Raw genomic sequence first — 57,008 nt, forward strand, 5'->3', positions numbered from 1 at the left:
CGCACAAGCCGCGCCAACCCCGCCACCGTCGGCGCACCGAACAACTCACCGATCCCCACCTCCACATCAAGCACCGCACGCACACGGGAGATCAGCCGCATCCCCAGCAGCGAATCCCCGCCCAGATCGAAGAACGACACATCGGCGCCGACCCGCCCCAGGCCAAGGACCTCGCCGAACAGCCCGCACAGCACTTCCTCCACGGGTGTCGCGGGTGCACGGCCACTTCCCGCGCTCATGAAGTCGGGGGACGGCAGGGCGGCCCGGTCGAGTTTCCCGTTCGCGGTGAGGGGCAGCGCGTCGAGGACCAGTACCGCCGACGGGACCATGTACTCCGGGAGCGCCCTCGCCACGTGGTCCCGCAGCAGCCGGGGGTCCGCGTCCCGCTGCCCGTTCGGTACGACGTAGCCGACCAGCCGCTTGTCCCCGCCAGGGCCACCGGGACCACCGGGACCGCCGAAGCCGCCGGGACCGCCGTCCTGGCGGGCCACCACGACCGCCTGGGCCACCGATTCGTGCCCGGCGAGGACCGACTCGACCTCGCCGGGCTCCACCCGGAACCCGCGGACCTTCACCTGCTCGTCCGCACGCCCGACGAACGACAGCTCGCCATCGGCCGACCACCGCACCAGGTCACCGGTGCGGTACATCCGCCCGCCGGCACCGAACGGGCACGCCACGAACCGCTCCGCCGTCGGCCCCGAGCGCCCGAGATAGCCCCGCGCCAGACCCGCCCCCGCCACATACAGCTCGCCCACCACACCGGCCGGGACCGGCTGGAGCGCCGCGTCCAGCACGTACACCCGACGGTTGGCCAGCGGGCGGCCGATCGGCAGCACCGGAGTGCTCGCCGCACCCACCGGCACCACATGCCACGTCGCGCACAGCGTGATCTCCGTCGGCCCGTACAGATGGCGCACCGTCACCTCCGGGCACGCCTCCCGCACCCGTGCCACCGCACCGGCCGGCACCACGTCACCGCCCGTCAACACCTCGCCGAGGCCGGTGAAACACTCCGGGGACTCCTCCGCGAGCACCCGGAACATCCCCGCCGTGACATGCAGCGCCGACACACCGTCCGCGATCGCCGCGCGGACCCGCCCCGCGTCCACCACACCCGGTTCGGCGATCACCACACGGCCACCCGCGACCAGTGGCACCCACACCTCGAACAACGACACGTCGAAGGCGTGCGGGGCGTGCATCAACACCGTGTCGCCCGCGCCCACCGACCAGCCCGAGTCGGAGTTCACCAGCGCCGCCACACCTCCGTGCGCCACCGCCACGCCTTTCGGCACCCCCGACGAGCCCGACGTGTACATCACGTACGCCAGGTCCTCCGCGCCCACCGGGACCGCGGGGCCGTCGATCCGGCACGCGGCGACGGCTGCCCGTACCCGGGGGTCGTCGAGGACCACCGGCTCCCCGTGGGTGTCCACGGGGATCGCGTCCCGGTACGCCTCGGTGCAGACCACCGCCGCCGGGTCCGAGTCGGCCAGCAGGAACGTCACCCGCTCAGCCGGATACTCCACGTCCACCGGCACGAACGCCGCGCCCGCCCGCCACACCCCCAGCAGGGCGACGATCAGGTCCGCGGAGCGCTCCATCACCACCGCGACCCGATCCCCGCGCCGCACTCCGACACCCGCCAGGTACGACGCGAACCGGCCGGCCGCCGCGTCCAACCCCCCGTACGTCAGAGACTGTTCGCCGTCGACGACCGCTACCGCGTCCATGGACCAGCCGAGCTGGCGGGCCAGCAAGGCGGGCACCGAGTCCGCGGCCGGCGGCCGCCGGGGGGCGTGTCGGCCCTCCACCAGCGCGTCACGCTCCGCCCCGTCCACCGCCTCGACACGGCCCACCGGCACCGACGGGTCCCGCACCGCCTTCTCCAGGAACGTCAGGAACGACCGGTGTACCGCCCGGAGCCAGTCACGGTGGTGGAGCGCGGGGTTGGCTTCGAAGGTGACCCGCATGCCCTCGTCCTCGGACCAGCCGCTCACCAGCACGCCGAAGTCCTCGACCCGTCGACTCGAAAGGTCGCGCACGGTGCCCCGGTGCTCGCCGAACCGCAGAATCTCGCCGGCCATCGGCATGACGTTGACGGAGGGGCCGAAGTGCCATCGGTCGCCCATCGGCCAGTTGAGTTCGCGGCGCAGCCGCTCTCCTCGGAAGGCCTGGTGGTCGAGGAGGCCGCCGATCTCGCGCGCCGCCTCCCGCGCCAGGTCCACGAGGCTCATGCCGGCGGCCACGGGCAGCCGGAGGGGAAGCATGTTCGCCATCGTGCAGGGGGTCCGTCGCGCCTGGTCGCTCACGCGGCCGGAGACCGGCAGGCTCAGGACGGCCTCGTCCGATCCGGTCAACCGGCCCGTGAAGGCGGCGACCGCCGCGACGACGAGCCGGGGCCAGCTCACCTCGGCACGGGCAGCCGCCGCGCGCAGGGCCTCGACGGTGGAAGGCGTCAGGTGGCCCGTCTCGCGCAGGACCTCGCGCGCGTTCTCGGGCCGGGCGGCCGGACCGGGGCCGTGTCCGGGGATGGTGGCCAGGCCCGGACGGTCGGCGAAATGGTCGAGCCAGTACTGCCGGTCGAGGGCGTACCGCTCCGAGGCGCGGTACGCGGACTCCTCCTGGAGGAGGTCGCCCAGCGAGGCGTGTCCGGCCGGTTCCGGGGACTGCCCGCGCAGCATCGCCGAGTAGACGTCCGCGAAGCGACGGGCCACGAGGGAACACCCGAAGGCGTCCATCAGCAGGTGGTCGTAGCGCTGGAACCAGATGTGCCGGTCAGGAGCCAGTCGGAACAGGACGTAGGAGAAGGGGTGACCGGCGTGCGGGCCCGTCTCCTGGCGCAGTTCCGCCCGCATCCATTCTTCGGCAGCCGTCCGGGAATCGCCGACGTCGCTGAGATCGCCGAGATCGCCGAGATCGCCGAGATCGACGTAGTGCAGAAGAGGGGAGGGGAGATTCTCCGGGGCGGTGACTTGTGAAACCTTGTCGCCGTCTTCCACGAATCGCACCTGGAGGATTTCCGTTTCGGCGACTACCTGCCGCAACGCCCGCTCGAATACCCGCTCGTCAACCCGTCCTGATATCTCGACGTACTGGCCGACGCTGTACATCCGACGGGAGCCTTCCACGCGCTGCGCCAGCCAGATTCCTTCCTGGGAATCGAACAAGGGCAGAGTGCGACCAGCTTTGCCGTTCATCTTTCCCCCTCGCCGAGCGATCCGCCGCGTCGGCTATTTATTCCCGAGCCGTCCAACCGCGCACCTTGCGCGCTTGGACACAGGGCAGGCGCATAACAAGCGCGGTGAATTCGATGCTATGCCCGAGAGGGGAATTGAGGCGAGCGTCCGCGGTGACGGCGGAAGGCGAAGCCACCCGGAGACGGGGTCATCCGGAGGAGGAGCCGCCCGCGGCCGTCACGGAGGCGGCCTGGGGCAGGCGATGCCCCCCACCGTTCTGCTGGTGCCGGGTCTGCCGGCGTTCCGCCGCCTGCAGCGGGAAGGCGACCTCCACGACGAGACCGCCATCCGACCGGGCGTGCGCGTTCAGGGTCGCGCCGTGGGCCGCCGCGATGGAGCGCACGATGGACAGGCCGAGGCCGTGGTGGCCGTCGCCCGCGGTGCGGTCGAGCCGCTGGAACGGCTCGAACAGCCGGCTCACCCGGTCCGGCGGAATCCGGTTGCCGGAGTTGGCCACCCGGACGACGGCGCTGTCGCCCTCGACGCGGGTGACGACCTTCACCCACCCGTCGGGCACGTTGTAACCGATGGCGTTGTCGATGAGGTTGGCCACCAGGCGTTCGATCAGCGCCCTGTCGCCCCAGGTGCCCGCGGCCTCGGTCGCCGCGTCCATCCGCAGCCCTCGCCGCTCCGCCTGCTCGCGGCAGCCCAGCACCGCCTTCCTCGCCAGCTCCGCCAGCTCCAACGGCTCCCGGCGGTCCAGGCCGCGTTCGCTGCTGGACAGGGTCAGCAGCGACTCCAGGAGCCGCGCCTGCTGCTCGCTCAGGACCAGCAGCCGTTCGAAGTTGGACCGGAACGACTCGACGGTGGCGTCGCGGTCGATCAGCGACTCCTCAAGGAGCGCGTGTTCGACGGTCAGCGGAGTACGCAGTTCATGCGCGGCATTGGCCACGAAGCGTTTGTGGGAGTCCAACGCGCCTTCCAGCCGGCCGAGCAGCCCGTCGACCGTGTCGGCCAGGCCCTTCAGCTCGTCGCCGGGGCCCTCGACGGCCAGCCGTTGGTGCACGTTGTGGGCGGAGATCCGCTGGATGGTGGAGGTCATCGTGCGCAGCGGCCGCAGCACCCGCCCCGCGACGAACCAGCCGAGGCCGATCGCGATCACCGACATGATCGCCAGTGCGACGCCGGACTCGATCAGCAGGCGGCTCATCTCCAGCTCGTGCTGGCGCATCGCCTGCTGGCGGCGGGCCTCGGCGACGCTGTCCAGCGCGGCCGACGTGCTGCCCGTATACATGTGGACGCCGTCCGGCGCGGGTGTGCCGGACCCGCCGCGGCTGAAGAGGTACATGCCGTTGGAGCGGCTGACCAGCAGATAGGTGATCGTCAGCAGGACGGCGCCGGACACGACGAACAGCGAACCGTACAGCAGTGTGAGCCGCATGCGGACCCGCTTGGGCAGGAGACGGGAGGCCGCCCAGGCCCGGAACCTGGCCGCGCGGGGCGAGCTGGGCAGACGCATCGGCATCTCACATCACATCGTCAAGTCCGGTTCCCACAGCGGGCGATGGTCTCGTCGTGGCCGACGGCACCGCCGCGGCCCCGCACGAAGCGCATCCGCCGTCCAGGCTACCGGCGCGCCGCGCCCTCAGGAGGGCTGTTCGCGGCAGCACGGCATCCGCGACGCGCAGAGCGCGTCGCGGATGCCGTGTTCCGTGCGGTGAGCGGGCGGGCTCATCCGTGGCCCGGGGGCGGCGGGCCCCCATGGGGACCACCCGGCGGACCACCGGGGCCGGGACCGGGACCCGGGCCACCAGGGCCAGGACCTGGTGCGTAGTAGACCCCCGGGGGCTGCGGCCCCTGGAAGGCGCCAGGTGGCCCCGCGACCGTCATGGGGCCGCCGGGACCACCGGGACCGCCGGGGCCACCGTTGATGACGCGGCCAGGGCCCTGCGGTCCACCGACCGGCTCGGGCACCGGCGCGTCGCCGTTCTTGGACGGCTGGCGGGAGAACTGCGTGCGGTACAGCTCCGCGTAGAGCCCGTTCAGCTCCATCAGTTCCTCGTGCGTGCCGCGTTCCTGGACGCGGCCCTTGTCGACGACCAGGATCTGGTCGGCGTCCCGGATGGTGGAGAGCCGGTGGGCGATCACGAGTGAGGTCCGCCCGCGCAGCGCGGTCTTCAGGGCCAGTTGCAGGGCCGCTTCGGACTCGGAGTCCAGATGTGCGGTGGCCTCGTCGAGTACGACGATGGGCGGGGCCTTGAGCAGCAGGCGGGCCATGGCCACGCGCTGTTTCTCACCGCCGGAGAACCGGTAGCCGCGGTCTCCGACGACGGTGTCGAAGCCGTCGGGGAGCGATTCGATCAGGCCCCAGATCTGTGCCGCCTTGCACGCGTCGATCAGTTCCTGCTCGGTGGCGTCGGGCCGCGCGTAGGTCAGGTTGTCGCGGATGGTCGCGTGGAAGAGGTGCGCGTCCTGGGTGACCATGCCGACGGTGTCGTTCAGCGACTGGAGCGTGACGTCGCGGAGGTCGTGGCCGCCGATCCTGATGGCGCCCTCGACCGGGTCGTACAGCCGCGGCACCAGGTGGGTGATCGTCGTCTTGCCGGCCCCGGACGGGCCGACCAGCGCGGTCAGTTTGCCCGCGGGCGCGGTGAAGGTCAGGTCGCTCAGGGTCCAGGTGTTCTGCGTGCGTTCCTGCATGGGCAGGGCGATGGACTCCAGCGAGGCGAGCGAGACGTCGGCGGCCCTCGGGTAGCGGAAGGACACCCCGTCGAACTCGATCTCCGGCGCCCCTCCGCCGTCGCCCGTGGCGGGCAGGGGCACGGCGCCCGGCTTCTCGGAGATCAGCGGCTTGAGGTCGAGGATCTCGAAGAGCCGGTCGAAGCTGACGAGCGCGGTCAGTACGCTCGTCTGCGCGCCGGCGAGCTGGTTGATGGGCCCCATGAGCCGGGTGAGCAGGGTGGCCAGCGCCACGAGCGTGCCGATCTGGAAGGTGCCTTCGATGACGAGGCTGCCGCCCAGGCCGTAGACGAGCGCGGTGGCCAGCGAGCCCACCAGCATCATCGTCAGGAAGAGCATCTTTCCGTAGACGGCGGTCTGGACTCCGAGGTCACGGCCCCTGGCGGCCAGCCCGGAGAACATGCCCGTCTCGCCCGCGGGACGGCCGTACAGCTTGGCCAGCAGGGCACCGGTCACGTTGAAGCGCTCGCTCATGAACGAGCCGACCTCGGCGTTGACCTGCATGTGCTCCCGCATGATCCGCTGCAACCGCCCGCCGACGAGCTTTCCGGGCAGGATGAACAGCGGGATGATCACCAGGGAGATCAGTGTGACCACCCAGGACAGATAGAACATCGTGATCAGTACGAGGATCAGCGTCAGCCCTGCGGAGGCCACCGTGGACAGCAGGGTCGTGACGGCCTGTTGGGCGCCGACCACGTCGGTGTTCAGCCTGCTGACGAGCGACCCTGTCTGCGCGCGGGTGAAGAACGCCAGCGGCTGCCGCTGCACATGGTCGAAGATCTTGGTGCGGAGGTCGTAGATGAGCCCCTCGCTGATCCGGCCCGAGTACCAGGCCTCCGCGAACCCGAGCGCCGTGCTCAGCAGCGCGATGCCGGCGACCGCGACGGAGATCCACACGACCACCGAGGTGTTGCGCTCGACGATGCCGTTGTCGATGAGGTACATGAACAGGATGGGCGTGGCCACCACATTGATCGCGTTGAGCGCGGTGATGGCCAGGAGGAGCACGATGTTGAGCCGATACGGTTTTGTGTAGGGGATGACGCGTTTCGCCGTGCCGGGCTTGATTCGCTGTTTGGTCACCGGCTCGTCCGGCCCCATACCGCTCATTATCACCGGCCCCGGGCCACCGATCATGGCCACGAAAACCTCCTGTTTTCGTTGTCGTTGCGATCCGGGCGCGTCTAGCCGGCGGCTTCGTACTTGTCCATCTCGTCGATGAGGCTCTTGGGACGGATGTCCGTCCAGTTCTCCTCTATGTACTCCAGGCAGGCCTTGCGCGTGTCTTCGCCGAAGACGGTCTTCCAACCGGCCGGCACTTCCGCGAAGGAAGGCCAGAGTGAATGCTGGTTCTCGTCGTTGACGAGAACCAGGAAGGTGCCGTTTTCGTCGTCGAACGGGTTCGGCATGACCACTCCGATCAATTTCCGTAGGATGTGTTTCACGCTAGCCGGGCCCTTGCGGGCCGACAAGGCCGTCCAGTAAATGCATGGCGCCTGGGCGCAATTCACGGCCTTCGGCCGGCGAAGAAGTCAGTGATCAGCGAATTCACGGCGGTGGGCCTCTCCAGATATCCGTAGTGGCCGCATCCGGGGATCTCCGCGTGGTCGCTGCCCGGAATGCTGTCGGCGACCTCGCGGGACAGCCGCGGGCGGATGACCAGGTCGTCCTGGAAACCGATGACCAGGCACGGCCGGCTGATCCGCCGATACGCTTCGAGGCGGTCCGGTACCAGCTGGAGTGCGAGCTGGCCGCGTATGCCCGTCAGGTCCGCGGCCGACATCTCGAAGACGGCGAGCCAGTCCCGCAGCCGCTCCTCGTCGTTGAGGGTGCGCGGCGAGAGGTTCTGGACGGCCTGCACATAGGCCGCGAAGCGCGGCGGCAACTTGCCGTGGCCCTCGGCGAGTTCGAGGTCGGCGGCCGTCATGGCGGCGGTCAGCGCGTCCGTTCGTCCGCTGGTCGCCATCAGGACGGCCTGGTGCACGAGTTCGGGGCGGGCCAGGAGCAGTTCCTGGACCGCGATCGCGCCCAGGGAGTATCCGACGACCCGGCACGCGCCCGCGCCCAGGTGCTCGATGAGGCGCGCGATGTCCGCCGCCATGTCGGCGAGGGTGAATCCCTCGGGGCAGGGGTCGCTGGGCGGGATGCCCCGGTTGTCGAGCGTGATCACCCGGTAGCCCGCCCGTGTCAGGGCGGGCACCTGGTGGGTGCGCCACATCCGGCCGGGCGCGCCGGTGCCGGTGACCATGACGACCGGCTCTCCGGCGCCGTACTCGTCGTAGGAGAGTTGGATTCCGTCCTTCCGGACGATCGGCATGAGGGTCCCTTCAGCCTGCGGCGAACCGGCCGACCTTGTCGATGACGTCCTGGCCGTAGATCCGCAGGGCCTGCTGGAGCGCGAACTCCGCCATGTATGCGCGGAACGCGTCCGGTGGTTCCTCGGCGAGGTTGAGCATGCGGCGGTTGGCGAGCACCGCGGCGCCGTCGAGCCGTGCCAGGGCGCGCTCGACGGCGGCGTCCATCTCCTCGGGTTCCACGACCTCGTCGACCAGGAGCCGGGCCGCGGGTTCGGCCGCCCGGATCCTGCGGCCTCCGAGGATGACCTGCCGGGCGAAGCGGGGGCCCACGTACCGGCTGAACCGGAAGTTGGCGACGCCGGGGATGATGCCCTCCTTGGCCGCGGGCAGGCTGAGGTAGGCGTCGGAGGCGGCGAGCACGTGGTCGCAGACCAGCAGGACCTGGGCGCCACCGCCGATGGCGAAGCCGTCCACGGCTGCGACCCAGGGCTTCTCCACGCGGGGCGAGTGCCACTGGCCGGGGTGGTCGGTGAGCACGCCGCGGAGGAGCTTGTGGAGGTAGCCGAGTTCGCGTCGCAGCAGGAAGCCGACCAGCGGGATGTCGCCGGAGCTGAGGCTCTTGAGGTTGATGCCGGCGCCGAACACGCGCCTGCCGCGGTGGCGCGGGTGGCTCATCTCGCCGCCGCGCAGCAGTCCGACCCGTACGGCCGGGTCGAGCAGGGCGAGGTCGACGGCGGTCTCCATGTCGTCGACCTGGCGGGTGTCCTCGGCGTTCAGCCGGTCGTCGCGGCACATGGTCAGCCGGGCCACGCCGTCGTCGCTCCGTTCCAGGCGCAGGGACTCCATCCGCACCACGCCGGTGGCGGTGAACTCGGCGAGCAGGTCGAGGGCGCGCCGCGTCGGGCGGAGCATGGCGTCGAGCAGGTGCGGGCCCGCGGTCGGTGAGCGGAGCACCGCGCGCAGGAAGATGCCCTGGTCGATCTCGTGGCCTTCCTTGGCGGCCTGGGGCCTGCTCCGCTCGGACGCGAGCCGGGCCTCGTCGGGCACCAGGCCGGGGAGCTCGGCGGCGGCGGCGTCGAGAAGTTCGTCGATCCGCAAGGACGCGGTGCGGCCGGTGGTCAGCCGGTCGTACACGGCGTCGGCGTGCGTGTCGAGGAAGGCGGCCCGCAGCGCGCGGGCCGCGTCCTTGGCGGCGGTCATCCCGGCCCGCTCGCCGGGCGTGCGGGCGGGCGGCTCCGGCAGGGCCGCCGCCAGTTCGTCGACGCGGGCGACGGCTCCGGAGGAGGCGGCCAGGGCCGACCAGATGTCCCTGACGTCGTCGCGCTCCGATGGCGCGGGCCGTGCGCGGGGCCCGGGCCGGCCGCCCGCCTCGGCGGTGGTGTGGTGGACGGTCGTCACGAGGCCGCCACCTCCTCGTCGGCCCCCTGCCGCAGGGCGCGGTCGCAGGCCGCGAGGTGTGCGCCGAGGGCGTCCTCGAAGCTGGTCGTCGCGGCGTCGAACAGCAGCTGCCGCCGGATGGCCAGTTCCCTGCCGGACAGGCCGTCCGTCAGTCGCGCCGCGGCGCTCACGGCGCCCGCGGGGTCGTCGGCCAGTTCGTCGACGATGCCCAGCGCCAGCGCCTCGGCGGCCTCGATGGGGTGGCCGAACAGGACGGCCTTGCGGACCCGCGCCGCCCCGGCGAGCTGGACCAGGCGGTAGCCGGCCATGCCGGGCCAGGTGGCCGTGGTGTCGCGCGGCAGGAGGAGACGGGTGTCCGGGGCGGCCACGCGGAGGTCGGCGGCCAGGAACGCGTCGAGCGCGGTGCCGCCGCAGTCGCCGCGGGCCGCCGCGACCGTGGCCGTGGGCAGCCGTTCCAGGCGGCGCAGGGCGCGCTCCCACTTGGTGACCAGCATGACGTCGAGGCCGCCGGTCCAGTCGCCGGCCGGCGCCCCGGTGACGTGGAGGACCGCGATGCCATGGACGACCGCGATGCCGTGGCCGTCCCGGTCCTCGGCCCGGTCGCAGAGGTCGGCGACGGCCTCGACGGCCGTGGCCGTGAGGGGCTCGGAGCCGTCCAGCTCCAGCGCGCGCAGGGGTTTCATGGTTCCGTCCGTCCTCACCATGGGCTCGTCCTGACGTCGGCTCGTCCTCACCATCGGACCAGCGCCGTCTCGATCGTGGAGCCCGGACCCATGGTCATGAGCACTCCGTACTCGCCGGGCCGGGCGGCCTCCTCTTCGAGGAGGCGTTCGTAGGAGAAGAGGAACGAGCCGCTGGACACATTCCCGTGGTCGCGCAGCACACCGACGGTGTGCCGTACGTCGTGGCGGGTCAGCCCGAGGTTGACCACGACGGCGTCGATGACCTTCTTGCCACCGGAGTGCACCAGCCAGTGCCGGATGTCGCTCCTGCGCAGCCCGGTGCCGTCCAGCAGGCGGTCGACGACGATCTCCGCGTGCGCGCCCACGACGTAGGGGATCTGCGGGTCGAGGAAGAAGCTGAACCTGCCCTGGTCGCGGTCCCAGTCGTAGCGCATCGCGTCGACGGCGTCGGGGATGATGCAGCTGGCGAACTTCAGGACGGCCGGGCCCTCTTGACGGTCCGGGCCCCGCTCGGGTCGCGGCTCGGCGCGGAGCGCGACGGCTGCCGCGCCGTCGCCGAAGAGGCTGTTCACGACCGCCGTGCGCATCGTCGAGTCCATCGCGTACGCGGCCGAGCACGCCTCCACGCAGAGCACGACGGCGAGTTCGCCGGGGTGGGCGGCCGCCCAGCCGGCTTCCACGCTCAGGGCGTTGAGTCCCGCGTTGCAGCCCATGCCGACGATGTCGGCCCTGCCGCAGTGCCGGTCGATGCCCAAGTCCCGGATCAGCAGGGCGCTGAGGCCCGGCGTGAGGAAGCCGGTGGAGGTCACGCAGCACAGGTGGCGCAGGTCGGAGAGTTCGGCTCCGGCGTTCTTCAGGCAGGCGCGCAGGGCCTCGCCGCCCATCTCCAGCGCCAGTGCCTTGTGCTTGTCGAGCAGGTCGCCCTGGGACTCGGGGACGCGGACGCCGTGGGCGTCCTCGGCGGGAAGTGTGAGGTTGCGCCGTTCGATGGCGCTGTTCAGGAAGACCGAACGGACCTTGGGGTCGGTGATCCCGAAGGCGTCGAGCACTTCCCGCTGGGAGTAGGAGGTGGCGCTCACGGCCGTGCCCACGCCGATCATCCGGATGTCGTCCAGAACCCCGGTCGGTGCTGTGTCGATGGTCGGCGGTGCGGTGTCGACGGTCGGCCCTGCTGTGTCGACGGTCATCGGAAGGTCCACCCCCACATACGTGGCTTGCTGCGACGCGGTTCTCGCATGGCGCTGGTGCCGGTCACTGTGCTGTCCCCTCTGGTGTCGTGGTGCCGTGAATTCGGCTCTGTGCCTCGATGAAGCGGGCGAGCCGCGCGGTGCCCTCCGCGATCTGGGCGGGCGTCAGATAGCTGGTCGAGAGGCGGATTCCGTGGAGGCCGCCACCGCCGGGATGGAAGTACGTCATGGGCGTCCAGATGACGCCGAAGTCCTGCGCCGAGCGGATCAGCGCGGCGTTGTCGGCGCGGAACGGCACGCGCAGGGTGAGGAAGAAGCCGCCGGTGGGTTCGTTCCAGCGCACGCCGAGGGCCTCGCGCCGGGCCTGCGGCAGGTGGCGGTCCAGCTCCCTGAGCGTGGCCCGCATGGCGTCGCCGTAGTAGGCGGCGGCCGCGGTGTTCAGCTCCGAGACACGTCCGTCCGCCGCGAGGAGCGCGCCCGCCACGGCGGCCTGGCTGAGCGACGACGTGTTGACCGTCACCATGCTCTTGATCTTCGCGAGTTCGTCCGCGAGCAGCCCGGTGCGGCCCGCGTCGTCCAGGACGGGCTGGTCGGCGATGACGAAGCCCACCCGGGCGCCGGGGAACACCGTTTTCGAGTACGAGCCCAGGTGTACGACGGTGTGCGCGCGGTCCATGGACTTCAGGGTCGGCAGCGGCCTGCCGGGGCTCACCAGACGGTAGGGGCTGTCCTCCAGTACGAGGATGCCGTGCCGGGCGGCGAGTGCGAGGAGTTCGGCGCGGGCGCGCGGGCCCATCGTGGTTCCGGACGGGTTGGAGTGGTCGGGTACGACGTAGAAGGCGCGGGGGCGGCGGCCGCGTGCCCGCTCGTCCCTGATCGCCGCTTCCAGGTCGGCGCAGGAGATGCCGTCCTCGCGTTCCTCGACGGCGGTGACGGCGATGTCCAGGAGCCGGGCCGCGCCGGTGATGCCGACGTAGCAGGGGCTGGAGACGAGGAGCACGTCGTCGGGTCCGGTGATGAGGGCGCGCAGCACGAGGAGCATCGCCTCCTGCGCGCCGACGGTCACCACGATGGACCCGGCCGGTACGTCGATGTTCTCGTCGGCGCGCAGCGAGTCGGCGATGATCTCCCGGATCTGGCCGGCGGTGGGCCCGTACTGGTACATGGCGGTACGCACCTGCTGCGGCGAACTCCCCTGTTCTTCGAGGTGGTTCAGGTACCGGCGCAGGTGCGTGAAGATCTGCTCGCTGTCGAAGAAGCCGTCGTACGGGCGGCCCGGCGCGAAGGAGATCGCTTCCGGGTAGCGGGAGGTGATCTCGTTGAGGAACGTCATCGTGTCCAGGACAGGGTCCGACACGCTGGCGTGCAGGTCGGTCTTCCGCAGCGGCTGCGCGGCCCGGGCCGGTGCCACGTCCGCCGGGCGCGGGCCGGTGCGGATCGTTTCGGGGCCGATCTCCGTGACCGTGGCGGCGCCGGTGAACGCCATGGCGTCGGCCAGCTCGCGGACGAGGCCGTCCAGCGCTTCCGTCACGCCCGCGCGCCCGCCCGCCCGGAGTCCGTCGAGGACCGGGCGGCCCGCGAAGACGGCGTCGGCGCCCGAGGCGACCGCGGCGAGGATGTCCGCGCCGCGGCGGACGCCGCCGCTCAGCAGGACGGGGCAGCGGCCCGCCACGGCCTCGGTGATCTCCGGGAGCGTGTCGAGGGCGGTGACGACGATGCCGTCGGCGCCGGTGTCGAGGGCGCGCCGCGCGTCGGCGGTGTCCCGGACGCCCGCGACGAGCAGCGGCAGTGCGGTGGCCGCGCGCAGCCATGCCACGTCGGACCAGTCGGCGCGGGCCTCAAGCAGCGTGCGTACGTCGTCGAAGGGGCCCGGCACGCCCAGGTCGGCGGGGGCGGCGACGCGCCTGGCGCGGACGTCGTCTCGGTCGCCGAGTGCGAGGAGCAGCGCCCCGAACCCGGCGTCCTCGGCCCGGCCGGCGAGGTGCCGTGCCCTCTCCCGGTCCCGGAACGCGTAGGTCCGCAGCCAGAGCGGGACGTCGCAGGCCGAGGCCAGCTCGGCGAACGTGCGCTCGGCGAAGGCACTCACCACGGCGGGGAGCCCGGCCGCCGCGGCGGCCTTGACGACGGCGAGTTCGCCGCCGGGGCGCGCCGGGGCGTCGAGCGGGCCGACCACCAGCGGCGCCGACCAGCTGCGGTCGAGGATCTTCACGGTGGTCTCGGGCGGCCCGGCGCTCGCCTTCCGCTCCGGGCGGCGCCGTTGGCTCTCCCGGCTCTGTCGCAGACCGATCCGGTCGAAGGCGTCGAGGTTCGCGGCGGATGCGTGGTCGGCCGTCGATGAATTGCCCTGCACGCAATCAGCGCCCTGGTGATCTCCGTGCGCGGAACGCGCAGGTTCGTCGGCGATCTGCTCCGCCATGAATTTCTCCCCGGCGTCCGGCAGTTGTCGTGAATTCGGCATCGACGCTCAGAGTCACACAAATCCCGACGGTCCGACAGCGTCGTCCAACCGCCCGATTCGCGCGCTTGGACATGACGGGACGCAATCGGACACGGCGTCGCTCACGCGCTGGAAACCTTGGACCCCGCCTGTCCCTCCCGTACGACGTCCCATCCCTCGGCACCGAGCACATCGGCGAGTTTGTCGGCGGTCCGGGCCGGAACGGCGAACCGCACGGTGAATCCCGCGCCGCCGCCGGCCGTGTCGACGGCGGCGTCCTCCGCGGCGACACCCAGGTCCGTGACCGCGGCGAGGAGCCGCGCCAGCTCTCCGGGGCGCTCCGCGACCGCCACCCGCACCCCGTGCCCGTCGCCGCCCTCGTCGGCGGGGCCGCCGGAGCCGGGCCCGGCCGCCGGGATTCCGGCGAGGCCGGAGATGCCCCGGTCGAGCAGGTCCACCAGGGTCCGCATCCCGAGGTCCCGGTCCGCGCCGCCGGGCCGGGCGAGCGCGTCCAGCGCCGGTACGAGGCGGGACAGGTCTGTGTGCAGGTCCTTGAGGACGCCCGCGACGGCTGCCGCGTTGGCCTGGAGGATGTCGCTCCAGAGCCGGGAGTCGCCGGCGGCGATCCGGGTGGCGTCGCGCAGTCCCTGCCCCGCGACCCGGGAGAGCCCGGCGGGGCCTTCGCGCAGCCGGGCCGCCATCAGGCTGGCCATCAGGTGCGGCACGTGAGAGGTCACGGCCACGGCCGCGTCATGTTCCTGACTGCGCATCACCACGGGGACCGCATCGCACAGGGCGACCAGTTCCAGGGCCCGCTCGAAGGCCTCGTCCGAGGTCAGCCGGGACGGTGTGAGCACCCAGTTGCGGTCCCGGAACAGCTCGGCGCGGGCGGCCAGCGGGCCCGAGCGTTCGCGGCCCGCCAGCGGGTGGCCGCCGATGTAGCGGGCGGGGTCGGGCGCGCGGCGCAGCGCCGCCTGTTCGGGCTCGGCCTTCACGCTCGCCACGTCGGTGTACGTGCGGGCGAGGCCGCGCTCCTGGGCCTCGGTGAGGACGGCGCCGACCCGGCTGGGCGGGACCGCGATCACGGCCAGGTCGACGGTTTCGCCGGGTTCCCGCGCCAGACCGGCGCCGAGGGCCGCGGCCGTTCTCGCGGCGCCGGGGTCCCGGTCGGACAGGAAAACCGTCACGCCCCGTCCGCTCACGGCGAGCGCGACGGAAGTGCCGATGAGACCGGTGCCGATGACGGTCATGGTGCGCATCACTGAACATCACCCGTTCGAAAGGACATCGCCCATCAACCGAAAGGCCGCTCACTTTATTCTGGACGGTTCGGGACAGCAAAGTCGGCCGTCCATTTGGTTTGTAGCCAGATACGCGGCCCGGATCGTAGAGTCCCAGAAACTCATTTCTCTCCGGATCTGGAGACATTCATGAGCTCTTTATCAGAAGCGGGAAATCCACTGGATGACCTGTCGATCGACTACGTCGAGATGTACGTGGAAGACCTGGACGCGGCGACGTCGTCGTGGGTCGACCGGTACGCCTTCGGCGTGGTCGGCACGAGCACGTCCTCGGACCATCGCGGCGTCGCGCTCCGCCAGGGGCGGATCACTCTCGTCCTCACGCAGGCGACCTCGGACCAGCACCCCGCGTCGGCGTACGTGATGGGTCACGGCGACGGTATCGCCGACATCGCGCTGCGCACCGCCGACCCGGAGGCGGCGTTCCACGCGGCGCTCGCGCGGGGCGCCCTCGCGCACCGGTCACCGGAGCGGCACACCGATGGCGGCCCCGCCGTCACCGCGGCGGTCCGCGGCTTCGGTGACGTCGTGCACACACTCGTCCGGCGCGAGCCCGGCGAGGGTCCGGGGCTGCCCGCAGGGTACGTCCCCACCGCCTCGGTCCACGAACCGGCTTCGGACAGCGGCCTGTTGGAGCTCGACCACATCGCGGTGTGCCTGCAGGCGGGCGACCTCGCGCCGATGGTGGACTACTACCGCGACGCCCTCGGCTTCCGGGAGATCTTCGAGGAGCGCATCGTCGTCGGCGCCCAGGCGATGGAGTCGACGGCCGTGCAGAGCGTGTCGGGCACGGTGACGCTGACGCTGATCGAGCCGGACACGTCGGCCGCGAGCGGACAGATCGACGAGTTCCTCAAGAGTCATCAGGGCGCGGGCGTCCAGCACCTGGCGTTCTCCGCGCGCGACGCGGTGGAGTCGGTGCGGGTCCTCTCCGAACGGGGTGTCGGGTTCCTGCGTACACCGTCGTCGTACTACGACCTGCTCGGCCGGCGGGTCTCGCTGACCGAGGAGCGGCTGCGGGACCTGCGGGCGACGAACGTCCTGGCCGCCGAGGACCACGACGGCCAGCTCTTCCAGATCTTCACCGCCTCCGACCACCCCCGGGGCACGCTGTTCTTCGAGATCATCGAGCGGCAGGGCGCCGAGACCTTCGGCAGCGCGAACATCAAGGCGCTCTACGAAGCCGTGGAGCTGGAGCGGACGAAGCAGCGTGGATTCCATCAGCGCTGACGCGGCAGCGCGGGTCCCGGCCGACGTGCGGTGCCTCGCCGATGTGGAGCGCGCCGCGGCCGCGGTCCTGCCCGCCGGCGTCCGGGACTTCATAGCGGGTGGCAGCGGCGCGGAGACGACGCTCGACGCGAACCGCGCCGCCCTCGACCGGGTCTTCCTCGTCCCGCGCGTCCTGCGGGACGTGTCGCGGTGCACCACAAAGGCCACGCTGCTCGGCCGCCCGGTCCGCATGCCCGTGGCGGTCGCGCCCGTCGCCTACCAGCGTCTCGTGCACCCCGAGGGCGAACTGGCCGCCGCCCGGGCGGCGCGCGCGGCGGGCGTGCCGTTCACCGTGAGCACGCTCAGCAGCGTCCCGGTCGAGCGGCTCACCGCGACCGGCGCGGCCGTCTGGTTCCAGCTCTACTGGCTGCGGGAGCCCGGCCACGCCCTCACCCTGGTGAGCAGGGCCGAGGACGCCGGCGCGGAGGCGATCGTGCTCACCGTCGACGTGCCGTGGATGGGGCGGCGGCTGCGGGACATGCGCAACCGGTTCGCGCTGCCGGACCAGGTGCGCGCCGCCCACCTCGCCGCCGGTCCCTCGCAGGCGCACCGGGCCCAGGCGGGACCGGTCTCCGCGCTGGCCGTCCACACCGACGCGGCGTTCTCCGCGGGCTTGACGTGGTCGTCGGTGGCGGCGCTGCGGGCGCGGACCCGGCTGCCGCTGATCCTCAAGGGCGTCCTGGCGGCCGAGGACGCGGTGCGCGCCGCCGAGTGCGGGGTGGACGCCGTGGTGGTCTCCAACCACGGGGGCCGCCAGCTGGACGGCGCGGTGCCGAGCGTGGACGCGCTGCCGCAGGTCGTGTCGGCCCTGTCGGGCCGCTGCGAGGTGCTGCTGGACAGCGGCATCCGCAGCGGTACGGACGTACTGAGGGCGCTGGCGCTCGGCGCCCGCGGCGTCCTGGTCGGCCGCCCGCCGCTCTGGGGGCTCGCCCTGGGCGGCGAGGCCGGGGCGCGGCGGGTCCTCGAACTCCTCGCCGATGAACTACGGGACGCGCTGGGCCTCGCGGGCTGCGCGGGCGTGTCCGAGGCACGGGAGCTGCGCACGGCCCACGGCCGCGGGCCGTAGGCGCGGCGCGCCTCGCCCGGGTCTCACGCGTCCGCCCATCCCCGCTTCTCGGCGAATTCCAGCATGCTCGCGCGCACCCGCACGATCTGCCCGCCGGTCAGGTCCGGCACGGCCGTCAGCAGGACTTCGGTGATCTCGTGCGCGAACTCGTCGCGCGACAGGACGTCGCACACGCCCTCGTCACCGGCCGCGCCCTGCGCCGCGGCGGCGCCGGCGGGCGTGACGTGCCCGTTCACCGCGGGCGACGGCGGCGCGGCGCTGTCCGTGAGGTGCGCCGCGAAAGCCTTGCGGCCGCGGTCGTTGGCGATGATCTGGAATTCGACGCGCGCCCCGGGCACCAGAGCTCCGGGGTCACCCGCGAAGACCGAGGTGTGCAGGAAAACGTCCTCGCCGCCGTCATCCGCCGCGATGAACCCGAAGCCGCGCATTCCGTCGAATTTCAAAATCGTGCCCGTACCTGTGCCCGTGGCCGCGCCCGTACCCATACCCGTGCCCGTTCCAGATGCCATTTCCCCCACCGCCTGACGCCCCGACAAGAGGCCACACCCTAACAAGGCCGCATATCTCCAGGTACCCCTACGGGCGGGCCCCCGGCTCGCGCTCCGCCCCACGGCCTAGAATCGTGGGGTTTGTCCCCGAGCCGCGTACGGAGTCCGCCCATGCACAGCCCCCACGATCCGTACGTACGCGTCCGGGGTGCCCGGGAGCACAATCTCCAGGGCGTCGACGTGGACGTCCCGCGCGACGTTCTCGCCGTCTTCACCGGTGTCTCCGGCTCCGGCAAGTCCTCGCTCGCCTTCGGGACGATCTACGCCGAGGCCCAGCGGCGCTACTTCGAGTCCGTCGCCCCGTACGCCCGGCGGCTCATCCACCAGGTGGGCGCCCCGAAGGTCGGTGAGATCACGGGGCTGCCGCCCGCGGTCTCGCTCCAGCAGCGCCGCTCGGCGCCGACCTCCCGCTCCTCCGTCGGCACGGTCACGACGCTGTCCAACTCCCTGCGGATGCTCTTCTCCCGCGCGGGCGACTACCCCGAGGGCGCCGAGCGGCTCGACTCCGACGCCTTCTCGCCGAACACGGCGGCCGGCGCGTGCCCCGAGTGCCACGGCCTCGGCCGGGTCCACACCACCACCGAGGAGCTGCTAGTCCCCGACCCCTCACTCTCCATCCGCGAGGGCGCCATCGCCGCCTGGCCCGGCGCCTGGCAGGGCAAGAACCTCCGCGACGTCCTGGACGCCCTCGGCCACGACGTGGACCGCCCGTGGCGCGAGCTCGACGCGGCCGACCGCGAGTGGATCCTGTTCACGGACGAGCAGCCGATGGTGACCGTGCGCCCGGTGCGCGAGGCGGGCCGGATCCAACGCCCCTATCAGGGTACGTACATGAGCGCCCGGCGCTATGTGATGAAGACCTTCGCGGACTCCAAGAGCCAGACGCTGCGCGCCAAGGCGGAACGGTTCCTGGCGAGCGCGCCCTGCCCGGCGTGCGGCGGGAGCAGGCTGCGTCCCGAGGCGCTCGCGGTCACGTTCGCGGGCCGCACGATCGCCGAGCTGGCCGCGCTCCCCCTCTCCGAGCTGGCCAATACCCTTGAGGGCGAGGCGGGTTCGTCCGAGTCGGCGCGCGTCCTGACCGCGGACCTGCTGGCCCGTATCACGACCGTCACCGAACTCGGGCTCGGATACCTCAGCCCCGACCGGGCGACCCCCACCCTGTCGGCGGGCGAACTACAGCGTCTGCGTCTCGCCACGCAGCTCCGCTCGGGCCTCTTCGGTGTGGTGTACGTCCTGGACGAGCCGTCGGCGGGCCTCCACCCGGCCGACACCGAAGCCCTGTTGTCGGTCCTCGACCGCCTCAAGGCCGCGGGCAACTCCGTCTTCGTCGTGGAGCACCACCTCGATGTCGTGCGCCACGCGGACTGGCTCGTCGACGTCGGCCCGCGGGCGGGCGAGCACGGCGGGCGGGTGCTGCACAGCGGCCCGGTGGCCGATCTCGAAGGCGTACAGGAGTCCGCGACGGCCCGCTTCCTCTTCGACCGCACGCCGGCTCCGGTACGCGAAGTCCGCACCGCTCGCGGCTGGTTGAAGGTCGGCCCGGTCACCCGGCACAATCTGCGCGCGGTGACGGCGGAGCTGCCCCTCGGCGCGTTCACGGCGATCACGGGCGTCTCGGGCTCGGGCAAGTCCACGCTCGTCGGCGAGATCACCGAGGATCTCCCCGGAGTCGGCCGGCTGGTCCGTGTCGACCAGAAGCCGATCGGCCGCACGCCGCGCTCCAACCTCGCCACGTACACGGGCCTCTTCGACGTCGTACGCAAGGTCTTCGCGGGCACGGGCGCGGCGAAGGAGCGCGGTTACGGCGTCGGCCGGTTCTCCTTCAACGTGGCGGGCGGGCGGTGCGAGACCTGCCAGGGCGAGGGCTTCGTCAGCGTCGAACTGCTCTTCCTGCCGAGCACCTACGCGCCGTGCCCGGACTGCGCGGGGGCCCGCTACAACCCCGAGACGCTCGAAGTGGCGTACCGCGGAAGGAACATCGCCAAGGTGCTCGACCTGACGGTAGAGGCGGCCGCGGAGTTCTTCGCGGACACCCCGTCCGTCGTACGCAGCCTGCGCACGCTCCTCGACGTCGGTCTCGGCTATCTGCGGCTCGGGCAGCCGGCCACGGAGCTGTCGGGCGGTGAGGCCCAGCGGATCAAGCTGGCCAGTGAGCTGCAGCGGGTGAGGCGCGGCCACACGCTGTACCTCCTCGACGAACCGACGACGGGCCTGCACCCCGCCGATGTCGAGGTCCTCACGCACCGCCTGCACGAGCTGGTCGACGCCGGGAACTCGGTGGTCGTCGTCGAGCACGACATGGCGGTGGTGGCGGGCGCCGACTGGGTGGTGGACCTCGGACCCGGCGGTGGCGACGAGGGCGGCCTGATCGTGGCGGCGGGCACCCCGGCGGAGTTGGCACACGCGGAAGGCAGCCGCACCGCGCCGTATCTGGCCCGCGCGACCGGTCAGCCGCCCCGGTAGGCCTCGCGCAGCCGTGACTTCGCGAGCTTGCCGGTAGGTGTGCGCGGCAGACGGTCGGTGAAGTCGACGGTGCGCGGCGCCTTGTAGTGGGCGACGCGTTCGCGGACGAAGTCCCGCAGCCGCTCCGCCAGTTCGGGCCCCGCCTCGACCCCTTCGGCGGCCTGGACCACGGCCTTCACCGCCTCGCCCATCTCCGGGTCGGGGACGCCGATGACGGCGACGTCATCGACGGCGGGGTGCAGCACCAGGACGTCCTCGATCTCCTGGGGGTAGATGTTCACGCCCCCCGAGATGATCATGAAGGCCTTGCGGTCGGTGAGGAACAGATAGCCGTCCTCGTCGACGTGGCCGATGTCGCCCGTGGTGGTCCAGTGGGGGTGCTCGGGGTGCCGCGTCTCGTGCGTGCGGTCCGGGTCGTTGTGGTAGCGGAAGGGCGCCTCGTCGCGCTCGAAGTAGACGGTGCCGGTCGTGCCCGGCGGCAGTACGGCGCCCGCCTCGTCGCAGATCCGCAGTGTGCCGAGGAGTCCGGCGCGGCCCACCGAGCCGGGCTTGCGCAGCCACTCCTCGGGCGAGATGAACGTGATGCCGTTGCCCTCCGTCGACGAGTAGTACTCGTACAGGACGGGCCCCCACCACTCCAGCATCCGCCGCTTGACCTCCACGGGGCAGGGCGCGGCGGCGTGGATGGCGACCTTCATCGACGACAGGTCGTGGCGCTCGCGCACCTCGGCGGGCAGCTTCAGCATCCGTACGAACATCGTCGGCACCCACTGGCTGTGCGTCACCCGGTGGCGCGCGACGGCCGCGAGGGCGCCCTCGGCGTCGAAGGAGGGCATGAGGACGATCGTGCCGCCGAGCGCGGTGACGGCGCCGCAGAAGCGCAGCGGCGCCGCGTGGTAGATCGGCGCCGGGCAGAGGTAGACGGTGTCCTCGCCGAAGCCGTACATCGCCTGGAAGATCAGCGTGTACGTCGTCGGCTGCTCGCGCACGTCCCCGTCGGGGAGCGTCGGCTTGACGCCCTTGGGCCGGCCGGTGGTGCCGGAGGAGTAGAGCATGTCGGTGCCGAGCGGCTGCTGCGCGGGCGGCTCGGCGCAGGCGGCCTCCAGAGCCTTCTCGTACGTCCCGTCATCGAGGCCCAGCACATGCGGCGGCCCTCCCACCAGATCCCGCACACGCGCGCCGAGTTCGTCCAGCGTCCCGGAGACGATCAACGCGCTCGCCCCGCAGTCGCGCACGATGTAGGCGGCCTCGTCCGCGCTCAAGTGGTGGTTGACGGCGGTGAGATAGAGCCCGGAACGCAGGGCGGCCCAGTAGACCTCCAGGGCACGCGGGTCGTTGTCGCAGAGCAGGGCGAGGTGGTCACCCCGACGCAGCCCTACGGTCCGCAGATGATCCGCGAGCCGCAGGGAGCGTTCTTCGAGCTGTCCGTAGGTGAGGGCCCGTGTGCCGTCGGCGGTGACGACGGCCGTCCTGGCGGGGTCGTACGCTCCGGGATACATGCGGCGAAGGTACGCGCCTCGCAGGGGCGCGGGGAACTGCGCGATCAGCCACCGGCGACCCGCACGGTCAGCGGCTGACCTTCCGGGTCGCCCGCAGCCACTCCTTGTTCATGGCCGCGATGGAGGGCAACGGAATCCCCTTGGGGCAGGCCGTGGCGCACTCGCCGGTCAGCGTGCAGCCGCCGAAGCCCTCCTCGTCCATCTGCGCGACCATGTCGAGGACGCGGGTCTCGCGCTCGGGCGCGCCCTGCGGCAGGACATTGAGGTGGTTCACCTTCGCCGAGGTGAAGAGCATGGCCGAGCCGTTGGGGCAGGCCGCCACGCATGCCCCGCAGCCGATGCACTCGGCGTGTTCGAAGGCGGAGTCGGCGTCGGGCTTGGGCACGGGCGCGGCGTGCGCCTCGGGTGCGGAGCCGGTCGGGGCGCTGATGTAGCCGCCGGACTGGATGATCCGGTCGAACGCCGAGCGGTCGACCACGAGGTCCTTGACGACCGGGAAGGCGGCGGCGCGCCACGGCTCGACATCGATGGTGTCGCCGTCCTTGAAGGACCGCATGTGGAGCTGGCAGGTGGTGGTGCGTTCGGGGCCGTGCGCGTCGCCGTTGATGACGAGTGAGCAGGCGCCGCAGATGCCCTCGCGGCAGTCGTGGTCGAAGGCGACGGGGTCGTCGCCCTTGACGATGAGTTCTTCGTTGAGGGTGTCGAGCATCTCCAGGAAGGACATGTCCGAGGAGATGCCGTCCACTTCGTACGTGGACATCGCGCCGTCGGCGTCGGTGTTCTTCTGGCGCCAGACGCGCAGGGTGAGCTTCATGCGTAGCTCCGCTGAGTGGGGTGGACGTACTCGAAGACGAGGTCTTCTTTATGAAGGACGGGGGCTTCGCCTGTGGCGGTGAACTCCCAGGCGGCCGCGTACGAGAACTCCTCGTCCACGCGCGCCGCCTCGCCGTCCGGGGTCTGGGACTCCTCGCGGAAGTGGCCGCCGCAGGACTCGGCGCGGTGCAGGGCGTCGAGGCACATCAGCTCGGCCAGCTCCAGATAGTCGACGACGCGGTTGGCCTTCTCCAGGGACTGGTTGAACTCCTCGCCGGTGCCGGGGACCTTGACGCGGCGCCAGAACTCCTCGCGGATCTGCGGGATGCGCTCCAGGGCCTTGCGCAGGCCGGTCTCCGTGCGGGCCATGCCGCAGAACTCCCACATCACTTCGCCGAGTTCGCGGTGGAAGGAGTCGGGGGTGCGGTCGCCGTCGACGGCGAGGAGGAGGTTCAGCCGGTCCTCGGTCTCGGCCAGCACCTCCTGTACGACGGGGTGTTCGGCGCCGACCTCGTCGTTGTGCGGGTTGCGTGCGAGGTAGTCGTTGATGGTGGACGGCAGGACGAAGTAGCCGTCGGCGAGGCCCTGCATGAGGGCGCTCGCACCGAGCCGGTTCGCGCCGTGGTCGGAGAAGTTGGCCTCACCGACGGCGAAGAGCCCGGGGACGGTGGTCTGGAGGTCGTAGTCGACCCAGAGGCCGCCCATCGTGTAGTGCACGGCGGGGTAGATCCGCATCGGCACCTCGTACGGGTTCTCCGCGGTGATCCGCTCGTACATGTCGAAGAGGTTGCCGTACTTCTCCGCGACCTTCTTCTTGCCCATCCGCCGGATCGCGTCGGCGAAGTCGAGGTAGACACCTTGCCCGCCCGGACCGACACCCCGGCCCTCGTCGCATACGTTCTTGGCGGCGCGGGAGGCGATGTCGCGGGGCACGAGGTTGCCGAAGGACGGGTAGACGCGCTCCAGGTAGTAGTCGCGCTCGTCCTCGGGGATCTCGTTCGGCGGCCGCTGGTCGCCGTGCGCCTTGGGCACCCAGATCCGGCCGTCGTTGCGCAGCGACTCGCTCATCAGCGTGAGCTTGGACTGGTGGTCGCCGGTGCGCGGGATGCAGGTGGGGTGGATCTGTGTGAAGCAGGGGTTGGCGAAGTGGGCGCCGCGCCGGTGGGCCCGCCAGACGGCGGTGGCGTTGGAGTTCATGGCGTTCGTCGACAGGTAGAAGACGTTGCCGTAGCCGCCGGTCGCGAGGACGACGGCGTCCGCGAAGTAGGTGTCGATCCTGCCGGTGATCAGGTCGCGGGCGACGATGCCGCGGGCGCGCCCGTCGACGACGATGACGTCCAGCATCTCGGTGCGGGGGTGCATCTCGACGTTCCCGGCGGCGATCTGCCTGCTGAGCGCCTGGTAGGCGCCGAGCAGCAGCTGCTGACCGGTCTGGCCGCGCGCGTAGAACGTCCGGGACACCTGGACGCCGCCGAAGGAGCGGGTGTCGAGCAGTCCGCCGTACTCGCGGGCGAAGGGCACGCCCTGGGCGACGCACTGGTCGATGATCTCGACGGAGATCTGCGCGAGGCGGTGCACGTTGGACTCGCGGGCGCGGAAGTCGCCGCCCTTGACGGTGTCGTAGAAGAGGCGGTGGACCGAGTCGCCGTCGTTGCGGTAGTTCTTCGCGGCGTTGATGCCGCCCTGCGCGGCGATCGAGTGGGCGCGGCGCGGTGAGTCCTGGTAGCAGAACTGCACGACGTGGTAGCCCTGTTCGGCGAGGGTGGCCCCGGCCGAGCCGCCGGCCAGGCCGGTGCCGACGACGATCACCGTGTGCTTGCGGCGGTTGGCGGGGTTGACCAGCTTCGCCTGGAAGCGGCGGGTGTCCCAGCGGTCGGCGATCGGGCCGCTCGGGGCCTTGGTGTCGACGAGCGGCTCTCCGGTCGTGTAGGCGGCGTACTCACTGGAGTAGTTCATGGTTCAGCTCACCAGTCCGGTCATGACGGCCACGGGTACGGAGACGAAGCCGACGGTCAGCACCAGGGCCAGGCCGTTGGCCAGGGGCTTGAGGACGCGGTCGCGGGCCGCGGTGCCGACGCCCAGGGTCTGCGCGGCGCTCCACAGCCCGTGCCGGACGTGGAGGCCGAGGGCGACGACGGCGACGATGTAGATGACGTTGCCGTACCAGGTGGAGAAGGTGTCGATGATGTTCTGGTACGGGTGCAGGTGCTGGTAGCCGCCCGGGTGCACCGTGCCGGTCGTCAGGTCGAGGATGTGCCAGACGATGAAGAGCCCGAGGATGACGCCGCCCCAGCGCATGGTGCGGGTGGCGAAGCTCGCCTGTGCCCTCTTGTGCACGTACTTGGTGGGGCGCGCCCTGATGTCCCGGCGGCTCAGCTGGTAGGCGGACGTGGCGTGGGCGACGACGGCGGCGACGAGGACCACGCGGACGAGCCAGAGCGTCCACTCGTAGTGCATGAAGGGCTCGCCGACCGTGCGCAGCCAGTGGGCGTAGTGGTTGATCTCCTCCGGCCCGAAGAAGATCTTCAGGTTTCCGACCATGTGCGTGACCAGGTAGAGCAGCATGATCAGACCGCTCACCGCCATCACGGTCTTCTTGCCGATGGTGGAGTCCCAGAGCGTACGGGTCATGGACGGCCGTTTGTCCGTCCGCGTTGCCAGAGCCATGTCGGCGACGCTACGGCCGAAGGTCCCGATCGGTCCAAGAGATGGTTCGGCTCATCTCGATAGCCTCAGCCTATCGAGCGTCGTACCGTACGTGTATGCAATTCCAGCAGCTGCACTACTTCGTCGCGGTCGCCGAGACGCGGCACTTCACGCGGGCTGCCGAACAGGTCCACGTCTCCCAGCCCTCGCTCTCCCAGCAGATCCGGGCCCTGGAGAAGGAGCTGGGCGCGGAGCTGTTCAGCCGGGCCCGCGGCAACATCGCGCTGACCGACGCGGGCGAGGCGCTGCTGCCGCTGGCCCGCCGGATCCTCGCGGACGCCGACACCGCCCGCATCGAGGTGCAGGAGCTGGCGCGGCTGCGCCGCGGCCGCATCAGGCTCGGCGCGACCCCGAGTGTCTGCACGGGGCTGCTCCCGGACGTCCTGCGCGCCTTCCACGACCGGCATCCGGGAATCCAGCTGCTCATCGAGGAGGGCGGCTCCCACGACCTCGTACGCGAACTGGCGCGCGGCGCCCTGGACCTGGCGCTGGTGGTGCTCCCGCTGCCCAGCCCGTCGCCCGCCCTGACCACCGTGGAGCTGCTGCGCGAGGACCTGGTCGTGGTGTCGTCCCCGCGGGCGCGGCGCCGGCTCGGCGGGTCCGTGCGGATCGCCGACCTCCAGGGTGAGCGCCTGGTGATGTTCCGGCACGGGTACGACCTGCGGGAGCTCACCGTCGGCGCGTGCCGTGCGGAGGGCTTCGAGCCGGAGTTCGCGGTGGAGGGCGGTGAGATGGACGCGGTGCTGGGTTTCGTACGGGCGGGGCTCGGGGTGGCGGTCGTGCCGCGCATGGTGGCGGAGCGGTCGGGCTCCGATCTGCGGATGACGCCGCTGTCCCGGCCGAGCCTGCACCGGACGATCGCCCTGGCGCACCGCAGCGACGTGGCTCCGCCGCGGGCGGCGCGGGAACTCCAGAGGATGCTTCTGGCTCGGGAGGGGTAGGCCCGTCGTGTTCCCGCTGCGGGTGCGTTGTGGCTGGTCGCGCAGTTCCCCGCGCCCCTTCGGGGCGCGGGTCCCGCCGTCAGCCCACCGCGTCCGCCAACGCCAGTTCATGCAGCCGGTCCGGCGGGCCGGGCCGGGCGTAGTACCAGCCCTGAGCCGTGTCACAGCCGAGTTCCCGCAGCTGATCCGCCTGCGCCCCCGTCTCGACGCCCTCGACGGTGACCGCGAGGTCGAGGCTGTGTGCGAGCGCGACGATCCCCTCGACGATCTTCAGGTCGACGGGGTCGGCCGGGAAGTGCTGCATGCCCTGGGTGAAGGACCGGTCGAGCTTGAGGACGCTCACCGGCAGCCGGCGCAGGTTGGCGAGGTTGGAGTAGCCCGTGCCGAAGTCGTCGAGCGCGATGTCCACGCCCATCTCGGCGAGCCTGCGCAGCGGCTTGAGCAGGTCGTCGTCGGCTCCTATCAGCGCCGACTCGGTGACTTCGAGGCAGAGCGCGCCCGGCTCCAGGCCCTCGCGCTCCAGGATGTCGACCGTGTCGGAGACCAGGCCCGGGTGCGTGAGCTGCATGGGTGAGAGGTTGACGTTGACCCGGAGCGGTCCGGTGACGGCCCCGTTCAAGGGGCGCGCCTTCCAGAGGCGGGCCTGGCGCACGGACTCCTCCAGGACCCAGCGGCCGAGCGGCACGATCAGACCGGTGTGCTCGGCGAGCGGGATGAACCGGTCGGGGCCGATCACGCCGTGCTGCGGGTGCAGCCACCGCACCAGCGCCTCGGCGCCGCGCACACTGCCGTCACCGAGATGCACCAGCGGCTGGTACTCGATGAAGAACTCGCCGCGCTCCAGGGCCGCGGGCAGCGCGGTGGTCAGACCGTGCCGGGTGATGGCGCGGGCGTCGGCCTCGGGGTCGGCGAGTTCGTAGCGGTTGCCGCCCGCGGACTTGGCGCGGTACATCGTGATGTCGGCGCTGCGCAGCACGTCGGCCGCGCCGCGCTCCCCCGCCGGGCCCTCCACGATGCCGATGCTGCCGCGCACGGTCAGCTCGCGGCCGTCGACGCGGATCGGGGTGGCGAGGGCGTTCATGATGCGCCCGGCGAGCTCGTCCACCTCGGTCTCGGTGTCGGCGCCCGTGGTGAGCGCCACGAACTCGTCGCCGCCGAGCCGGGCCACCATCTCGCCGGGCGCGGTCGCGCAGGACTGAAGCCGGTCGGCGACCTCGACGAGCAGCCGGTCGCCCGCCGCGTGGCCGAGGCTGTCGTTGACGGTCTTGAAGCCGTCGAGGTCGAGGTAGCAGAGCCCGAACCGCGCGTCGTCGCCCGCCGCGAGCGCCTTCTCCAGGCGCTCGAAGAACAGCGTGCGGTTGGGCAGCCCGGTGAGCGCGTCGTGCGTCGCCTCGTAGCGCAGGCGCAGGTTGAGCAGCCGACGCTCGGTGGTGTCCTCCATCAACGCCAGCTGGTACTGCGGCAGCCCGTCCGCGTCGCGTAGCAGCGAGACGGTCAGATTGGTCCACAGGACCGTGCCGTCGGGGCGGTAGAAGGCCTTCTCCACGCGGTAGTGCTCACGCTCGCCGCGCACCAGCTCCTCGTACAGCTTCCATACGTGGGGGGAGTCGTCGGGGTGTGTCCACTCCGCCGCGTTGCGCCCGCGCAGGTTGCTCTCCAAGCCGCCGAACATCCGCACCAGCGCGTCGTTGACCTCCAGGATCGTGCCGTCGAGGTCCGCGATGCCGATGCCGATCGCCGCGCCGTGGAAGACGGCCCGGAAGCGCGCCTCGCTCGCGTGCAGGGCCTCGGCGACGGCGCTGCGCGCGCTCAGCGTGGCGCGGGAGATCGCCTCCTGCTCGGCGAGGGTGCGCTCGCGAAGCGCCTTGGCGAAGCCCGCCGCGACCGCGTGCTGGATTCGCGCGCAGCGGGCCCGCAGCTCCTCCCGCGGGCCTTCGCCGCCGCAGTACAGGACCAGATAGGCGTCGACGCAGTCGAGGGTGCGGCTGAGCGCGTCGGGGTCGGTGCAGTGGATGTCGATGAGGGCGGCGCCGACGGCCTGGCCCTGCCTCGCGTCGAAGACCCGTTCTTGGAGCGCGTCGCGCAACCGCCGGGCGAGCGGCAGCAGTTGCCGCTCGAACTCGGGGCGGGTCAGTGAGGTGGCTGTCACCGGGAAGATCGCGCGGCTCCAGATGGTGGCGAACCTGCGGAGTCTTCCTTCCGGTCCGTCCGGCTCGGCGCTCAACGCTTCTGTCCCACGCCCGCGAACCCGGAGAAGGAGTAGGGGTCCTCCTCCTCGAGCGCCGTGTCGGGCCGCCAGTGCGGCATCGGCACCAGGCCGGGTTCCACCATGTCGTACCCCTCGAAGAACCGCGCGATCTCCTCGCGCGAGCGCATGATCAGTGGGTTGCGGATGTCTTTGTATACACCGACCGTCCCGTCGGCCTGCTCGGGGGGAACCGGGATCCCTTCGTACGAGGCGTGGGTCAGGACGATCAGGCTGCCGGGCGCGAGGCCGTCCCTCAACTCGGCGACCGCCGCGCGAGGATCGTACGCGTCCTCGACGAAGTGCAGGACGGCGACGAGCAGCAGGGCCACCGGCCGGTCCAGGTCGAGGAGCGAGCCGACCTCCGGACTGCCCAGGATGTCCCGGGGCTTGCGCAGATCGGCGGCGAGCACCGAGGTGCGCTCGTCGCCGTCGAGTACGGCCTTGCTGTGTTCGACGGCGACCGGGTCGTGGTCGACGTATACGACGCGTGCCTCGTCGCTGGCCCGCTGTGCCACCTCGTGGACGTTGCCGAAGGTGGGGATGCCGGAGCCGATGTCGAGGAACTGGGTGACGCCCTGGTCGACGGCGTACCGGACCGCTCGCCGCATGAAGGCGCGGTTCGCCTGCATGATCTTCGGCAGGCCCGGCATGAACTCCATGGCCCTGCGGCCGGCCTCCCGGTCCACCTCGAAGTTGTGCGAACCGCCCAGGTAGTAGTCGTAGATGCGGGACACGCTGGGCATCGTGATGTCGATGCCGATCGGGGCCCAGGCGGGACGCTCCATCAAGACTCCAAGGCATAGGGGGTGACGCGGGCGATCCGGTGTTCGAGGGTGAGGCTACTGATCGCCCGCCAAGGGAGCGAGTCAAAACGGAAATTGGCCGTCCGTTCTCGGTCACTGCCTTTGGCAAGTGCCGTATCACACACCGAAGACCGGCCCGTCCCTCCTTGTGATAGAGGGACGGGCCGGCCGGCCGTGCTCCGTGGGGGGTTACTGGGGGGCGCCCACCGCCTTGCCGTCCGGGCTCGCGGCGTACCAAGTGCCGCCGACTCCCTGACCGTTGGTGTCGCCCGGCTTCTTGTCGCCCGCGAAGGTGTACAGCGGCCAGCAGTCGATCGTCTGCTGCTTGCCGCCGTCGGGGCGGTCGTAGGTCATATAGCCCTTCTTCTTGATCCCCTCGGTATCGGCCTTGTCGACGGGGGCGACGGCGGGCCACTTCTCCGCGCAGGCGCCCACGCAGTTGGACTTGATCGGCCAGGCGGAGTCCTTGGTGAAGCGGTAGACGGTCATGCCGTTCTTGTCGACGACGATCTCGCCGAGTTTCGGGTCCTTGCGGGTGGACAGGCCCGCGGGGTCGGCGGGGGCCGGTTCGGCGGGAGCGGTCTCGTCGGGGGCGGTCTCGTCGGGGGCGGTTCCGGCCCCCGCGGGTGAGGCCTTCTTGCCGTCGGGGGTTGCGGCGTGCCAAGTGCCGCCCACACCCTGCCCCTTGGCGTCGCCGGGCTTGACGTCCTTCGCGTACCGGTACATGGGCCAGCCGTCGATGGTGAGCTGCTTGGTGCCGTCGGCGCCGGTGACCTCGCCGAGCAGGGACTCGTCGACGCCCGGCGCGGCCTTGGCACCGTCGGCGGCCACGGCGGGCCAGGCCTTCAGGCAGGCGGCGTCGCAGTTGGACTTGGGGGGCTGGGCGGTGTCCTTGTCGAAGCGGTAGAGCGTGAAGCCCGCGCTGTCGGTGACGACCTTCCCGAGCTTCTTGCTGTCCCACACGGCGAGCTGCCCGGCCGGCTTCGCCTTGGCCCCGGCGCCGTCGGCCCCGGCGCCTGAGTCCGCGCCGTATCCGTCGCCCGCGCCGTATCCGTCGCCCTTGGCGGGCGCCTCGTTACCCACATTCTGGCCATTCGGGGACTGGTCGCCCTTCTCCTGTCCGCACGCCGCCGTCAACGACAGCAGGGCCGCAGCCGTCGCTACGAGCGAGGCGCTCCGCCAGGCCCGAGGGGCTCGCCCACTTGGATGCCGCATCTCTCACTCCCGCTGTCAGCTGTGGTGTCGTGGCGCCTGTTTGCGTCACACATGGCCCTAGGTACGGGCGGGGGCGGCCGCCGCGTTCAACCGGTGCGCAAGATTCTTTGTGCGGCGCACGGGCGGAGGGTGCGGCGCGGGAGTGGGGCGTGGCAGCGGGCGTGGGGCGCGAGGGTGAGGCGTAGGGCACATGAGCGGGTCGTAGGGCATGAGGGTGTTCACGTCGTCAAACCCGCGCGGGGGCCGCCTCCTTCCTTCGGGGCATTCGGGAGCGTTCCGGCATGCCGGGGACGGGCGCCGCCCATGCTCTCGTCGTGCATGGAACCTCGCGGGCCTTACCGCCCCTCGTCATACGGGTGTTGGCGCTCCTCGCGCTGACCTTGCTGCTCGGCGCCTCTGCCGCCACCGGCACGGCCGCGGCCGACGACTGCGCGTACGCGTCGGTCAACGGGGGCGGCGCCTCTTCGGGCGGTGACAACCTGGCCGTGGCGGGCGACGGCGGCGACTGCTGGGCGGGGCCCACGCACCGCCCGAAGCCTCCGCCACCACCGCCACCGCCCGCTCCACCACCTCCGCCGCCTCCGCCTCCGCCTCCACCTCCGGAGCCCGAGGCCCCCGAGCCGCCACCGCCTCCCGCGCCGAAGCCGGTCCCGACACCGGCCCTCGCCCCGTCCGCGGCGCCCGAGCCCGCGCCGAAGCCGCCGCCCGAGCCGAAGCCTCCTGCCCGCGGCAGAACAACCAAGCCATCGCCATCCGTGACATATCCGGCGTACCACCCGCCAACCCGCAAGCGGCCGCCGCGCGGCGGCCCGTCCCTCGTCTCGCTCACCCTGCTCATCACGGCGCCCGCGGTGCTCGCCGTCGCCGCGCTCCGCCCGCGCTGACCGCCGGAGGTCTCCATGTCGGAATGGCTTGTTCTCACCCTCGCGATGGTGGCCGCTTGCGGTGTCGTGCTCATCGTGACGCTGCTGCGGCACCGCAGGACCGGCGCGGACTACGACGCGTCGGAGACGCCGGACGTCATCGAGTACATGACGATGATGATCGGCGTCGTGTACGCCATCGTGCTCGGCCTGGCCATCGCGGGTGTCTGGGAGGCGCGCGGCGCCGCCCAGGAACACGTCCGCGTGGAGGCCCAGGCACTGCATGAGATCTCGGAGCGGGCGCGGGTCTATCCGCAGGACGTCCGGGACCGCATTCGCGCCGACGTACACACCTATGTCAGCCATGTCGTCACCGAGGAGTGGGACTCCATGGCGGCCAAGGGCGAACTCACCGACCGCGGCGCCGATCTCCTCGCCCGGATCCGCCACGACGTCACCGACTACGAACCGAAGTCGGACTTCGAGGCCCAGGCCTACCAGCCGCTGGTCGACGAGGTGGCGGCCGCGGACGACGCGCGCAGCGCCCGCGCGGACAGCGTCGGGGCGACCATGCCCGGCGTGGTCTGGTTCGGCCTGATCATCGGGGGCCTGGTGACGATCGGCATGATCTTCGCGCTGCAGATCCGCCGCACACCGCGCGAACTGGTCCTCGCCGGTCTCTTCTCCGCCCTGTTCGCCTTCCTGCTCTTCCTGATCTGGGACTTCGACGCCCCGTACAGCCGTGGCATCGCGGCGACGGCGGAACCGTTCAAGGCGCTGTTCCCGGGAATCGGCGGCGGCTGAGACCGCGGGGACTCGCCTCGGAGTACGCCTTGGCGGCGGCGAGTTGCCGCTCGATGGCCGTGAACCATGCTGCGCCGGGCCCCGGCCCGGCGCATTCTGGTGCCATGGCCTGGCAGACACCGATCGTCGTCCATCCGCCCGCCGCCGACGGCGGGCGGCGGGTCACCGTACGCGGACAGGACGTCGGCGTCGCCCGCGGCGACCGCGACCTGGTGGAGCTCCTGCGGCGCGCGGGGCTCGACGAGGCCGACATCGCGCTGGACGACCCGAATCTCGTGGAGTGGCGCGGCGGCCCTCACGTATGGCCCGAGCCGCGGCACTGAGACCCGCCACTCCCCATGCCATACGGGCGCGCTCCGTCCCGTCCGCCACGCCGTGCCGTTCCCCTGTCCGGCGGAGCGGATTGCCCCGTTCGCGCGACACCGATCGCGGCCCCGAGGGAGCGTACTTAGCGTTTCGGTCATCGAGGTGCATTTCAGGCGTCAGCGGAAGAAGGTCCGCGGCTGCTCCTCGGGGACCCGGAGGATCCACACCATGCACGCGATACGCGTCGCTTCCGCCGCTCTGCTCACCGCCACCGTCCTGACGCTGACCATCCCGCCCGCGTCGGCGGCCGTCACGGGCGACGACACGAACAACAACATCACTTCGTTCGGCTTCCGCGTGACCCCCTCGACGATCGCCGCGGGCGGACAGGTCACGCTCAGCGTCGAAGGCTGCGACGGCGACGCCAAGGTCACCTCCGGGGTCTTCGACGACGCCCACATCCCCAAGGGACAGTCGTCCGCCACGGCCAAGGTGTTCTGGGACGCCAAGCCCGGGGCGATGTACGAGGTGACGTTCACCTGCGACGGGGAGACCGGCAAGACCGACCTGACCATCGCCACCGGCCGCCCCGACAACAACAGCCACCAGAACCAGAATCAGAACCCCAACCCGAACCCCGTCCACAAGGGTGTCAAGGCCGGCATCGGCGGCAGCCTCGGCGGGTTCGACCTGCACGAGTTCGCCCTCGGCGGCGCGCTGGTCCTGGGCGGCCTGGGCGCCGCGTACTACAAGACGCGGCGCCGCACCGGCGAGGACAACTCCTGACCGGCTCCCGTCCCCGCTCCTGACCCTCCCTCGGCACCGCCGCTTCGCCCCCGGGGCGTCTCCAGACCCCGAGGGCGCAGCGGGCGCCGGTTCGCCCGGCGGCTCAGGACCGGTTCTCGGCCCGGCGGCGCATCCAGAACACGCCGCCGCCGACCACGGCCGCCGCCACCAGGGCGCCACCGATCGCGATGTCGGTGGGGGTCGCCCCCGAGGGCGAGCTGCCGCCGAAGCCACCGCGCACACCGCCGTGGATGACGGTGAACGCGGCCGGGCGGGTGAGCGTCTTGCCGCCGCAGTGGGCCGTGATGTCGTACGCGCCCGGGGTCGCGTGCTTGTGGACGACGGCTGTCGCGCTCGACGTGGTGCCGCCGGGGATCGAGTGCAGGTTCGTGTCCGGGAAAGCGTGCGAGGTGATCTTGCCGCCGGCCTGGCAGGACGAGCCGTCGACCGTGACGGTCAGATGTCCGCCCCGCGGAATCACGCTCGGCATCGCCACGATGTTGGTCGGGTCGGCCCACGCGGACGCGGCCGGGGCGGCGAGCCCGACGACCGCGCCTGCCGCGGCGGCGACCGCGAGGGCACGAGTGGTACCCATACGCGAAGCGCGAGTGGTACGCATACGAGAAGTACGCATGGAAGTCCTCCGCGGAAGGCGCCCCGGGGGTACCGTCCCCGGTCGATCGGCGAGAGCGCCTCCCAGTCAGACCCTCGGACGCGGTGCGCCGGGCCGCATTTCGGGGATCGGCCGTCCTGGTGAGACGACACGCCGGGACGTGTCCACGCGATCGGACATCACCGCAGGTCACGGACCGTCAGAAATTTCCTGTCCGGGGGCGACCCGGATGGCGCACCCCGGCCGGGGCGCCACCCGTTCGCTCCCGCCCTTTCGCACGCCGCGCGCCCCGCGCTTAGCGTTCTCGTACGCGCAACCGACGCGGCGCGCCCGCCGCGTCGAGAGGGGATAGAGAATGCCTTCGTCCCACCCGGCCGACGAGTTCGAATTCCAGGATTCCCAGGAGGACGAAAAGCAGAAGAAGCGCGCCCCCTGGGGCGTGATGGCGCTCGTCCTGCTGACCGGTCTCGCGCTGATCCGCAATGGCTCGGGGGAATTCGACGTGGGGCCGCCGCAGCCCGCGTCCGCCGCGGCCGCGGACCGCACACCGGACCCCGCGGTCGCCGCCCCGGCACCCCTGACGTTCTCCCCCGCCGAGCGCGTGCGCATCAAGGGCATCCAGGTGGACGCGCCGGTCACCGCGGTGGGTCTTGACCCCGAGGGGTGGGTGGACGCGCCGCCACCCGAGGACGCCAACCTCGCCGGCTGGTTCACGGGCGCCGTCTCGCCGGGTGAGAAGGGCACGGCTGTAGTCGTCGGCCATGTGGACAACCAGCAGGGACCGGCCGTCTTTTACGGCCTCGGTTCCCTGGAGAAGGGACAGCACGTCGAGATCAGGCGCGAGGACAAGAAGACCGCGATTTTCAAGATCTACGGCATCGAGGTATTCGACAAGAAGGACTTCCCCGGCAAGCGCGTCTACGGAAATGACGGAACTCCCGAATTGCGCGTCATCACCTGCGGCGGCGGTTTCACCAAGCAGTCCGGATACGACGGGAACGTCGTCGTCTTCGCCCGCCTGACCGCCGTGCGCTGATCTCAGGCGCGTCACACGGCGTAGCGGTTCGGCACCGTGATGCGGTAGCCGGAGTCGAGGAGTTCGGGAAGGTAGGTGCGCAGGGCTCTGACGCCGGCGGAGCGGTCGCCGCCCGCGTCGTGCGAGAGCACCACCACTCCGGGTGCCGCGCCCGCGCGGACGCGGCGGACGATGGTCTTCGCGCGGGGCTCGGTCCAGTCGAGGGTGTCGAGGGTCCAGGCGAGCGGTTCCATGCCGAGCTGTGCGCCGAGTTGGAAGGTGTTGCGGTTCCACGCGCCGTAGGGGGCGCGGAACCACTCGGGAGGTTCGCCGGTCACGCCCTCGATGACGTCGCAGGTCCGCTCCATCTGCACGCGCGTCCTGGAGCGGCTCAGCTTGGGCAGCAGCGGGTGGCTCCAGGTGTGGTTGCCGATCACGTGCCCGTCGTCGGCCATCTCGCGCAGCAGGTCCTCGTTGTCGACGACCATCTCCCCGCACACGAAGAACATCGCGCGGACGTCGTACGCGCGCAGCGTCCGCAGGATGTACGGGGTGTAGCGGGGGTCGGGCCCGTCGTCGAAGGTCAGCACCATCGAACGCTCGTGCCGGTCCAGGCGCAGGATCGGCGCCTTGCGGACCCGGGGCAGGGCGCGCGCGGAGCGCGGGGGGCCGTGTCCCGCCATGGGCTGGAGGCGGTACGCGGAGGGCTTGAGGGCGCGGGCGGGCGCCGGGCCGGCGGCGGGCCTGCCGGTGGGCGCGGTGGGCCCGGGGGCGGCCGGGCGGCCGGTGCCCGCGCATCCGGCGGTCGCGGCGAGCCCGAGGGCGACGGCGGCACGGAGCACGACCCGGCGCCCTGGAGTCAGCTGATCGTCTTTCATGACCAATCCGTCGCATGGCGGAAGGCCGACGCGGCACACCAACGCCGGGCCGCTCCCCGAAAGCACCCGATCAGCCGCCTGGGGGCGGCCGGACGCCAGTGCCGGTGCGGGGCCTGCGCAGGCGCTGCGCAGGGCGCCTGCCCGCGGCAGCGCCGCGCCGCTCCGTTAACCTCTCGGGCGTGAGCGCAGACCAGTCCCAGCAGTTCGAACGCGGTACCGACGGGCCCAAGGTGATCGTCGTAGGAGTCGATGGCTCCGATTCGTCGTTGCGGGCCGCGGCGTACGCCGGAGGCCTTGCCCGGCGCCAGCGGGCCCTGCTCGCCGTCGTGTACATCCAGCCGGTGATGGCGGCGGGCGCGGCCCTCGGCGCCCCGGTCGCCGAGACCACGGACGAGATCGCCGAGGGGCTCATCGCGGAGATCAGGGACGCGGCCGAGCGGGTGAAGGACATATTCGACGTGAGGTGGGAGTTCCACACCTTCCGCGGCGACCCCTACAACGGCCTCGTCAGCGCGGCGGACGAGCTGAAGGCGGACGCCGTGGTCGTCGGCGCCTCCGAGCAGGCGGGCCACCGCATCGTCGGCTCGGTCGCCGTCCGCCTGGTGAAGGCGGGCCGCTGGCCGGTGACAGTGGTGCCGTGACCGAAGCCCCCGTCGAATGCCCCTCACGCACAAGCCGAATGAACCCCCACGCGCAAGGGGTGTGGCGTCTTCCGTCGTGACGGAGGCTGGGCCATCATGATCCGCCATCAGCCGACTGCCGTCCGCGAAGAGGTGGAGCTCATGGCGGGACTCCGGATGGGGCAGGGCATCCTGCGCCGCAAGCCCATCGAACGCATCGAGGAGACGGAGACCGGGTCGGGCGGCGGGCTCACCCGGTCGCTGGGGCTCTGGCAGCTCACCGCGATCGGCGTCGGCGGCATCATCGGCGCCGGCATCTTCACCCTGGCGGGCACCGTCGCCAACGAGAAGGCGGGGCCCGCGGTCCTCGTCTCGTTCCTGATCGCGGGCGTGGCGAGCGCCGCGGCGGCGTTCTCGTACGCGGAGTTCGCGGGCCTGATCCCGAAGGCGGGATCCGCGTACACGTACGGCTATGTGGTGCTCGGTGAACTGGCCGGCTGGTTCATCGGCTGGGATCTGCTCCTGGAGTACACGGCGATCGTCGCGGTGGTCGCGATCGGCATCTCCGGCTACTTCAACTTCCTGGTCAACGACATGGGCGCCGAGCTGCCGAAGTGGATGCTCGGCGCGCCCGCCACCGGCGACGGACACAAGGTCGACCTCTTCGCGGCGCTGCTCTGCCTGCTCATCGCGTATCTGCTCACCCTCGGCATCAAGAACGCGGCGCGCTTCGAGATGGTCGTCGTGGTCCTCAAGGTCCTCGTCGTGCTGCTCGTCATCGGCGTCGGGTTCTTCCACGTCAACACCGGCAACTACCAGCCGTTCTTCCCCTTCGGGGTCAGTGGCGCGTTCACGGGTGCGGCGACCGTGTTCTTCGCTGTCTTCGGCTACGACGCCATGTCGACCGCCGCCGAGGAGTCCAAGGACGCCCAGCGCCACATGCCGAAGGCGATCCTCTACTCCCTCGCGATCTCGATGGTCCTGTACGTGCTCGCGTGCCTGGTCCTCACCGGCATGCAGGGGTACAAGGACATCGACCCGGAGAGCGGGTTCTCCAGCGCGTTCAAGGCCGTGGGGCTCGGCGGGCTCGCCGACGTCATCGCCGTCGGCGCCATCATCGGCATCCTCACCGTGATGTTCACCTTCATGCTGGGCGTCACACGTGTGTGGTTCTCCATGAGCCGCGACGGGCTGCTGCCCAAGTGGTTCGCGAAGACGCACGAGACGCGGCACGTGCCGACGCGCGTGACGTGGATCGTGGGGTTCGCGTCGGCCGCCATCGCCGGGTTCCTGCCGATCGGCGAGGCGGCCGAACTGACGAACATCGGCATCCTGCTGGCGTTCGTCGTGGTGTGTATCGCGGTGATCGTGCTGCGCTACAAGCGGCCCGACCTGCCGCGCACCTTCCGGTGTCCCGGGATGCCGGTGGTGCCGGCGGTCGGGGTGGTCTTCTCCATCTGGCTGATCACGTTCCTGCAGTGGCAGACCTGGGTGCGGTTCGCCGTGTGGTTCGCGGTCGGGCTGCTCGTGTACTTCGGCTACTCCTACCGGAAGTCGGAGCTGGCGAAGGCGGAGCGGGACGCCGTGGAGCAGTAGTAGCGCTGTAGTTCCCGAGTTCTGCAGTTCCCGAGTTCTGTAGTTCTGCAGTTCTGTAGTGCGTGGCTACTTGGCCATCACCAGGCCGTCCTTGGCCGCGCCCCGGCCGAGGACGACGCGGCGGATCCGGTCGCGTACGTCGCGTACATCCGCCCCGCGGCGCAGCGCCGAGTTGAGGTTGACGACCCGGCCGGCGTCCGTGTCGAACCACATCGGGATGAACTCGGCCTTCTTCACCTGCCACCGCCCGCCCCGCGCGGCCGGCGGCGCGAAGGTGAAGCGGCCGATGGAGTTCTGGTTGCCGCGGGGGTCCTTGTCTCCTTCGTCGTTGATCATGTCGCCGGCGATCTGGTCGCCCATGCCGTAGATGATCCAGGTGCCGTTGACCTTCTCGTACGCCTGGGGGACGTGTGCGTGGGTGCCGATGATCAGGTCGATGTCCGGGCGGCCCGCCGTGCGCGAGGCCGTGAGCCGCTTGCCGAGGCGCAGCTGCCGCCGGTCGGGCGCGGTCTGCCACTCCGTGCCCCAGTGCAGGCTGACGACGACCACGTCGGCGCCCGCCTTCCGCGCCGCCCGCGCGTCCGCGACGATTCTGCCGCGGTCGATCAGATCGACCGACCAGGGCTTGCCCTTCGGCATCGGGTAGCCGTTCGTGCCGTACGTGTACGCCAGCTGCGCGACCCTGGCGCCGCCCGCCCGCAGCCACGCCGGTTTCTTGTCCTCGGCGGCGGAGCGGGCCGAGCCCGCGTGCTTGACGCCCGCCTTGTCGAGCGCGTCCAGGGTGCGGCGCACGCCCGCGGCGCCGTCGTCCAGGGAGTGGTTGGAGGCGGTGGAGCACGAGTCGTACCCGGTGGCCTTGAGGGCGCGGGCCACCTGGGGCGGGGACTTGAAGTCGGGGTAGCCGCTGTAGTCGCCCTTCGCTCCGTACACCGTCTCCATGTGGCAGATCGCCAGGTCGGCCTGGGAGACGACCGGCTTGGCGCCGGCGAGCATCGGTGCGAAGTCGTGGCCGTCGCCGTCCGCGTCGGCTCTGGCCTGGCGGATGATCGAGGCGTGCGGGAGGACGTCACCGGAGGCGACGAGGGTGAAGGGGCGTCGCTCGGCCGTGCCGCCGCTCGCCGGGGAGTGGGCCGGGACCGCCTGGCGTGACGCTTCGGGCCGGGTGGACCGCTCGGCGGCCCCGCTCACCGGCTCTGGCACGCACGCCGCGGTGCCCGCCATCAGGAGGGCCGTCGCGGCGGCGGCCGCCGGCCGTCCCCTCCTGGCCCGTGGTGGGGGCGGTGAGGTGCTTGGGGTCCCTGTGTGCCGTGAGTTCCGTACGCGCTGCGTCATCGATCGGGCTCCGCGAATAGGGTGATAGCAGATAATATGAATACATCTGCGGAGCTATCTGACAGTCAAGGACCAATGCCGACTCAGTCGCTGAAAAGGAGTCAAATCATTTGGCCCTGTGACGCGAACAACACGGGGCGGCTCACCTGCGGGGAAACCGTGGGCCGGGTCAAGGCTCCGTAAAGCGCCTTGCTCGGCACCCCCCTTGAGTAATCGGCTGTCCTCATCCGTGTTCCGGATTGGGGGCCAGAGGCCGGTGACGCGCACGGACCGGAGGAAGGCGGAGCGGGATGCTGCACGAGAGCAGAGGCAACACGGAAGGCCCCCGGGGCGGCGAACTGACGGTGCCGATGGCGTGGTTGTACGCCGAGTACATCGCCGACGAGTTGCTGCGTACCGGTGATCTGATGCCGCCCACGTCGTTCGAGTACCGGGCGGGGCGGGACGCGCTCGCCCTGACGATCTTCCTGTCGGACAGCAGGGGCGAGCTGTCCGGGATCCGGGTGATCACCCAGCTGGAGACCTGGCTCTCCCTGACGGAGTACGACCAGGCCTGGCAGGAGTGGGTGCGCGAGCGGTTGGAACTGCGCCTGGAGGACGCCGCCGCGGCGGGGGGGCCGGGCCCCGATCTGGAGCTGGCCGAGCTGGCCTGGCGGTGGCTGGAGGAGACAGAGCTGCTGGCGCCGGATCTGGACGCGGTGCCGGGCGGCGGGGCCGTGCCGGGCGAGGAGGAAGGGCCGAAGGTGTGGACGCCCGCGTGGCGGCTCGGGCTGCCGCTGGGGCATCTGGCGATCCATCTGTTCTGACGCGGCCCTTGAACGATCCGGCGACCCCTTACGTACCGGAGGGCAAGCGGCACCCCTCCCGTAAGGAACGCCATGAGGTCCCTGGAACGGCATCGTGACGCCGGCGCCTACGCGCTCGGCGTTCTCGACGAGCCGGACGCGTTCCGGTTCGAGGACCATCTCGCACAGTGCCCCGCCTGCCATCTCGCGCTGGGCGAACTGCGCCGCACAGCCGACCGGTTGAAGCTGTACGGCCGCGCGACGCCGCCCGCCGCCGCGCCCGGCCCGGAGCTCCTGGAGCACACCCTGCGCGAGGTCGGCCGTGTGCACGCGGTGCGGCGCAGGAGGCGGCTGTGCGCGCTCGCCCTCGCCGCCGTGCTGGCCTTCGGCGCACCCTCCGTGGCCCTCGTGACGGCCGCCGGGCCCGACTCCGGGCGGCCCGAGCGGCTCAGCGCGCGCGACGCCCGCAGCGGGGTCCACGCGACGCTGACGGCCCGCGACCGCGCCTGGGGGACGGAGCTGGCGCTCACGGTGCGGGACCCGGCGCCGCGGTCACCGGTCTGCGAACTGGTCGCCGTGGGCAAGGACGGTTCGGAGCGGACCGTCACGACGTGGCAGGTCCCCGCGCGGCGCGTGGAGATCCCGGCGGTCGCGGCCCTGCGTCCGGATGAGACCGATCGGTACGAGGTGCGGACCGCGGACGGGGAACGGCTGGTGACGCTACGGCCGTAGCGGCCCCCTACTTCAGCAGCCGCGACAGCCTCCGGTCCGCCAACGGCTTTCCGCCCGTCTGGCACGTCGGGCAGTACTGCAGGGAGGAGTCGGCGAAGGACACCTCGCGGATCGTGTCGCCGCAGACGGGGCACGGCTCACCGGCGCGGCCGTGTACGCGCAGGCCGCTCTTCTTCTCCGCCTTGAGACGGCCCGCCGCGACGCCGCGTGAGCGCTCCACCGCCTCGGTCAGCGTGGCGCGCAGCGCCTCGTACAGCCCGTGGACCTCGCCCTCCGTAAGGCTGGACGTGAGCTTGAAGGGGGACATGCGGGCCGCGTGCAGGATCTCGTCGCTGTACGCGTTGCCGATGCCGGCGATCAGGCCCTGGTCGCGCAGCGCCCCTTTGATCTGGCGCCGTTCACCCGCGAGGAGGCGGGTGAACCGCTCCTCGTCGAAGTCCGGGGCGAGCGGGTCGGGGCCAAGCCGGGCGATGCCCGGGATCTCCCGCGGCGCCTCGGTGACGTACACCGCGAGGCGCTTTTGGGTGCCCGCCTCCGTGAGGTCGAAGCCCTCCCCCGCGTCCAGGGCGACGCGCAGCGCGAGCGGGCCCTTGCCGGGGCGCGGGGTGCCGTCGGGGAGCCGGTCCTTCCACTGCAGCCAGCCGGCGCGGGCGAGGTGCGTGACGAGGTGCGGCCCGTCGGCGTCGATGTCCAGGAACTTGCCGTGCCGCTCCACGGCCGTGACGGTGCGGCCGTGGAGGGCGGTGAGCGGAGGGTCGTACGTCTTGAGGACGCTCACCGCGACGGGCAGCACGCGCACGATCTCGCGGCCGGTCAGCCGGTCCGTCAGAAAGGCTCGCAGGGCTTCGACTTCGGGCAGTTCCGGCATGGCTCCCGCTCTCCCTCAGGCCCATTCGTTCCTGGCGGGCACGACGAACTCGCACCACACGCATTTGCCGCCGCCGCGCGCGTCCACGCCCCACAGGTCGGTGAGCCGGTCCACCAGGAGCAGGCCGCGTCCCGACACGCCGTCCTCGCCCGCCTCCCGGCGGCGCGGCAGGGCGCTGGAGGAGTCCTCGACATCGACGCGCAGCCGCCGGTCGGTGCCGCTCAGGACGCGCAGGGTCACGATCGCGAAGCCGTCGGTGTGCATCAGCGCGTTGGTGATCATTTCGTCGGCGACCAGTTCGATCTCGTCGGCGCGCTCGCCCGCGCCCCAGGCGCGCACCGCGGCCCTGATCATGTGCCGGGCCTCGGCGAGCGCCTCCGGGTCGCTGGGTGCCACGTGCTGCTGGAGGCGGCCGCCCGAGCGGGGCGCGTCGATCACGCGGCGGCGCAGCAGGAGCAGCGCGGCGTCGTCGTCCCCGCCCCGGCCGTCGACGATGCCGCAGAGCCGGTCGGCGAGCTTCGACAGGTCGCGGGGGCCGGTCGCGGCCAGCTCCGAGAGGGCCCGCATGCCGTCGTCGAGGTCGGCGCCGGGGACTTCGACGAGGCCGTCGGTGCAGAGCAACAGGGTCTGGCCCGGGTCGAGTTCGAGGGTGGTGACGGGGTAGTCGAGCCGCCCGAACTCGGCGGACAGACCGAGCGGCAGACCGCCGTCGACGGGCACCCTGCGGCAGGAGCCGTCGGTGAGCTGGAGGAGCGGGTCGATGTGTCCCGCCCGCACGAACTGCACCACGCCGGTCGTCAGGTCGGCCTCCGCGTACAGGCAGGTCGCGAAGCGCTCGGTGTCCAGCTCGTGCAGGAAGGTGGAGGCGCGGGCCATGACCGTGGCGGGCATGTGCCCCTCGGCGGCGTAGGCGCGCAGCACGATGCGGAGCTGGCCCATGACGGCCGCCGCGTGCGTGTCGTGGCCCTGGACGTCGCCGATGACGGCCCCGACGCGGCCTCCGGGCAGCGGGATCACGTCGTACCAGTCGCCGCCGATGTCCCGGCCGAGCGCCGCCGAGCGGTACCGGACGGCGATCTCCGCGCCGGGCACGCCGGGGATGGTGCGCGGCAGCATGGCCTGCTGGAGGCCTTGGGCGAGGTCCTTCTCCTGTTCGTAGAACATGGCGCGCTGCAGGCTCTGCGCGATGCTGCTGCCGAGCGCGACCAGGACGTTGCGCTCCTCCGCGGTGAAGCCGGTCTTGTGCTGGTAGAGCAGGCCGAGCGCGCCGATGGGCCTGGCCTGCGCGATCAGCGGCAGATACGCGGCCGCGGTGATGCCGAGCCCGGCGATGTGCGGCCACAGCAGCGGATAGGACCGCGCGAAGTCCTCGGCGGACTCGATGTAGCGCGGCGCGAGCGTGCGGACGACCTCGCTCATCGGGTACGCCTCGTCGATGCGGGTCACCCGGGTGCCCGGCACGAAGCTGCCGGCCGGTCCCTCGGCGACCAGGCGGATCCGTCCGGCCTCGACCAGACCCATGACCAGGTTCGACGCCCCGAGGTGGGCGAGGCCGTGGGTGTCCTTGAGCACGTCGATGACGTCGTCGACCGTGCGGGCGTGCGCCAGCGCCGCCGTGGTGCCCTGGACGATGCTGGTCCTGCGGCGCCGCTCGGCCTCCTCGTCGACCCGCTCCCGCACGGCGGGCGGGCTGTCGCCGAGTTCACGGGTGGCGTCCCTGACGATGCCCACGATGCGGCGGGGACGGCCGGTGTCGTCGCGCCGGATACAGCCGTGCGTGTGGGTCCAGCGCAGCGCGCCGCCCCGCAGGCGGACCCGGAAGTAGGCGCCGTAGGTCTGGCTGCCGTCCTTCAGCGCGTGCGAGACGATCTGGTCCAGGCGGTGCGCCTCGGCGGTCGGGACGCGCGCGGAGAGGGTCTCCGGCCGGCCGTCGTAGTCGTCGGCGCGTACGTCGAAGACCTCGTGGGCGGTGGCGTCCATGCGCATGAGGCCCGTGTCGAGGTCCCAGTCGAAGCAGCCCATGCGCAGCGCGGCCCCGTACAGCTCCATGAAACAGCCGGCCGGCTGCCCGGCCGGCTGTCCACAGCGGCAGTGCGCCGTCGCGTCGTACGCACCGGTACCCGCGTCCATGGGGCCACGCTAGGCGGAGCCCCCCGCGCGCGCATGTGGGGGAAGCGCCGCCGCGTGGAGCCCCGGTGGTGCCGCTCGCGGCGTTACGCCGACTCGGCGACCTTGTCCTGCACCCGCACCGCCACCTCCGTCCACATCTCCGCGCTCTCCCCGGCCAGGTACGCCACGACGCCCCGGCAGTGCGGGGGAACCTGGTCGATGATCTGGTCCCACTCCTCCATGCTGATCGTGTGGATGTTGAGCAGCCGCAGCAGCGTGCGGCCGATCTCACTGAAGCGCAGCGCCGGGTCCGCCTTGAGGCGCTTGACGGCGGCGGCGCGGTCCTCGGCCGTGTCCCTCTCGGGCAGGGCCGAGGGGCCGCGGCCGAGCCGGGGCGCGATGACGCGGTCCTCGGTGCCCGGCTGCCTTCCGCGGCGTACCAGCGGGTCCTCGCCGCGCATCATGCGGTTGCGTACGTCCCGTACGGTCTCCGGCGAGATGGACGCGACGCGGGCGACCTGGCGCAGCGACAGGCCGGGGTTCTGGGCGATCAGCTCGCTGGCGAGCCTGCGCCCCTCGGCGCCGTTGATGGGCCTGACCCGGCCGTCGTGGCCGAGCCTGCTGCCGTCCCCCGCCCCGCTGCCCGGGTCCCGTCTGCGGATGTCCGCCACGGTGCCCTGGGCGATGCCGCTGACCGAGGCGATCATCCGGTTCGACCACTGCGGGTGCGAGGCGATGATGCGTGCGGCCGCGCGCTTGCGGTCCGCCGTCGTCAGCGGCAGGCCGTGTGTGACGTTCGATTCGACGGCGAGGACGAACGCGTCGTCCTCCGCTCCGTCGAAGTACTTCACCGCGATCTTGCGCTGCCCGCGGAGCTCCGCGGCGCGCAGCCGGTGCAGGCCGTCGATGACCCGCATCGTGGGACGGTGCACGGTGATGGGCGGCAGTGGGGTCTGTACGACCGCCAGCGCCTCCACGTGGTCCGGGTCCACTCCGGACGTACGCGGTGAATCCGCCGTCGACAGCGAGCCGATCTCGACTTCGACGACCATCAGCTGGTCGAACTGTTCGTGCCCAGGTGTTGCCAACTCAACTCCCCCTCAAGCTCTGATGTCCCCCGTGGGTGTGCGTCCCGGCACACTGAACGACTCACACCGCATCGCCGCACCCCTCCCGCGGCCGCCGGCCGAGCCGGCTGGGCCACGTCTCCCGGATGAGTGCGTCGATGGATCGCGTGGGTCGCGCCTCGTACGCGTCCGCCCTTCGTCGAGGGCCCCTGAAGTGAATGCGCTGCGCGCTCCGCAGACGTGGTCCTCCCGGATCGCACGGAGTGTTCACCCGGTTTTTGGGCGCGGGTGCAGCGCGCAGTGGTGCGCCCGCGCCGTCCTGAATCACCCGTTGAAACCGAGTCGAACATTCCGGCGAATGTGCGTTCGTCGGAGAATTTCCCGCCGAACGAACACACTTACCCTAACAACGCCTATTCGGTGCTGGTACCCCTCACTAATAGCGCGCTCACAGGTTCCGCTACCCCTAACCACCCCTACCGGCCCGCACTTCGGCGGCCGGCCGCGCCGGGACGCGGCCCATCAGCGGGGAGAGCTGCGCGACGGCGCCCGCCACCTCGGCGGTCTCCGTCCGCGTCAGGGCCTGGGCGCCGTCGCAGAGCGCCGTCGCGGGGTCCGGGTGTACGTCGATCATGACGCCGTCCGCGCCCACGGCGAGGGCGGCGCGGGTGAGCGGCAGGACGAGGTCCCTGCGGCCGCCGGAGTGCGAGGGGTCCACGATCACCGGCAGGTGGGAGAGGCGCTGGACGACCGGCACGGCGCTGATGTCCAGGGTGTTGCGGGTGGCGGTCTCGAAGGTGCGGATGCCGCGCTCGCACAGCACGATGTCGAGGTTGCCGCGCTGCGCGATGTACTCGGCGGCCATCAGCCACTCCTCGATCGTGGCGCCGAAGCCGCGCTTGAGGAGCACCGGCATACCGGCCCGGCCGACCTCCTGGAGCAGGGCGAAGTTGTGCATGTTGCGGGTGCCGATCTGGAGCATGTCCGCGTAGGGGGCGACCAGTTCGACGCCGGCCGGGTCGATGACCTCGGTGACCAGCGGCAGTCCGGTCTCCGCCGTGACGTCGGCGAGGATGCGCAGCCCGCTCTCGCCGAGCCCCTGGTACGCGTAGGGGGACGTGCGCGGTTTGAAGGCGCCGCCCCGCAGCAGCGAGGCGCCCGCCGCCTTGGCCATCTCGGCGGCCGCGAGGGTCTGCGCGGGCGTCTCCACGGCGCAGGGCCCCGCGATGACGGTCAGGGTGTCGGGGCCGATGGGCACGCCCGCGACGGTGACGACGGTCCGGTCGACGTGGTGCTCCCGGCTGACCAGCTTGTACGGCACCGAGATGCGTACGACGTCGAGTACTCCGCGCAGCTGGGAGAGGTTGAGGGCGTCGAACGCCTCCACGTCCCCCACCAGGCCGACGATGGTGCGGGTCACGCCGCGGCTCACGAACGCGTCCCCGCCCGCCGTGCGCACCCGTTGGACGACCGCGTCCACATCGTTCTGTGTGGCCTCCGGGGCCATCACGACAACCACAGGGTTCCTCCTCGGAGATTTCCCACGTGAATGGATCAGTGGAATCCGGAACGCAACGGGGGCTGAACGAAATACGTTCGGTGATGTGCGGCGGCGCTCGGGGAAATTCATCGCCGCACTTGTCGTACCACCGTAGAAGTGCCGTGGATTTTCCTCAACGAAGTCCCGTGTCCTTGTCCAACTGCCCAATATCCATTCCGTGTCCGCCGGGGCGCTCCGACCGCCGTGGAAAGGCGATTTCCACCGCGAGGCCGCCTCCCGCACGGGCCCGAGCGCTGATCGCGGCCCCGTGGGCGACGGCGATGGCGTGGACGATCGACAGACCGAGCCCATGGCCCTCGCCGACGGTGCGGCCGAGCCGCTGGAAGGGTTCGAAGAGCCGCTCGACCTGCTCGGGCGGCACCGTCGTCCCCGTGTTGGCCACGGCGACGACGGCGCTCTTGCCCCGGGTGCGGGTCGCGATCTCCAGGTGCCCGCCGGGAGTGTTGTGGCGTACGGCGTTGTCCACGAGGTGGGTCACCAGGCTCTGCACGAGGGCGGGGTCGCCCACGGTGTCCGCGGGCCCGATCACGGGCTCGGCCCGCAGGCCCCGGCGCTCGATCTCCGGGCGCGCGGTGTGCAGGGCCCATTCGGCGATGAGGGAGAGATCCAGCGGCTCGCTGTGGTCCAGGCCCCGCTGGCTGCTGGAGAGGGTGAGCAGCGACTCCAGGAGCCGTGCCTGCTGTTCGCTGATGGCGAGGAGCCGCTCGAAGTTGGCCCGGAACGATTCGGTGGTGGCGTCGCGGTCGATGAGCGACTCCTCCAGGAGCGCGTGCTCCAGGGTGAGCGGGGTGCGCAGCTCGTGGGCGGCGTTCGCGACGAAGCGCCGATGGGAGTCCAGTGCCGCGTCGAGGCGGCCGAGGAGCCCGTCGACGGTGTCGGCCAGGACCTTCAGCTCGTCCTCGGGGCCCTGCACGCCCAGCCGCTCGTGGATGTTGCGGGCCGAGATGCGCCGGATGGCCCCGGTCATCGTGCGCAGCGGGCGCAGGGCCCGCGAGGCGACCAGCCAGCCGAGACCGGCCGATACGACAACCATGAGGGCCAGGGCGATGCCCGACTGGACGAGCAGCTGCCGCAGGTCGGCCCGGCGCTGGCGGGACGCCTGCTCGCGCAGCTGCCCGGCGACGTCGCCGGGCGAGAGGGGGGCGTGCGCGCCGGGGACGCCTTCGTCGACGCGGATGCCGCCGCCCGGCGCGGGGAGCGGCCCGTCGCCCGTGCCGCCCAGGATGACGCCGCCGACCGGGGACCGGGCCATGAGCAGGTAGGTGATCGCGAGCAGGACCGCTCCGGAGAACACGAACAGCGCGCCGTAGAGCAGCGTGAGGCGTACTCCCACCCGTCGGGGCGTCAGTCGCCGCCGTGCCGCGAGGGCCGGGGTGGCGAGCGAGGGCAGGCGCATGGATCCCTCAAATCCGGTAGCCGCCCCGAGGAATGGTCTCGATGACGGGAGGGTTGCCGAGCTTGGGCCGCAGGCGGTTGATCGTCGCCTTGACGGTGGTGGTGAACGGGTCCGTCGCCTCGTCCCACACCCGTTCCAGGAGTTCCTCGGCCGACACGACCCGGCCCTGGGCGGCGAGCAGGTACTCCAGGACGGCGAACTCCTTGGGTGTGAGCGGCAGTCGCTCCCCGGCGCGCGACGCGACCCGCTGCGCCGGGTCGAGTCTCAGGTCGCCGCGGACGAGGACGGGGGGCAGCGCGGGCTGGGACCGCCGGGCGAGCGCGCGGATGCGGGCGACCAGTTCGGCGTAGGCGAACGGCTTGGGGAGGTAGTCGTCCGCGCCGAGGCTGAAGCCCTCCACGCGGTGGGCGATCGTGCCGGACGCGGTCAGCATCAGCACACGGGCCTGCAGGGGCTCTTCGGCGAGCTTTCTGCACACCTCGTCGCCGTGCACGCCGGGCAGGTCGCGGTCGAGCACCACCACGTCGTAGTCGACGACGGAGGTGCGTTCCAGGGCGTCGGAGCCGTCGTGGACGACGTCGACCGCCATGCCCTCCCGGCGCAGCACCCGCGCCACCGACTGTGCGAGTTCGGCGTGGTCCTCGACCACCAGCACCCTCATGGTCCACCCCTCGCCGAGCGCGACACGGGCGGCGGGAAGGGGATCCGAGAACCGATCATGAGGACCACGTTGCCCGAACCCGCGTCACGTACAGGTCACAGGTCACAGGCCAGCAGGGTACCTGTGCGTCTTCCTGTGCGTCGGTCACAGATCTTCGGACCGCCGTGTGACCGTCCGCCGCGTAGAAAAGACAACCGTGCTCCTCCACCGTCTATCCCACGTGCAGCCGGTCGCAGGCGTCGTGCGTCGCGTTCCCCTCGTGGCCGCCGGGGCCCGCGAAGGGGCTGAGCTTCGCCGCGAGGTCGGCGCGCCGCTGGACGGCGAGCTTGCGGTACGCGCGGGTCAGGTGCTGTTCGACGGTGCTGACCGTGATGCAGAGCTTGTCGGCGATCTGGCGGTTGGTGTGGCCCCGCACGGCGAGCGTGGCCACGCGCAACTCGGCGTTGCTCAGTTCGTCGGGATGTCGGCGGTTCCCGGACGACCACGGCTGTTCGGCGGGGCGCGTGCCGTCGGCGTCGGCGGTCCGCGCCCGGGGTACGGGCATGCCGCACTCCGCGGCCAGTTGCTGTGCCCTGCGGGCGAGGGCGCGTGCCTGGCCGCTCTTGCCGAGCTCGCGGTGGGTCCGCGCCAACTCGTCGGTGGCGCCGACCAGTTCGAGCCGGTGTCCGCGCTCCCGCAGGATCTCGATGGCCTCGCCGAGCAGCGGCGGCCGGTGCGCGGCGTTCAGCGTGTTCGCGAGGACCCGCAGGGAGGCGGCGCGCGCCCAGCCGTTCCTCCGCCCCACCAGGGTCAGTTGCTCCTCGGCCAGGGCCCGGGCGCGGTCGTTCTCGCCCAGCGAGAGGTGGGCCTCGGCGGCGTCGGTGCGCCAGGGCACGAGCGCGGGCAGGTCGAACTCCCAGCGTGTCATGAGGTCCCCGCAGGTGAGGAAGTCGTCGAGCGCGGCATAGGGGCGCCCGGCGGCGAGGTAGTAGTGGCCGCGGGCCCGGAGGTAGAGCAGCCCGTCGGGCGTCTGGAACGCCGGGTCGGGAACGGGGACGTTCAGGTGGGCGGCGGCCTCGTCGAGACGGCCCATGGCGGTCCTCGCGTACACCGCGGTGGCGACGGGCGAGGCGACGGCGACGCCCCAGCCGTCCGCGGGGACCAGGGTGAGCGCCGAGCGCGCCGACTCCTCGGCGGCGGCGAGCGCGCCCGTGCGCAGCTCGATGCGGGCCTTGGCCGAGGCGAGCAGCGCCTGCCACATGGGGGCGCGCCGCTCGGCGGCCTCCTTGAGGAGGGTGTCGCACCAGAAGGCCGCCGTGTCGTGGCGGTCGGCGAGGACCAGGGAGTTGAGCGCGACCAGGAGCGCTGTGAGGGTGTTGTCGTCGAGGCGGGTGCTCTGCAGGATCTGCTCGGCCCGGACGACCGCTTCGCCGTCCGCCCCGTCGAGGAGGGCCTTCATCAGGGTCGCCGCCCGCTGGTGGGGGCCGCGCGCCCGGGAGCGCGCGTGTTTGGGAGCGGCGTGTTCCGCCGTCTCGTCCGGCGTCTCGTGCCGCGTCTCGTGCCGCGGGCCGTCGCCGAGGCAGGCGCGGGCGGAGGCGGGGAGCCCCGGATAGGCGTACGTCATCCAGCGGCGCGGGCAGTCGTGCCGGTGGGACGTGCCGGGCCCGGGGTGCGCGAAGGGCTCGGTGCCGCGCTGTTCGGTGGCCCGGAGCACATCGAGGGCCCGCTCGACCTGGCCGAACCAGAGGAGGTGGGCGACGAGTTCGTCCGCGTCGCCGGGGCCGAGGCGGCCGTCCAGCGCGGCCTCGGTGAGTTCGGGCAGGTGCTGAGTGACGCCTGCCGGGTTGACGCGCCAGCCGGTCCGGGTGAGCGCCGCCTTGATCTCCACGGCCTGGCGCGCGTCGGTGCCGGAGTCGCGGGCGACCCGCAGACAGGTGAGGGCCAGGTCGACCTCGTCGTCGGCGAGGGCCCGCCCGGCGGCCTCGATGAGGGTGCGCACCGCCCAGGGCGCCTCGACTCTCCCCGCCGCCATCAGATGCTGGACGACGACGGTGGCGGCCGCTCCGTGCTCGTGCAGGACCTGGGCGAAGCGGGCCTCCAGGCGGGTGCGGTCCGCGGGTTCCATGCTTCTGAGCGCCGCGGTGCGTCCGGCCTCGTGGCGGAACCAGCCGGCGTCGAGCAGGCCCGCGTCGTTCAGCGCGCGCAGACTGCGGTGGAGGGACTCCCGGCTGCCGCCGAGGACCTCCACCAGTTCGGCCAGCGACACGTCGGGACCGGCCACGGCGAGCGCCCAGGCGGTGCGCCGCGTGGCGGGGTCGCTGCGGTACAGGGCGGTGGCGACGGCCTGCACGAAGGCCTCGCCGGACACGAGATCGCCGCCCGGCCCGGCGCCCGAGGAGCGGTGGTCCTCGATCAGTGCCCGGGTCAGCAGCGGGCTGCCGCCACCCATCTGGTGCAGTTGCGTGACGAGCTTGCGCGTCCGCCACCCGGGTCCGCCGGACCTTGAGATCATTTCGGCCACTCCTTGCCGCTGGAGGGGTCCGAGCCTGATATTGCGGCATCCGGAGAGGCGCAGCAAATCAACGCGCAATCCCGTATTCCCGGCCAGGAAACCGCTGTTCTCTCCCAGGACGACCAGAACGCGACTGACGTCGATGCGACGCGCCAGATACAGCAGGCATTCCAAGGACTGACTGTCGGCGTGATGCACATCGTCTATGCCGAGCACCACTGTGGTTTCCCTGGCCTTTTCGAGGACAATCCCGCAGAGCTCGGGAATCTCGTTCATCGCCGCGGCGGGTGCGCACGCGGTGCGGTGCGGCTGCGCCGCGCCCGCGACAAGGCCCAGGAGCCGGGCCGCGCGCCGGGCGTCCGCGCCCACGAGTCCGGCACCGAGCAGCAGCTGCCCCATGACGCCAAGGGGCAGGTCGCTCTCTGCCTGTGAAGCCGTGGCCTGGAGATACAGGGCTCCGGCGGCTGTCGCGCGCTCACCGAAAGCGCGCAGGAGCGCGGTCTTGCCGCTGGCCACCGGGCCGCTTACCAGAAGGACTCCGCCATGCCCGCCCGCGCACGAGCCGAGCATGCTTTCCATGATCGAGAATGCTTCACCACGTTCCACCAAGTTCATGAGCCGACTTCTCCCCCGCACCTGACGGCTGATCCTTGACCGGCCGGACGACCAGCTGGATCAATTCCCCTGACTTGACCTGCCACCCGAGCGAAGACTCTGCCATATATGAAAATCAACCACCAGCGGTATTTGACTCAATGCCTTCCTATTACCGTCGTGAATGCGCCACGCATCAGACAACCGGAAGCCGACATTCCACATCCAGGGAAAACCATTGCTCAATTGCCTGAGGAGTGAAACAACGGCTTTTCAGCACGCAGTTTCGAAGCACATTGAGTGGACGGAGGTGACGCCTGGGACGCCAGCGACACGAGGGCCGGGGAACGATTGGCCCGATCAGCGTGGCTCCGCCGAGTGGCGTGTGACTGATTCGCAGGCCTCGGTCGGCCGCCGGGACGGGCGCGTCGCCGGGCCGGATCAGCTGTCGAAGGTGCCCGGATCGCTGTCGGAGAAGGGGTTCTCGGACAGATACGGATCGTCGGGCTCCGTCGGCTCCGTCGGCTCCGTCGGCTCCGTCGGCTCCTCCTGCGTCGGGGGCGAGGGGCAGCCGGGCGGGAGCGGCGACGACGGCTCGTCGGGAGTACCCGCCCCCTCCGACGGGCTCGGGCAGTCGGTCGAGGCCGTGCCGGGGTCGTTGGGGACGACATCCTCGCGGGAGGGGTCCTGACTCCGGCCGGGGTCCTGGTCCTCGTCGGGGTCCTGGCTGCGGTCCCGATCCCGGTCCTGGTCCTGGTCCTGGTCGGATTCCGTGGGTCCCGGGGTGTCGCTCTCGTCAGTGGACTCGTCGGGGTCGCTGGGCGTCGGGGGCGGAGGCGGGGTCGGCGGCACCGGCGGCTTGGTGACGCGGTCATGGTCGCCGTCCTTGTCACCGATCTTCCGCTCGATCCAGGTGTTGTTGACGATGTTCACGATGGTGATGTTCGTGATCGGCCGCGGCGCCGGCGTCACCACGACCACGCGCGTCGGCCGGTAGCCGCTCCAGGGGCGCCCGTTGTGGCGGGGCGAGCCCTTGAGGGCGACGGGTGGCTTCAGCGGGTTGCCGCACGCGCAGCGCACCCGCGGCAGCCCCCGCTCGTCGACGAGGACGGCCGTGCCCGCCTGGAGGACGGACTGGAAGCTCGTCGCGGAGTCGCCGCGGAATCCGTGGTTGGTCACGCGGGTGTCGGCCCGCAGCACGACGGGCGTCAGGCCGCGCAGAAAGCCGCCGATCGCCGCCTGGTCGATGCCGGACAACCGCGCGAAGGCACGGGCCTTGGCCTGGTCGCCGGTCAGGTAGCGCACCTGCTGGTCGACGTCACAGCTGCCGACGGAGTGCGTGCCGCCGTACAGGCCCGGCGTACCGCCCGAGACGGAACGGGTCCCCTGCGGGGTCGCGGACCCCGTGGGCGAGGGTTGCGGCGAACGGGTGACGGGCGGTGGACTCGCGGCGCTCTTCGCGGTGGAGTCGGTGAACGGATCGGGGCCCTGCGCGGCGACGGGCTGCATGAACAGTTCGCGGCCGCCGTCGGCGGAGTTCTTCCCGCCGTCGCCGGAGCAGCCCGCGACCGCGAGGGCCGCGGATATCGCGAAGGTCATCGCGTGGGTCCTGGTGGGTGCGCGCACGGGTTCTCCCGCCGTTGCCGGGCCATGTGCCCCGCTCTGTTCCACGGGGGCCCCGTCATTGTCCGCGGGGGCTCCGGGCGCCTCGCAAGCCGAAGCGGCTCACCCAGCGTCACAATGGACGCATGGAGTGGTTCACGGCGGACGCGTACGGATTGAGCCGGCTGATCTTCCAGCGGGCCCTGGCCGCGCTCTATCTGGTGGCGTTCCTGGGCGCGGCCCTGCAGTTCCGGGCGCTCATCGGGGAGCGCGGGATGCTGCCGGTGGCGAGGTACGTGGAGCGGGTGCCGTTCCGGCGGGCGCCGAGCCTGTTCCAGCTCCGCTACTCGGACCGGTTCTTCGCGCTCTGCGCGTGGGCGGGCTGCGCGGTCGCGGTGGCACTGCTCGCGGGCGCCGACAGCCTGCTTCCGCTGTGGGGCGCGATGCTGCTGTGGCTGGTCCCGTGGGCGCTCTATCTCTCCATCGTGAACGTGGGGCAGACGTGGTACGGCTTCGGCTGGGAGTCGCTGCTCCTGGAGGTGGGCTTCCTCGCGGTCTTCCTCGGCAACGACCACGTCGCGCCGCCCGTCCTCGTGCTCCTCCTGCTGCGCTGGGTGCTGTTCCGCGTGGAGTTCGGCGCCGGGCTGATCAAGATGCGCGGCGACGCGTGCTGGCGCAAGCTCACCTGTCTGGACTTCCACCACGAGACGCAGCCGATGCCGGGGCCGCTGAGCTGGTTCTTCCACCACCTGCCCCGGCCCGTGCACCGGGTGGAGGTCGCGGCCAACCACGTCACCCAACTCGCCGTGCCGTTCCTGCTGTTCACGCCGCAGCCGGTGGCGACGGGCGCGGCCTGCCTGATGATCGTCACCCAGTTGTGGCTCGTCCTGTCCGGCAATTTCGCCTGGCTGAACTGGATCACCATCGTCGTCGCGGTGTCCGCCGTGGACTTCTCCGGCCTGCGCGCCCCGTCGCCGTACCCGCGGACCCCGCTCTGGTACGAGGTGGTGGTCATCGGCGTCACCGCGCTGCTGCTCGCGCTGAGTTACCGCCCGGTCCGCAACCTCCTGTCCCGGCGGCAGGTCATGAACACCTCCTTCGACCCGCTGCACCTCGTCAACTCCTACGGCGCGTTCGGCAGCGTCAGCCGCGTCCGTCAGGAGGTCGTCGTGGAGGGCACGACGGCTCCGGTGCCGCGCGAGGACTCGGAGTGGCTCGCCTACGAGTTCAAGGGCAAGCCCGGCGACGTACGCCGCTGGCCGCGTCAGTTCGCCCCGTACCATCTGCGGCTGGACTGGATGATGTGGTTCGCGGGGCTCTCCCCCGCCTACGCCCGCTCGTGGTTCGGCCCGCTGGTGGAGCGGCTGCTGGACGGCGACCGCGACACGCTGCGGCTGCTGCGCCGCTCCCCGTTCCCGCCCGACGCCCCGCCCACGTACATCCGCGCCCGGCTGTACCGCTACCGGTTCACGAGCTGGCGCGAGCTGCGCGAGACGGGCGCCTGCTGGGAGCGCACGTTCGTCCGTGAGTTCCTGGCGCCGACGCGGCTCGCCACGCCCGCTCAGAAGCGGTAGACGCGGCGCGCCGTCCCGCCGAAGACCTCGCCGCGCTCATGGGTGTCGAGCGAGGACGTCAGCAGCCGTGCGGCGTCGAGGACTTCGACGTACGAAGCCGCGAGGGTACTGACGGGCCAGTCGGAGCCGAACATCAGCCGCCCGGGACCGAAGGCGTGCAGGACGGTGTCCGCGTAGGGCCGCAGGTCGTCCACCGTCCACGTCCGGTGATCGGCCTCGGTGACCATGCCGGAAAGTTTGCACACGGTGTTGGGGCGCGCGGCGAGCGCGCGGACCGCCGAGGCCCAGGGTTCGAGGGCCCCTGAGGCGATGGGCGGCTTGCCCAAGTGGTCGAGGACCAGGATGAGTCCGGGGAGGGCCGCCGCCGCCTTGGCGCAGGCGGGGAGCTGATGGGGCTGTACGACGAGGTCGTACGCGAGCCCCGCGTCGGCGAGGGCGGCCAGTCCCCTGCGGACGTCCGCGCGCAGCAGCCACTCGGGGTCCGGCTCGCTCTGCACCTGATGACGGATGCCCACCAGTCGCTCCCCGCCCGGGAGTTCACGGAGGGAGGCGAGGGTGTCGGCCACGTCGGGGCGGGTCAGGTCCGTCCAGCCGACGACGCCGGCGACGAGGTGGCTGTCCGCCGCGAGGGCGAGGAACTCCGGGGTCTCCTGCGGGACGGTCACCGTCTGGACGAGGACCGTGGCGCCGACCCCCGCCGCGCGGGCCTCGGACGCGAGGTCGGCCAGGGAGAAGTTCCTGCGGATCGGCGCGAGGGCGTCGCCGGTGATCCACTCCTGGTCGCGGACGGAGAGGTCCCACACGTGGTGGTGGGCGTCGACCACGGGTCCCACCGGGCGGGCGCCGCCGCTCACGGCAGCCCCCATACGACGGGCGGCCCGGCCTCCGTGCCCTCGGCGGAGTAGTCGTGCACGACGGTGGGTTCGGCGGGTACCTCGCCGTGGGCGGCGTCGTACGCCTCGACGCGGCCGACGCGGACCTTGGTGTGCAGGGCGATTCTCATGGGCGGCCCCCTTCTCCTACGTCGGACGGTACGGGCACTTCGGACGGCAGCAGCCCCTCCGCGCGGGCCTCCCGCCAGAAGTCGGCCGGCACGTCGGCCGCGAACTGCCCGGCGGCGTCCGTGACCTGTTCCGGAGCGTGGATGCCGACCAGGACGCTGGCGACGGCCGGATGCCCGAAGGGGAAGGCGAGCGCGGCGGCCCGCAGGGTGGTGCCGTGCCGTTCGGCGAGGTCCCGCAGGGCGCGGGCACGCCCCAGGAGTCCGGGCGGCGCCTCGGTGTAGTCGAACCGCGCGCCCGGCTTCGGATCGGCGAGCAGCCCGGAGTTGAAGACGCCGCCGATGACGATCGACGCGCCCCGCTCGCTCGCCGCGGGCAGCAGTCCGGTGAGGGCCGCGTGGTCGAGGAGGGTGTAGCGGCCCGCGCACAGCACCGCGTCGACGTCCGTGTCGCGGACGAAGCGGGTGAGCATCCCGGTCTGGTTCATGCCCGCGCCGATCGCGCCGACTACCCCTTCGGAGCGCAGCTTCTCCAGAGCCGGGTAGCCCTCGCGGAAGGCCTCCTCGCCGTGGTTGTCCGGGTCGTGGAGGAAGACGACGTCGACGCGGTCGGTGCCGAGGCGGGTCAGGCTGGACTCGATGGAGCGGCGCACGCCGTCCGCGCTGAAGTCCCAGACCCGGCGGTGTGTCGCGGGCACCGCGAAGCCGCCGTCGGCGAGGTCGTCGCCGCGCACCTCGTCGACCGGTTCGAGGAGCCGCCCGACCTTCGTGGAGATCACGTACGAGGAGCGGTCGCGGCCGCGCAGCGCCTCGCCGAGCCTGCGCTCGGAGAGGCCGAGGCCGTAGTGCGGGGCGGTGTCGAAGTAGCGGATGCCCGCGTCCCAGGCGTGGTCGAGTGCGGCGGCCGCCTGGGCGTCGGTGATCGGCGAGTAGAGGTTGCCGATGCCGGCGGCGCCG

The 57,008-nt window shown here is 71.7% G+C and carries 46 protein-coding genes and 1 pseudogene (1 of these 47 running past the window's edge); 14 read left to right on the top strand and 33 right to left on the bottom strand.

Annotated elements, in window-relative coordinates:
- The 10 genes from ACWDZ7_RS02540 to ACWDZ7_RS02585 form a co-directional block, all read right to left on the bottom strand.
- Positions 1-3,203, bottom strand: a 3,203-nt coding sequence (locus ACWDZ7_RS02540) for an amino acid adenylation domain-containing protein (RefSeq protein ID WP_451794173.1), incomplete at its 3' end; no start/stop codon positions are given.
- A gap of 187 nt (positions 3,204-3,390) precedes the next feature.
- Positions 3,391-4,707 carry a sensor histidine kinase gene (locus ACWDZ7_RS02545; protein WP_451794174.1) on the bottom strand — a complete coding sequence of 439 codons (1,317 nt, stop codon included), beginning with the start codon at positions 4,705-4,707 and terminating at the stop codon, positions 3,391-3,393.
- A 206-nt stretch (positions 4,708-4,913) separates the two neighbouring features.
- On the bottom strand, positions 4,914-7,061 hold the full coding sequence (locus tag ACWDZ7_RS02550) for an ABC transporter ATP-binding protein (protein WP_451794745.1): 2,148 nt from the start codon (positions 7,059-7,061) through the stop codon (positions 4,914-4,916).
- Positions 7,062-7,108: 47 nt separating this feature from the next.
- The gene (locus ACWDZ7_RS02555; RefSeq protein ID WP_451794176.1) at positions 7,109-7,333 is read right to left on the bottom strand and encodes an MbtH family protein; all 225 of its coding nucleotides are present in this window, start codon (positions 7,331-7,333) and stop codon (positions 7,109-7,111) included.
- A 98-nt stretch (positions 7,334-7,431) separates the two neighbouring features.
- Positions 7,432-8,241: an alpha/beta fold hydrolase gene (locus ACWDZ7_RS02560; protein WP_451794178.1), complete on the bottom strand. Its 810-nt coding sequence runs from the start codon at positions 8,239-8,241 to the stop codon at positions 7,432-7,434.
- Between the two features lie 10 nt (positions 8,242-8,251).
- On the bottom strand, positions 8,252-9,526 hold the full coding sequence (dpgC, locus tag ACWDZ7_RS02565) for a (3,5-dihydroxyphenyl)acetyl-CoA 1,2-dioxygenase DpgC (protein WP_451794747.1): 1,275 nt from the start codon (positions 9,524-9,526) through the stop codon (positions 8,252-8,254).
- 89 nt (positions 9,527-9,615) lie between these two features.
- Positions 9,616-10,302, bottom strand: coding sequence for an enoyl-CoA-hydratase DpgB (gene dpgB / locus ACWDZ7_RS02570; protein ID WP_451794179.1), 687 nt, complete (start codon positions 10,300-10,302; stop codon positions 9,616-9,618).
- A 47-nt stretch (positions 10,303-10,349) separates the two neighbouring features.
- Entirely contained in the window at positions 10,350-11,402 is a 1,053-nt protein-coding gene (gene dpgA, locus ACWDZ7_RS02575; RefSeq protein WP_451794749.1) for a 3,5-dihydroxyphenylacetyl-CoA synthase DpgA, read from the bottom strand.
- Between the two features lie 151 nt (positions 11,403-11,553).
- Complete coding sequence (locus ACWDZ7_RS02580) at positions 11,554-13,947, bottom strand: aminotransferase class I/II-fold pyridoxal phosphate-dependent enzyme (RefSeq protein WP_451794181.1); 2,394 nt, start codon at positions 13,945-13,947, stop codon at positions 11,554-11,556.
- A gap of 101 nt (positions 13,948-14,048) precedes the next feature.
- Positions 14,049-15,185 carry a prephenate dehydrogenase gene (locus ACWDZ7_RS02585; protein ID WP_451794182.1) on the bottom strand — a complete coding sequence of 379 codons (1,137 nt, stop codon included), beginning with the start codon at positions 15,183-15,185 and terminating at the stop codon, positions 14,049-14,051.
- Between the two features lie 171 nt (positions 15,186-15,356).
- Between ACWDZ7_RS02585 and hppD the strand changes: the two genes are divergently transcribed.
- Both hppD and ACWDZ7_RS02595 read left to right on the top strand, forming a co-directional pair.
- Entirely contained in the window at positions 15,357-16,457 is a 1,101-nt protein-coding gene (gene hppD / locus ACWDZ7_RS02590; protein ID WP_451794183.1) for a 4-hydroxyphenylpyruvate dioxygenase, read from the top strand.
- The gene (locus ACWDZ7_RS02595) at positions 16,447-17,562 is read left to right on the top strand and encodes an alpha-hydroxy acid oxidase (RefSeq protein ID WP_451794751.1); all 1,116 of its coding nucleotides are present in this window, start codon (positions 16,447-16,449) and stop codon (positions 17,560-17,562) included. Before hppD ends, ACWDZ7_RS02595 begins: the two co-directional genes overlap by 11 nt.
- A 23-nt stretch (positions 17,563-17,585) precedes the next feature.
- Here the strand turns inward: ACWDZ7_RS02595 and ACWDZ7_RS02600 are convergent, their stop codons facing one another.
- Positions 17,586-18,071, bottom strand: a complete 486-nt coding sequence (locus ACWDZ7_RS02600) for a cold shock domain-containing protein (RefSeq protein WP_451794185.1) — start codon at positions 18,069-18,071, stop codon at positions 17,586-17,588.
- Positions 18,072-18,221: 150 nt separating this feature from the next.
- Between ACWDZ7_RS02600 and ACWDZ7_RS02605 the strand changes: the two genes are divergently transcribed.
- On the top strand, positions 18,222-20,573 hold the full coding sequence (locus ACWDZ7_RS02605) for an ATP-binding cassette domain-containing protein (protein ID WP_451794186.1): 2,352 nt from the start codon (positions 18,222-18,224) through the stop codon (positions 20,571-20,573).
- Here the strand turns inward: ACWDZ7_RS02605 and ACWDZ7_RS02610 are convergent.
- The 4 genes from ACWDZ7_RS02610 to ACWDZ7_RS02625 all read right to left on the bottom strand — a co-directional run bounded on the left by ACWDZ7_RS02610 (position 20,558) and on the right by ACWDZ7_RS02625 (position 25,552).
- Positions 20,558-22,072: an acyl-CoA synthetase gene (locus ACWDZ7_RS02610; RefSeq protein WP_451794187.1), complete on the bottom strand. Its 1,515-nt coding sequence runs from the start codon at positions 22,070-22,072 to the stop codon at positions 20,558-20,560. The genes ACWDZ7_RS02605 and ACWDZ7_RS02610 overlap by 16 nt on opposite strands.
- Before the next feature lie 67 nt (positions 22,073-22,139).
- Complete coding sequence (locus ACWDZ7_RS02615; RefSeq protein ID WP_451794189.1) at positions 22,140-22,886, bottom strand: succinate dehydrogenase/fumarate reductase iron-sulfur subunit; 747 nt, start codon at positions 22,884-22,886, stop codon at positions 22,140-22,142.
- Positions 22,883-24,841, bottom strand: a complete 1,959-nt coding sequence (locus tag ACWDZ7_RS02620) for a fumarate reductase/succinate dehydrogenase flavoprotein subunit (RefSeq protein WP_451794190.1) — start codon at positions 24,839-24,841, stop codon at positions 22,883-22,885. Before ACWDZ7_RS02620 ends, ACWDZ7_RS02615 begins: the two co-directional genes overlap by 4 nt.
- Before the next feature lie 3 nt (positions 24,842-24,844).
- Positions 24,845-25,552: a succinate dehydrogenase gene (locus ACWDZ7_RS02625; RefSeq protein WP_451794191.1), complete on the bottom strand. Its 708-nt coding sequence runs from the start codon at positions 25,550-25,552 to the stop codon at positions 24,845-24,847.
- 95 nt (positions 25,553-25,647) lie between these two features.
- On the opposite strand from ACWDZ7_RS02625, the gene ACWDZ7_RS02630 reads away from it, so the two are divergent.
- Entirely contained in the window at positions 25,648-26,532 is an 885-nt protein-coding gene (locus ACWDZ7_RS02630) for a LysR family transcriptional regulator (protein WP_451794193.1), read from the top strand.
- Between the two features lie 79 nt (positions 26,533-26,611).
- Here the strand turns inward: ACWDZ7_RS02630 and ACWDZ7_RS02635 are convergent, their stop codons facing one another.
- The 3 genes from ACWDZ7_RS02635 to ACWDZ7_RS02645 all read right to left on the bottom strand — a co-directional run bounded on the left by ACWDZ7_RS02635 (position 26,612) and on the right by ACWDZ7_RS02645 (position 30,798).
- Positions 26,612-28,756 carry a putative bifunctional diguanylate cyclase/phosphodiesterase gene (locus tag ACWDZ7_RS02635; RefSeq protein WP_451794195.1) on the bottom strand — a complete coding sequence of 715 codons (2,145 nt, stop codon included), beginning with the start codon at positions 28,754-28,756 and terminating at the stop codon, positions 26,612-26,614.
- Complete coding sequence (locus tag ACWDZ7_RS02640; RefSeq protein ID WP_451794196.1) at positions 28,753-29,565, bottom strand: SAM-dependent methyltransferase; 813 nt, start codon at positions 29,563-29,565, stop codon at positions 28,753-28,755. Before ACWDZ7_RS02640 ends, ACWDZ7_RS02635 begins: the two co-directional genes overlap by 4 nt.
- 207 nt (positions 29,566-29,772) lie before the next feature.
- The gene (locus tag ACWDZ7_RS02645) at positions 29,773-30,798 is read right to left on the bottom strand and encodes an SCO0930 family lipoprotein (RefSeq protein WP_451794197.1); all 1,026 of its coding nucleotides are present in this window, start codon (positions 30,796-30,798) and stop codon (positions 29,773-29,775) included.
- A gap of 314 nt (positions 30,799-31,112) precedes the next feature.
- Between ACWDZ7_RS02645 and ACWDZ7_RS02650 the strand changes: the two genes are divergently transcribed.
- The 4 genes from ACWDZ7_RS02650 (at position 31,113) to ACWDZ7_RS02665 (ending at position 33,557) form a co-directional block, all read left to right on the top strand.
- Positions 31,113-31,682 (top strand): hypothetical protein, encoded by a 570-nt coding sequence (locus tag ACWDZ7_RS02650; protein ID WP_451794199.1) that lies wholly within the window; start codon positions 31,113-31,115, stop codon positions 31,680-31,682.
- 15 nt (positions 31,683-31,697) lie between these two features.
- Positions 31,698-32,465, top strand: a complete 768-nt coding sequence (locus ACWDZ7_RS02655) for a bestrophin-like domain (protein WP_451794201.1) — start codon at positions 31,698-31,700, stop codon at positions 32,463-32,465.
- 104 nt (positions 32,466-32,569) lie between these two features.
- Complete coding sequence (locus ACWDZ7_RS02660; protein ID WP_451794203.1) at positions 32,570-32,788, top strand: hypothetical protein; 219 nt, start codon at positions 32,570-32,572, stop codon at positions 32,786-32,788.
- 211 nt (positions 32,789-32,999) lie between these two features.
- Complete coding sequence (locus tag ACWDZ7_RS02665; RefSeq protein WP_451794205.1) at positions 33,000-33,557, top strand: hypothetical protein; 558 nt, start codon at positions 33,000-33,002, stop codon at positions 33,555-33,557.
- 103 nt (positions 33,558-33,660) lie between these two features.
- Here ACWDZ7_RS02665 and ACWDZ7_RS02670 read toward each other — a convergent pair whose 3' ends face one another.
- Positions 33,661-34,152 carry a hypothetical protein gene (locus ACWDZ7_RS02670; RefSeq protein WP_451794207.1) on the bottom strand — a complete coding sequence of 164 codons (492 nt, stop codon included), beginning with the start codon at positions 34,150-34,152 and terminating at the stop codon, positions 33,661-33,663.
- Between the two features lie 373 nt (positions 34,153-34,525).
- Here ACWDZ7_RS02670 and ACWDZ7_RS02675 point away from each other — a divergent pair, with 373 nt between their 5' ends.
- Positions 34,526-35,206 (top strand): class F sortase, encoded by a 681-nt coding sequence (locus tag ACWDZ7_RS02675; RefSeq protein ID WP_451794209.1) that lies wholly within the window; start codon positions 34,526-34,528, stop codon positions 35,204-35,206.
- An 11-nt stretch (positions 35,207-35,217) separates the two neighbouring features.
- Here the strand turns inward: ACWDZ7_RS02675 and ACWDZ7_RS02680 are convergent, their stop codons facing one another.
- Positions 35,218-36,063 (bottom strand): polysaccharide deacetylase family protein, encoded by an 846-nt coding sequence (locus tag ACWDZ7_RS02680; protein ID WP_451794211.1) that lies wholly within the window; start codon positions 36,061-36,063, stop codon positions 35,218-35,220.
- Between the two features lie 179 nt (positions 36,064-36,242).
- Here ACWDZ7_RS02680 and ACWDZ7_RS02685 point away from each other — a divergent pair, with 179 nt between their 5' ends.
- Entirely contained in the window at positions 36,243-36,704 is a 462-nt protein-coding gene (locus tag ACWDZ7_RS02685; RefSeq protein WP_451794213.1) for a universal stress protein, read from the top strand.
- Between the two features lie 141 nt (positions 36,705-36,845).
- Positions 36,846-38,279: an amino acid permease gene (locus ACWDZ7_RS02690; RefSeq protein ID WP_451794752.1), complete on the top strand. Its 1,434-nt coding sequence runs from the start codon at positions 36,846-36,848 to the stop codon at positions 38,277-38,279.
- A 66-nt stretch (positions 38,280-38,345) separates the two neighbouring features.
- On the opposite strand, the gene ACWDZ7_RS02695 is transcribed toward ACWDZ7_RS02690, so the two are convergent.
- Entirely contained in the window at positions 38,346-39,500 is a 1,155-nt protein-coding gene (locus ACWDZ7_RS02695) for a CapA family protein (protein WP_451794215.1), read from the bottom strand.
- A gap of 401 nt (positions 39,501-39,901) precedes the next feature.
- On the opposite strand from ACWDZ7_RS02695, the gene ACWDZ7_RS02700 reads away from it, so the two are divergent.
- Together ACWDZ7_RS02700 and ACWDZ7_RS02705 are read left to right on the top strand one after the other, a co-directional pair.
- Positions 39,902-40,417 carry a hypothetical protein gene (locus tag ACWDZ7_RS02700; protein ID WP_451794217.1) on the top strand — a complete coding sequence of 172 codons (516 nt, stop codon included), beginning with the start codon at positions 39,902-39,904 and terminating at the stop codon, positions 40,415-40,417.
- A gap of 72 nt (positions 40,418-40,489) precedes the next feature.
- On the top strand, positions 40,490-41,128 hold the full coding sequence (locus tag ACWDZ7_RS02705) for a zf-HC2 domain-containing protein (protein ID WP_451794219.1): 639 nt from the start codon (positions 40,490-40,492) through the stop codon (positions 41,126-41,128).
- Positions 41,129-41,135: 7 nt separating this feature from the next.
- On the opposite strand, the gene ACWDZ7_RS02710 is transcribed toward ACWDZ7_RS02705, so the two are convergent.
- The 9 genes and pseudogenes from ACWDZ7_RS02710 to ACWDZ7_RS02750 all read right to left on the bottom strand — a co-directional run bounded on the left by ACWDZ7_RS02710 (position 41,136) and on the right by ACWDZ7_RS02750 (position 53,501).
- Positions 41,136-41,996, bottom strand: a complete 861-nt coding sequence (locus ACWDZ7_RS02710; RefSeq protein WP_451794220.1) for an Fpg/Nei family DNA glycosylase — start codon at positions 41,994-41,996, stop codon at positions 41,136-41,138.
- A gap of 15 nt (positions 41,997-42,011) precedes the next feature.
- Entirely contained in the window at positions 42,012-44,126 is a 2,115-nt protein-coding gene (locus ACWDZ7_RS02715) for a SpoIIE family protein phosphatase (protein ID WP_451794222.1), read from the bottom strand.
- Between the two features lie 83 nt (positions 44,127-44,209).
- Positions 44,210-45,193 carry a streptomycin biosynthesis protein gene (locus ACWDZ7_RS02720; RefSeq protein WP_451794224.1) on the bottom strand — a complete coding sequence of 328 codons (984 nt, stop codon included), beginning with the start codon at positions 45,191-45,193 and terminating at the stop codon, positions 44,210-44,212.
- Between the two features lie 445 nt (positions 45,194-45,638).
- On the bottom strand, positions 45,639-46,691 hold the full coding sequence (gene aroF, locus ACWDZ7_RS02725) for a 3-deoxy-7-phosphoheptulonate synthase (RefSeq protein WP_451794226.1): 1,053 nt from the start codon (positions 46,689-46,691) through the stop codon (positions 45,639-45,641).
- Positions 46,692-46,845: 154 nt separating this feature from the next.
- Positions 46,846-48,129 carry a sensor histidine kinase gene (locus tag ACWDZ7_RS02730; protein ID WP_451794228.1) on the bottom strand — a complete coding sequence of 428 codons (1,284 nt, stop codon included), beginning with the start codon at positions 48,127-48,129 and terminating at the stop codon, positions 46,846-46,848.
- Between the two features lie 7 nt (positions 48,130-48,136).
- Positions 48,137-48,790, bottom strand: coding sequence for a response regulator transcription factor (locus ACWDZ7_RS02735; protein WP_451794230.1), 654 nt, complete (start codon positions 48,788-48,790; stop codon positions 48,137-48,139).
- A 211-nt stretch (positions 48,791-49,001) separates the two neighbouring features.
- The gene (locus ACWDZ7_RS02740) at positions 49,002-51,281 is read right to left on the bottom strand and encodes a LuxR C-terminal-related transcriptional regulator (RefSeq protein ID WP_451794753.1); all 2,280 of its coding nucleotides are present in this window, start codon (positions 51,279-51,281) and stop codon (positions 49,002-49,004) included.
- Between the two features lie 177 nt (positions 51,282-51,458).
- Positions 51,459-51,896: pseudogene (locus ACWDZ7_RS02745) on the bottom strand (ATP-binding protein); the annotation flags it as partial.
- A 420-nt stretch (positions 51,897-52,316) separates the two neighbouring features.
- The gene (locus ACWDZ7_RS02750; protein ID WP_451794232.1) at positions 52,317-53,501 is read right to left on the bottom strand and encodes a DUF6777 domain-containing protein; all 1,185 of its coding nucleotides are present in this window, start codon (positions 53,499-53,501) and stop codon (positions 52,317-52,319) included.
- Positions 53,502-53,623: 122 nt separating this feature from the next.
- Between ACWDZ7_RS02750 and ACWDZ7_RS02755 the strand changes: the two genes are divergently transcribed.
- The gene (locus ACWDZ7_RS02755) at positions 53,624-55,051 is read left to right on the top strand and encodes a lipase maturation factor family protein (protein ID WP_451794234.1); all 1,428 of its coding nucleotides are present in this window, start codon (positions 53,624-53,626) and stop codon (positions 55,049-55,051) included.
- Here ACWDZ7_RS02755 and ACWDZ7_RS02760 read toward each other — a convergent pair.
- The 3 genes in view from ACWDZ7_RS02760 to ACWDZ7_RS02770 are tightly spaced (each overlapping or abutting the next) and all read right to left on the bottom strand, a layout consistent with a single transcriptional unit that may run on beyond the window.
- A complete protein-coding gene (locus ACWDZ7_RS02760; RefSeq protein ID WP_451794235.1) occupies positions 55,039-55,917 on the bottom strand; it encodes an amidohydrolase family protein in 879 nt (292 codons plus the stop codon). The genes ACWDZ7_RS02755 and ACWDZ7_RS02760 overlap by 13 nt on opposite strands.
- Complete coding sequence (locus ACWDZ7_RS02765; RefSeq protein WP_451794236.1) at positions 55,902-56,054, bottom strand: hypothetical protein; 153 nt, start codon at positions 56,052-56,054, stop codon at positions 55,902-55,904. Before ACWDZ7_RS02765 ends, ACWDZ7_RS02760 begins: the two co-directional genes overlap by 16 nt.
- On the bottom strand, positions 56,051-57,008 hold the 3' portion of the coding sequence (locus tag ACWDZ7_RS02770; protein ID WP_451794238.1) for an aldo/keto reductase. The gene runs 62 nt beyond the window's last position; 958 of the gene's 1,020 nt are visible here — the last part of the coding sequence; the start codon falls outside the window, past its right edge; it ends in the stop codon at positions 56,051-56,053. The genes ACWDZ7_RS02765 and ACWDZ7_RS02770 overlap by 4 nt, the downstream gene beginning before the upstream one ends.

The organism is Streptomyces sp. NPDC003032, assembly GCF_053591415.1.

Coding starts and splice junctions, on each gene's coding strand:
- ACWDZ7_RS02545 (WP_451794174.1), bottom strand. CDS start 4,707: ATGCCGATGCGTCTGCCCAGCTCGCCCCGCGCGGCCAGGTTCCGGGCC.
- ACWDZ7_RS02550 (WP_451794745.1), bottom strand. CDS start 7,061: ATGATCGGTGGCCCGGGGCCGGTGATAATGAGCGGTATGGGGCCGGAC.
- ACWDZ7_RS02555 (WP_451794176.1), bottom strand. CDS start 7,333: ATGCCGAACCCGTTCGACGACGAAAACGGCACCTTCCTGGTTCTCGTC.
- ACWDZ7_RS02560 (WP_451794178.1), bottom strand. CDS start 8,241: ATGCCGATCGTCCGGAAGGACGGAATCCAACTCTCCTACGACGAGTAC.
- dpgB (WP_451794179.1), bottom strand. CDS start 10,302: ATGAAACCCCTGCGCGCGCTGGAGCTGGACGGCTCCGAGCCCCTCACG.
- dpgA (WP_451794749.1), bottom strand. CDS start 11,402: ATGATCGGCGTGGGCACGGCCGTGAGCGCCACCTCCTACTCCCAGCGG.
- ACWDZ7_RS02580 (WP_451794181.1), bottom strand. CDS start 13,947: ATGCCGAATTCACGACAACTGCCGGACGCCGGGGAGAAATTCATGGCG.
- ACWDZ7_RS02585 (WP_451794182.1), bottom strand. CDS start 15,185: ATGCGCACCATGACCGTCATCGGCACCGGTCTCATCGGCACTTCCGTC.
- hppD (WP_451794183.1), top strand. CDS start 15,357: ATGAGCTCTTTATCAGAAGCGGGAAATCCACTGGATGACCTGTCGATC.
- ACWDZ7_RS02600 (WP_451794185.1), bottom strand. CDS start 18,071: ATGGCATCTGGAACGGGCACGGGTATGGGTACGGGCGCGGCCACGGGC.
- ACWDZ7_RS02605 (WP_451794186.1), top strand. CDS start 18,222: ATGCACAGCCCCCACGATCCGTACGTACGCGTCCGGGGTGCCCGGGAG.
- ACWDZ7_RS02610 (WP_451794187.1), bottom strand. CDS start 22,072: ATGTATCCCGGAGCGTACGACCCCGCCAGGACGGCCGTCGTCACCGCC.
- ACWDZ7_RS02615 (WP_451794189.1), bottom strand. CDS start 22,886: ATGAAGCTCACCCTGCGCGTCTGGCGCCAGAAGAACACCGACGCCGAC.
- ACWDZ7_RS02620 (WP_451794190.1), bottom strand. CDS start 24,841: ATGAACTACTCCAGTGAGTACGCCGCCTACACGACCGGAGAGCCGCTC.
- ACWDZ7_RS02625 (WP_451794191.1), bottom strand. CDS start 25,552: ATGGCTCTGGCAACGCGGACGGACAAACGGCCGTCCATGACCCGTACG.
- ACWDZ7_RS02630 (WP_451794193.1), top strand. CDS start 25,648: ATGCAATTCCAGCAGCTGCACTACTTCGTCGCGGTCGCCGAGACGCGG.
- ACWDZ7_RS02640 (WP_451794196.1), bottom strand. CDS start 29,565: ATGGAGCGTCCCGCCTGGGCCCCGATCGGCATCGACATCACGATGCCC.
- ACWDZ7_RS02645 (WP_451794197.1), bottom strand. CDS start 30,798: ATGCGGCATCCAAGTGGGCGAGCCCCTCGGGCCTGGCGGAGCGCCTCG.
- ACWDZ7_RS02655 (WP_451794201.1), top strand. CDS start 31,698: ATGTCGGAATGGCTTGTTCTCACCCTCGCGATGGTGGCCGCTTGCGGT.
- ACWDZ7_RS02660 (WP_451794203.1), top strand. CDS start 32,570: ATGGCCTGGCAGACACCGATCGTCGTCCATCCGCCCGCCGCCGACGGC.
- ACWDZ7_RS02665 (WP_451794205.1), top strand. CDS start 33,000: ATGCACGCGATACGCGTCGCTTCCGCCGCTCTGCTCACCGCCACCGTC.
- ACWDZ7_RS02670 (WP_451794207.1), bottom strand. CDS start 34,152: ATGGGTACCACTCGTGCCCTCGCGGTCGCCGCCGCGGCAGGCGCGGTC.
- ACWDZ7_RS02675 (WP_451794209.1), top strand. CDS start 34,526: ATGCCTTCGTCCCACCCGGCCGACGAGTTCGAATTCCAGGATTCCCAG.
- ACWDZ7_RS02680 (WP_451794211.1), bottom strand. CDS start 36,063: ATGAAAGACGATCAGCTGACTCCAGGGCGCCGGGTCGTGCTCCGTGCC.
- ACWDZ7_RS02690 (WP_451794752.1), top strand. CDS start 36,846: ATGGCGGGACTCCGGATGGGGCAGGGCATCCTGCGCCGCAAGCCCATC.
- ACWDZ7_RS02695 (WP_451794215.1), bottom strand. CDS start 39,500: ATGGCGGGCACCGCGGCGTGCGTGCCAGAGCCGGTGAGCGGGGCCGCC.
- ACWDZ7_RS02700 (WP_451794217.1), top strand. CDS start 39,902: ATGCTGCACGAGAGCAGAGGCAACACGGAAGGCCCCCGGGGCGGCGAA.
- ACWDZ7_RS02705 (WP_451794219.1), top strand. CDS start 40,490: ATGAGGTCCCTGGAACGGCATCGTGACGCCGGCGCCTACGCGCTCGGC.
- ACWDZ7_RS02710 (WP_451794220.1), bottom strand. CDS start 41,996: ATGCCGGAACTGCCCGAAGTCGAAGCCCTGCGAGCCTTTCTGACGGAC.
- ACWDZ7_RS02715 (WP_451794222.1), bottom strand. CDS start 44,126: ATGGACGCGGGTACCGGTGCGTACGACGCGACGGCGCACTGCCGCTGT.
- ACWDZ7_RS02730 (WP_451794228.1), bottom strand. CDS start 48,129: ATGCGCCTGCCCTCGCTCGCCACCCCGGCCCTCGCGGCACGGCGGCGA.
- ACWDZ7_RS02735 (WP_451794230.1), bottom strand. CDS start 48,790: ATGAGGGTGCTGGTGGTCGAGGACCACGCCGAACTCGCACAGTCGGTG.
- ACWDZ7_RS02740 (WP_451794753.1), bottom strand. CDS start 51,281: ATGATCTCAAGGTCCGGCGGACCCGGGTGGCGGACGCGCAAGCTCGTC.
- ACWDZ7_RS02755 (WP_451794234.1), top strand. CDS start 53,624: ATGGAGTGGTTCACGGCGGACGCGTACGGATTGAGCCGGCTGATCTTC.
- ACWDZ7_RS02760 (WP_451794235.1), bottom strand. CDS start 55,917: ATGGGGGCTGCCGTGAGCGGCGGCGCCCGCCCGGTGGGACCCGTGGTC.
- ACWDZ7_RS02765 (WP_451794236.1), bottom strand. CDS start 56,054: ATGAGAATCGCCCTGCACACCAAGGTCCGCGTCGGCCGCGTCGAGGCG.